Annotated in this window: 52 protein-coding genes, 1 tRNA gene and 1 riboswitch (1 of these 54 only partly in view); of the genes, 25 read left to right on the top strand and 28 right to left on the bottom strand. The window is 64.0% G+C overall.

What is annotated here, in order from left to right:
- The 3 genes from AC50X5_RS16170 to AC50X5_RS16160 all read right to left on the bottom strand — a co-directional run.
- Nucleotides 1–952 carry the 5' portion of a helicase HerA-like domain-containing protein gene (locus tag AC50X5_RS16170; protein WP_494977101.1) on the bottom strand. The gene continues 749 nt to the left of window position 1, outside the view, so the window shows 952 of its 1,701 coding nt (coding positions 1–952); its start codon is at nt 950–952; its stop codon lies beyond the left edge, outside the window.
- Between the two features lie 88 nt (nt 953–1,040).
- Nucleotides 1,041–1,520 carry a GNAT family N-acetyltransferase gene (locus AC50X5_RS16165; RefSeq protein WP_494977100.1) on the bottom strand — a complete coding sequence of 160 codons (480 nt, stop codon included), beginning with the start codon at nt 1,518–1,520 and terminating at the stop codon, nt 1,041–1,043.
- Nucleotides 1,510–2,136: a CGNR zinc finger domain-containing protein gene (locus AC50X5_RS16160; protein ID WP_494977099.1), complete on the bottom strand. Its 627-nt coding sequence runs from the start codon at nt 2,134–2,136 to the stop codon at nt 1,510–1,512. Before AC50X5_RS16160 ends, AC50X5_RS16165 begins: the two co-directional genes overlap by 11 nt.
- An 88-nt stretch (nt 2,137–2,224) precedes the next feature.
- Here AC50X5_RS16160 and AC50X5_RS16155 point away from each other — a divergent pair, with 88 nt between their 5' ends.
- The 4 genes from AC50X5_RS16155 to AC50X5_RS16140 all read left to right on the top strand — a co-directional run bounded on the left by AC50X5_RS16155 (nt 2,225) and on the right by AC50X5_RS16140 (nt 5,933).
- Nucleotides 2,225–3,319 (top strand): LLM class flavin-dependent oxidoreductase, encoded by a 1,095-nt coding sequence (locus tag AC50X5_RS16155; protein ID WP_494977098.1) that lies wholly within the window; start codon nt 2,225–2,227, stop codon nt 3,317–3,319.
- A gap of 51 nt (nt 3,320–3,370) precedes the next feature.
- Nucleotides 3,371–4,000 (top strand): isochorismatase family protein, encoded by a 630-nt coding sequence (locus tag AC50X5_RS16150; RefSeq protein WP_494977097.1) that lies wholly within the window; start codon nt 3,371–3,373, stop codon nt 3,998–4,000.
- A gap of 105 nt (nt 4,001–4,105) precedes the next feature.
- The gene (locus AC50X5_RS16145) at nt 4,106–4,897 is read left to right on the top strand and encodes an oxygenase MpaB family protein (protein WP_494977096.1); all 792 of its coding nucleotides are present in this window, start codon (nt 4,106–4,108) and stop codon (nt 4,895–4,897) included.
- A gap of 124 nt (nt 4,898–5,021) precedes the next feature.
- Nucleotides 5,022–5,933 (top strand): DUF817 domain-containing protein, encoded by a 912-nt coding sequence (locus AC50X5_RS16140; RefSeq protein WP_494977095.1) that lies wholly within the window; start codon nt 5,022–5,024, stop codon nt 5,931–5,933.
- Here the strand turns inward: AC50X5_RS16140 and AC50X5_RS16135 are convergent.
- Nucleotides 5,854–6,483, bottom strand: a complete 630-nt coding sequence (locus tag AC50X5_RS16135) for a PadR family transcriptional regulator (protein WP_494977094.1) — start codon at nt 6,481–6,483, stop codon at nt 5,854–5,856. The genes AC50X5_RS16140 and AC50X5_RS16135 overlap by 80 nt on opposite strands.
- Before the next feature lie 198 nt (nt 6,484–6,681).
- Nucleotides 6,682–8,475 (bottom strand): BCCT family transporter, encoded by a 1,794-nt coding sequence (locus AC50X5_RS16130; protein ID WP_494977093.1) that lies wholly within the window; start codon nt 8,473–8,475, stop codon nt 6,682–6,684.
- A 195-nt stretch (nt 8,476–8,670) separates the two neighbouring features.
- On the opposite strand from AC50X5_RS16130, the gene AC50X5_RS16125 reads away from it, so the two are divergent.
- Both AC50X5_RS16125 and AC50X5_RS16120 read left to right on the top strand, forming a co-directional pair.
- Nucleotides 8,671–9,660, top strand: a complete 990-nt coding sequence (locus AC50X5_RS16125) for an LLM class flavin-dependent oxidoreductase (RefSeq protein ID WP_494977092.1) — start codon at nt 8,671–8,673, stop codon at nt 9,658–9,660.
- Nucleotides 9,661–9,862: 202 nt separating this feature from the next.
- Nucleotides 9,863–12,484 (top strand): trehalase-like domain-containing protein, encoded by a 2,622-nt coding sequence (locus AC50X5_RS16120; protein WP_494977091.1) that lies wholly within the window; start codon nt 9,863–9,865, stop codon nt 12,482–12,484.
- Nucleotides 12,485–12,487: 3 nt separating this feature from the next.
- On the opposite strand, the gene AC50X5_RS16115 is transcribed toward AC50X5_RS16120, so the two are convergent.
- The 3 genes from AC50X5_RS16115 to AC50X5_RS16105 all read right to left on the bottom strand — a co-directional run bounded on the left by AC50X5_RS16115 (nt 12,488) and on the right by AC50X5_RS16105 (nt 14,870).
- The gene (locus AC50X5_RS16115; RefSeq protein ID WP_494977090.1) at nt 12,488–13,414 is read right to left on the bottom strand and encodes an AEC family transporter; all 927 of its coding nucleotides are present in this window, start codon (nt 13,412–13,414) and stop codon (nt 12,488–12,490) included.
- Nucleotides 13,415–13,423: 9 nt separating this feature from the next.
- The gene (panD, locus tag AC50X5_RS16110) at nt 13,424–13,858 is read right to left on the bottom strand and encodes an aspartate 1-decarboxylase (RefSeq protein WP_494977089.1); all 435 of its coding nucleotides are present in this window, start codon (nt 13,856–13,858) and stop codon (nt 13,424–13,426) included.
- 70 nt (nt 13,859–13,928) lie between these two features.
- Entirely contained in the window at nt 13,929–14,870 is a 942-nt protein-coding gene (locus tag AC50X5_RS16105) for a LysR substrate-binding domain-containing protein (RefSeq protein WP_494977088.1), read from the bottom strand.
- Nucleotides 14,871–15,028: 158 nt separating this feature from the next.
- Between AC50X5_RS16105 and AC50X5_RS16100 the strand changes: the two genes are divergently transcribed.
- Together AC50X5_RS16100 and AC50X5_RS16095 are read left to right on the top strand one after the other, a co-directional pair.
- Nucleotides 15,029–16,492 carry an amino acid permease gene (locus AC50X5_RS16100; RefSeq protein ID WP_494977087.1) on the top strand — a complete coding sequence of 488 codons (1,464 nt, stop codon included), beginning with the start codon at nt 15,029–15,031 and terminating at the stop codon, nt 16,490–16,492.
- A gap of 222 nt (nt 16,493–16,714) precedes the next feature.
- Nucleotides 16,715–20,215: a bifunctional proline dehydrogenase/L-glutamate gamma-semialdehyde dehydrogenase gene (locus AC50X5_RS16095; RefSeq protein ID WP_494977086.1), complete on the top strand. Its 3,501-nt coding sequence runs from the start codon at nt 16,715–16,717 to the stop codon at nt 20,213–20,215.
- Nucleotides 20,216–20,338: 123 nt separating this feature from the next.
- On the opposite strand, the gene AC50X5_RS16090 is transcribed toward AC50X5_RS16095, so the two are convergent.
- Nucleotides 20,339–20,668: a hypothetical protein gene (locus tag AC50X5_RS16090; RefSeq protein WP_494977085.1), complete on the bottom strand. Its 330-nt coding sequence runs from the start codon at nt 20,666–20,668 to the stop codon at nt 20,339–20,341.
- Between the two features lie 129 nt (nt 20,669–20,797).
- Entirely contained in the window at nt 20,798–21,652 is an 855-nt protein-coding gene (locus tag AC50X5_RS16085) for a LysR substrate-binding domain-containing protein (protein WP_494977084.1), read from the bottom strand.
- Nucleotides 21,653–21,786: 134 nt separating this feature from the next.
- Between AC50X5_RS16085 and AC50X5_RS16080 the strand changes: the two genes are divergently transcribed.
- On the top strand, nt 21,787–23,118 hold the full coding sequence (locus AC50X5_RS16080) for an MFS transporter (protein ID WP_494977083.1): 1,332 nt from the start codon (nt 21,787–21,789) through the stop codon (nt 23,116–23,118).
- A gap of 87 nt (nt 23,119–23,205) precedes the next feature.
- Here AC50X5_RS16080 and AC50X5_RS16075 read toward each other — a convergent pair.
- Nucleotides 23,206–23,279 (bottom strand) — tRNA-Gly (locus AC50X5_RS16075).
- A 212-nt stretch (nt 23,280–23,491) separates the two neighbouring features.
- Here AC50X5_RS16075 and AC50X5_RS16070 point away from each other — a divergent pair.
- Nucleotides 23,492–23,923 (top strand): SRPBCC family protein, encoded by a 432-nt coding sequence (locus AC50X5_RS16070; protein WP_494977082.1) that lies wholly within the window; start codon nt 23,492–23,494, stop codon nt 23,921–23,923.
- Between the two features lie 41 nt (nt 23,924–23,964).
- Complete coding sequence (dcd, locus tag AC50X5_RS16065; RefSeq protein ID WP_494977081.1) at nt 23,965–24,540, top strand: dCTP deaminase; 576 nt, start codon at nt 23,965–23,967, stop codon at nt 24,538–24,540.
- On the opposite strand, the gene AC50X5_RS16060 is transcribed toward dcd, so the two are convergent.
- The 6 genes from AC50X5_RS16060 to AC50X5_RS16035 form a co-directional block, all read right to left on the bottom strand.
- Nucleotides 24,537–25,721 carry a cation:proton antiporter gene (locus AC50X5_RS16060; RefSeq protein ID WP_494977080.1) on the bottom strand — a complete coding sequence of 395 codons (1,185 nt, stop codon included), beginning with the start codon at nt 25,719–25,721 and terminating at the stop codon, nt 24,537–24,539. The genes dcd and AC50X5_RS16060 overlap by 4 nt on opposite strands.
- Nucleotides 25,722–25,726: 5 nt before the next feature.
- Complete coding sequence (locus tag AC50X5_RS16055) at nt 25,727–26,209, bottom strand: cation:proton antiporter regulatory subunit (protein ID WP_494977079.1); 483 nt, start codon at nt 26,207–26,209, stop codon at nt 25,727–25,729.
- A gap of 49 nt (nt 26,210–26,258) precedes the next feature.
- Entirely contained in the window at nt 26,259–27,026 is a 768-nt protein-coding gene (locus AC50X5_RS16050; protein WP_494977078.1) for a cupin domain-containing protein, read from the bottom strand.
- Nucleotides 27,026–27,991: a DUF6807 domain-containing protein gene (locus AC50X5_RS16045; RefSeq protein ID WP_494977077.1), complete on the bottom strand. Its 966-nt coding sequence runs from the start codon at nt 27,989–27,991 to the stop codon at nt 27,026–27,028. Before AC50X5_RS16045 ends, AC50X5_RS16050 begins: the two co-directional genes overlap by 1 nt.
- Nucleotides 27,988–29,157, bottom strand: a complete 1,170-nt coding sequence (locus AC50X5_RS16040; RefSeq protein WP_494977076.1) for a Gfo/Idh/MocA family protein — start codon at nt 29,155–29,157, stop codon at nt 27,988–27,990. Before AC50X5_RS16040 ends, AC50X5_RS16045 begins: the two co-directional genes overlap by 4 nt.
- Nucleotides 29,158–29,262: 105 nt before the next feature.
- Entirely contained in the window at nt 29,263–30,666 is a 1,404-nt protein-coding gene (locus AC50X5_RS16035; RefSeq protein ID WP_494977075.1) for an MFS transporter, read from the bottom strand.
- Nucleotides 30,667–30,847: 181 nt separating this feature from the next.
- Here AC50X5_RS16035 and AC50X5_RS16030 point away from each other — a divergent pair, with 181 nt between their 5' ends.
- The 7 genes from AC50X5_RS16030 to AC50X5_RS16000 are packed head-to-tail and all read left to right on the top strand — an operon-like array spanning nt 30,848 to nt 37,680.
- Nucleotides 30,848–33,895 carry a Na+/H+ antiporter subunit A gene (locus tag AC50X5_RS16030; RefSeq protein WP_494977074.1) on the top strand — a complete coding sequence of 1,016 codons (3,048 nt, stop codon included), beginning with the start codon at nt 30,848–30,850 and terminating at the stop codon, nt 33,893–33,895.
- On the top strand, nt 33,892–34,431 hold the full coding sequence (locus tag AC50X5_RS16025) for a Na(+)/H(+) antiporter subunit C (protein WP_494977073.1): 540 nt from the start codon (nt 33,892–33,894) through the stop codon (nt 34,429–34,431). The genes AC50X5_RS16030 and AC50X5_RS16025 overlap by 4 nt, the downstream gene beginning before the upstream one ends.
- Complete coding sequence (locus AC50X5_RS16020) at nt 34,428–36,029, top strand: Na+/H+ antiporter subunit D (RefSeq protein WP_494977072.1); 1,602 nt, start codon at nt 34,428–34,430, stop codon at nt 36,027–36,029. Before AC50X5_RS16025 ends, AC50X5_RS16020 begins: the two co-directional genes overlap by 4 nt.
- A complete protein-coding gene (locus AC50X5_RS16015; protein WP_494977071.1) occupies nt 36,026–36,571 on the top strand; it encodes a Na+/H+ antiporter subunit E in 546 nt (181 codons plus the stop codon). The genes AC50X5_RS16020 and AC50X5_RS16015 overlap by 4 nt, the downstream gene beginning before the upstream one ends.
- The gene (locus AC50X5_RS16010; RefSeq protein WP_494977070.1) at nt 36,568–36,846 is read left to right on the top strand and encodes an MrpF/PhaF family protein; all 279 of its coding nucleotides are present in this window, start codon (nt 36,568–36,570) and stop codon (nt 36,844–36,846) included. Before AC50X5_RS16015 ends, AC50X5_RS16010 begins: the two co-directional genes overlap by 4 nt.
- Entirely contained in the window at nt 36,836–37,297 is a 462-nt protein-coding gene (gene mnhG, locus AC50X5_RS16005) for a monovalent cation/H(+) antiporter subunit G (RefSeq protein WP_494977069.1), read from the top strand. Before AC50X5_RS16010 ends, mnhG begins: the two co-directional genes overlap by 11 nt.
- A gap of 44 nt (nt 37,298–37,341) precedes the next feature.
- A complete protein-coding gene (locus AC50X5_RS16000) occupies nt 37,342–37,680 on the top strand; it encodes a YnfA family protein (RefSeq protein ID WP_494977068.1) in 339 nt (112 codons plus the stop codon).
- 1 nt (nt 37,681) lies between these two features.
- Here AC50X5_RS16000 and AC50X5_RS15995 read toward each other — a convergent pair whose 3' ends face one another.
- The 5 genes from AC50X5_RS15995 to AC50X5_RS15975 all read right to left on the bottom strand — a co-directional run bounded on the left by AC50X5_RS15995 (nt 37,682) and on the right by AC50X5_RS15975 (nt 42,568).
- On the bottom strand, nt 37,682–38,071 hold the full coding sequence (locus AC50X5_RS15995) for a CBS domain-containing protein (protein WP_463935455.1): 390 nt from the start codon (nt 38,069–38,071) through the stop codon (nt 37,682–37,684).
- A 42-nt stretch (nt 38,072–38,113) separates the two neighbouring features.
- A complete protein-coding gene (locus AC50X5_RS15990) occupies nt 38,114–38,464 on the bottom strand; it encodes a P-II family nitrogen regulator (RefSeq protein WP_494977067.1) in 351 nt (116 codons plus the stop codon).
- Entirely contained in the window at nt 38,461–39,945 is a 1,485-nt protein-coding gene (locus tag AC50X5_RS15985; RefSeq protein WP_494977066.1) for a DUF1538 domain-containing protein, read from the bottom strand. Before AC50X5_RS15985 ends, AC50X5_RS15990 begins: the two co-directional genes overlap by 4 nt.
- A 100-nt stretch (nt 39,946–40,045) precedes the next feature.
- Complete coding sequence (locus AC50X5_RS15980; RefSeq protein ID WP_463935451.1) at nt 40,046–40,309, bottom strand: DUF4235 domain-containing protein; 264 nt, start codon at nt 40,307–40,309, stop codon at nt 40,046–40,048.
- A 60-nt stretch (nt 40,310–40,369) separates the two neighbouring features.
- Complete coding sequence (locus tag AC50X5_RS15975) at nt 40,370–42,568, bottom strand: hypothetical protein (protein ID WP_494977065.1); 2,199 nt, start codon at nt 42,566–42,568, stop codon at nt 40,370–40,372.
- A gap of 196 nt (nt 42,569–42,764) precedes the next feature.
- Here AC50X5_RS15975 and AC50X5_RS15970 point away from each other — a divergent pair, with 196 nt between their 5' ends.
- Nucleotides 42,765–44,063 carry an ABC transporter substrate-binding protein gene (locus tag AC50X5_RS15970; RefSeq protein ID WP_494977064.1) on the top strand — a complete coding sequence of 433 codons (1,299 nt, stop codon included), beginning with the start codon at nt 42,765–42,767 and terminating at the stop codon, nt 44,061–44,063.
- 46 nt (nt 44,064–44,109) lie between these two features.
- The gene (locus tag AC50X5_RS15965) at nt 44,110–44,295 is read left to right on the top strand and encodes a hypothetical protein (RefSeq protein ID WP_494977063.1); all 186 of its coding nucleotides are present in this window, start codon (nt 44,110–44,112) and stop codon (nt 44,293–44,295) included.
- Here the strand turns inward: AC50X5_RS15965 and AC50X5_RS15960 are convergent.
- The 6 genes from AC50X5_RS15960 to AC50X5_RS15935 form a co-directional block, all read right to left on the bottom strand.
- Complete coding sequence (locus tag AC50X5_RS15960; RefSeq protein WP_494977062.1) at nt 44,292–45,020, bottom strand: NUDIX hydrolase; 729 nt, start codon at nt 45,018–45,020, stop codon at nt 44,292–44,294. The two genes, AC50X5_RS15965 and AC50X5_RS15960, sit on opposite strands and share 4 nt — an antisense overlap.
- 145 nt (nt 45,021–45,165) lie before the next feature.
- On the bottom strand, nt 45,166–46,503 hold the full coding sequence (locus AC50X5_RS15955) for an NtaA/DmoA family FMN-dependent monooxygenase (protein WP_494977061.1): 1,338 nt from the start codon (nt 46,501–46,503) through the stop codon (nt 45,166–45,168).
- Nucleotides 46,504–46,608: 105 nt separating this feature from the next.
- Entirely contained in the window at nt 46,609–47,832 is a 1,224-nt protein-coding gene (locus AC50X5_RS15950; protein WP_494977060.1) for an MFS transporter, read from the bottom strand.
- Nucleotides 47,833–47,917: 85 nt separating this feature from the next.
- A complete protein-coding gene (locus AC50X5_RS15945) occupies nt 47,918–48,661 on the bottom strand; it encodes an NADPH-dependent F420 reductase (RefSeq protein WP_494977059.1) in 744 nt (247 codons plus the stop codon).
- Nucleotides 48,662–48,783: 122 nt separating this feature from the next.
- The gene (locus tag AC50X5_RS15940) at nt 48,784–49,185 is read right to left on the bottom strand and encodes a MerR family transcriptional regulator (protein WP_494977058.1); all 402 of its coding nucleotides are present in this window, start codon (nt 49,183–49,185) and stop codon (nt 48,784–48,786) included.
- A gap of 204 nt (nt 49,186–49,389) precedes the next feature.
- Entirely contained in the window at nt 49,390–50,910 is a 1,521-nt protein-coding gene (locus tag AC50X5_RS15935; protein WP_494977057.1) for a DHA2 family efflux MFS transporter permease subunit, read from the bottom strand.
- A 285-nt stretch (nt 50,911–51,195) separates the two neighbouring features.
- Here AC50X5_RS15935 and AC50X5_RS15930 point away from each other — a divergent pair, with 285 nt between their 5' ends.
- The 5 genes from AC50X5_RS15930 (at nt 51,196) to AC50X5_RS15910 (ending at nt 56,789) form a co-directional block, all read left to right on the top strand.
- Entirely contained in the window at nt 51,196–51,918 is a 723-nt protein-coding gene (locus AC50X5_RS15930; protein WP_494977056.1) for an aspartate/glutamate racemase family protein, read from the top strand.
- 74 nt (nt 51,919–51,992) lie between these two features.
- Nucleotides 51,993–52,128, top strand: a riboswitch (TPP riboswitch).
- Between the two features lie 64 nt (nt 52,129–52,192).
- On the top strand, nt 52,193–52,843 hold the full coding sequence (locus AC50X5_RS15925; RefSeq protein ID WP_494977055.1) for an ECF transporter S component: 651 nt from the start codon (nt 52,193–52,195) through the stop codon (nt 52,841–52,843).
- Entirely contained in the window at nt 52,843–54,384 is a 1,542-nt protein-coding gene (locus AC50X5_RS15920; protein WP_494977054.1) for an ABC transporter ATP-binding protein, read from the top strand. The genes AC50X5_RS15925 and AC50X5_RS15920 overlap by 1 nt, the downstream gene beginning before the upstream one ends.
- On the top strand, nt 54,381–55,184 hold the full coding sequence (locus tag AC50X5_RS15915) for an energy-coupling factor transporter transmembrane component T family protein (RefSeq protein ID WP_494977053.1): 804 nt from the start codon (nt 54,381–54,383) through the stop codon (nt 55,182–55,184). Before AC50X5_RS15920 ends, AC50X5_RS15915 begins: the two co-directional genes overlap by 4 nt.
- A gap of 114 nt (nt 55,185–55,298) precedes the next feature.
- Nucleotides 55,299–56,789 (top strand): flotillin family protein, encoded by a 1,491-nt coding sequence (locus AC50X5_RS15910; protein WP_494977052.1) that lies wholly within the window; start codon nt 55,299–55,301, stop codon nt 56,787–56,789.
- Nucleotides 56,790–56,898 lie beyond the last annotated feature (109 nt).

The raw sequence follows: 56,898 nt of genomic DNA, 5'->3' as shown, positions 1-56,898 counted from the left end.
GCCGGACTGTAGTGGTGATGGCGTCGAGGAAGGCCTTGGAAGCGCCGTTGAACAGAAGGTGGGCCTCGTCCAGGAAGAAGACCAGCTTGGGCTTGTCCAGATCGCCGGCCTCGGGCAGGTCCTCGAAGAGATCGGCCAGGAGCCACATCAGGAAGGTGGAGAACAGCATGGGCTTGGTTTGCAGCGTGGGGAGCTCCAGGCAGCTGATGACGCCGCGGCCGTCGGGGGCAGTGCGGAGCAACTCGGCGGTGTCGAACTCCGGTTCACCAAAGAACTTCTCCAGGCCCTGGGCTTCCAGATTGACCAGCTCGCGGAGGATGACGCCGGCGGTAGCCTTGGACAGCCCGCCGAGCTCGGACAGATCCGCCTTGCCTTCCTCGGAGGTAAGGAACGTGATGACGGAGCGGAGGTCCTTGAGATCGATCAGCTCCAAATTCTTCTTGTCAGCGAAGTGGAAGACCAGCTGCAGGCTGGACTCCTGGGTGTCGTTGAGGTCCATCACACGGGAGAGCAGGATGGGGCCGAAGGACGTTACGGTAGCGCGGACCGGGACGCCGTTGCCGTCGCCGCCCAGCGCAAGGAACTCCACCGGAAACGTCCTGCCGGACCAGGCCTGGCCGATGCTCTCCGTGCGGGCTGTCAGTTTCCCGCTGGCTGTTGCGGCGGTAGCCAGGCCGGACAAATCACCTTTGATGTCCGCGAGGAAAACGGGGACGCCGGCGCTGGACAGCTGCTCGGCCATCATGTGCAGGGTTACGGTCTTGCCGGTACCGGTGGCGCCGGCAACCAGTCCATGCCGGTTCATCATGGAAAGCGGCAGGCGGACCTGCGCCTCCTTGTGAAGTTCGCCGTCCACTATGGCGGCACCGAGTTCGATCGTGGCACCTTCCAGCGTGTAGCCCTTCTGGAGAGTGGCGAGCTTTTCTGCTGTGGTCTTGGTCTCTTTGGCCATGCGGCCAGCTTAGCGGTGGAGCGCGGCATGTTCGCGGCTACTGCCCCACGAGTCCGCCAGGATGGTGGCTCTAGTCCATCGCGCCGGTTTATCCACCGTGGGATTCATTCTTGCCCGCAAGCACCGGCCGAACCATGAAAACGTCCACCGGATCTTCGCTTTCCACGATAAATCCGTGGCGCTCATACAGGCGTCGTGCCGGGCTGCCCTGCAGCACGTTGAGCCGGAACGGCCGATGGTCCGCGTGCAGCTCCAGCACCCGGGTCAACACTTCCGAACCGAGTCCCGAGCCCTGAAACTGCGGGGAGACATAAAAGTGCTCGATCCACAGTTCTTCCGCCGCGGGCCGGACGGCAATCACGCCGGCGGGTTCCCCCTCGGACGTGATGATCCACGTGTGTTCGGGCGCGAATGCGTTGAGGAACCTTTGACGGACGCGATCGGGATCGAACCGCCCAAGCCGCTCCAGATCCGGAGGCAGGACGGCGGCCCGTAACTCCGCCAGCCATCCGGCGTCGTCCGCGGTAGTGGGCAGGAGGTCGACGGCGGCAGGTGCTTCAGGGGGCATGGTTCCGGCTAAGAGGACTTTGGGCCTGGTGTGGCTCACGCTGTGCCGCGCGTTTGCGTGCGTAGGCTCGTGCGGCGCGGACCCGGTCGCCGCAACGGGTTGAGCACCACTGCCGTCGCGCGTGTGTGCGGAGGAAGAATCGTCGGCACCCGTCGGCTTCGCAGGAGGCGAGCACTGATGCCTGGTCGCCGGTTAGCAGGGAGGCGGCGTCCTCGGCGAGGACAGCCATGACGTGCTCGACGACCTGTGTCACGGGATGGCTGGCGCTGCGCGTGAATCCCACGGCCGGGTCGAACTGAAGCAGGAGCGCCCCGGGTGCACAGGTCAGCGCACGGTTAAGAGCATGCACGGCCGGCGCCGGGGGGACGTCCCCGGTGGTGTGCGCCTTGAAGAGATCTTGCAGGTCTGCACGCAACGCTGCGAGCCTGCCCCGGCAGTGCTCCTGCAGCTCGGTCTCCGGCGCAATGAGATCGTGTGCCACCAGCCAGGCCGAAGCGGCCTCGGGTTGGGCCAGTTCGTCGTAGCTTTTTCCCCCGGGCAGTTCCTTGGCGCTGTTGACCAGCGCAAGGCTCGGATGATCTTCGGCGCCTGGCGCCACTGGCAGTGTCTCGGACATGCTTCTCATGCTATCAGTTTCGTTTAACCGTGAGACACCTGCTACGCTCCAATCACGCCAAAAACATGTTTTTCCGTGAGGAGTTTGAATGCAGTTCGGACGACCAACAGGCACGTCCCCGTTCACCCTGTCTGTGCTTTCCGCCGGGGGAACCGGTGTCGGAATGACCGCAGCGGAGGGCCTCGCGGGTACGGTCTCGCTGGAACGGACGGCGGATGAGCGGGGTTATCACCGGTTCTGGATGTCTGAACATCATGGGATGGGGGCGGCGTCGGTGTCTTCACCGCAACTGATGATCGCCCGCCTCATCGCGGAGGCGACCCACCTCCGCCTTGGTGCCGGAGGGGTGATGCTGCCCAACCACCCTCCGTTGCTGATTGCCGAGCAGTTCGGGATGCTCGAGGCTCTCGCCCCGGGCCGGATTGATATTGGTCTGGGGCGGGCCCCAGGCACTGATGCGGCGACCGCTGCCGCGTTACGGAGGGGCACGGAAGCCAACGATGACTTCCCAAAGCAGGTGCTCGAGTTGCTTGGGTTCCTTGGTGACGAGTTCCCTTCCACCCACCCTTACCGGCAGGTCCACGCGGTTCCCGGCCCATGGCAGGCGAGGGAAAACCGTGTCCCTGCGCCCTTGACCACGCCGGAAGTATGGGTGCTGGGCTCTTCTCCGTACTCAGCGCAGTTGGCCGGGCGGCTCGGCCGGCCGTATGCCTTCGCACTGCAGTTTGGTGACGCGGACGTCGACACGGCTATGCGTCTGTATCGAAAAAGCTTCCATCCCTCCGACACGCTTGCCGAGCCTTACAGCCTCGTCAGCGTGCCCGTGGCGGTCAGCGACGATCCGGCGGAGGCAAAACGGCAGGCGGCGACATCAGCGATGGCGATGCTGCGAATGTTCAAGAGTGAGGGCTATCTGCTCCTGCCCCCGGACGAGGTCGACGCGTACCCGGCAACGGTTCAGGAGCGGCAAATCCTCGATGCCTACACCAGCCGCAGCTTTCATGGCACCGCCGTTACTGTCGCCCACCGTCTCGAAGCACTGCACGAGCGTACCGGTGTTGATGAGGTGATGCTCGTCGTCGGCGGCCACTCGGCAACTCTGGACCGGCGAGGGATTTCTTTGATGGCTGATCATTACGAACTCCCGCACCTGAACGCACCGTTACGGGTTGGTGCACGCTAGCGCCACTTCCGCCCGCCGTCTTTCACAACAAACCCCATAAAGGAGAGCACCATGACCGCACCCCACCGAGCCCTAATCGTCATTGACGCCCAACAGGAATACTTCGACGGACTGCTTCCCATTCAGTACCCGGCCAGTGACCAATCCATCGCCTGTATCCAGACCGCGATCGAGGCCGCAGAACAGACGGGAACGCCCGTGGTGCTCGTCCAGCATGAGCTGCCGGCCGAAGCCCCGGTGTTTGGGTCCGGATCGGCGACCTGGCGAAACCACCCCGGAGTAGCCGCCCATGAGGACGGTGTTGCCAAGCGCATCGGCAAGCAGTACTCCAGCATCTTCGCCGCCACCGACCTCGAAACCTGGTTGCGTGAAGAAGGAATCGACACAATCACGCTCGTTGGCTATATGACAAATAACTGTGTGGTTGCCTCCGCCGCGGCCGCCGAGCCCCTTGGGTTCACCGTCGAAGTCCTTGCAGACGCCACCGGAGCGATTGACCTCGCCAACGACGCCGGCACCGCCTCAGCACGTCAGGTCCACGAGACCCTCATGGCACTGCTGCACTCGAACTGGGCCGCGGTCGCCGACACCGGCACTTGGACGAAAGCACTGCGTACAGGCGCGACGCTAACCAAAAGCGACCTCGTCACCTCCGCCCAACAAGGCAGCAGCATCCGGTAGAAGGCCGGGTCCGCCCCGAGCGGCCATGCTCTGAGCGACCTGTTGCCCGGTGAGCCAGGTCCCGCCGTCGCCCCTTCCTTCTTCTCCCTCCGGTATCGTGTTTGGATGGTGCGAGGACTAGCGGACATTGGTGCTGAGGGTGTTTTGCTCGCGGGCGCCGGCCGGGCCATCCTGCTGCAGATAGCGGACCCTGCGGTGGGCCGTGGCGTTGCCGAGCACAGCAACTTTTCCGAGCGGCCGCTGGACCGGCTGCTCTCCACCATGACCTACGTCTATGCCGTGGTGTACGGAGATGAAGCGCAGCTGGCTGCCGTGCGGCGCAACGTGAACCGCGCCCATGCTCCGGTCCGCAGCCGTCCCGGCGCACAGAGCCGCGCAGGTTCCGGGTCCGACGGATACAGCGCCTTCGACGCGCACTCGCAGCTTTGGGTCGTCGCAACGCTTTACGACACGGCCGCCACTGTCTACGAGAAGATCTATGGGCCGCTGGATGATGAGGCCGCGGACCTCGTCTACCGCGACTACGCCAGGATCGGCACGGCGTTGCAACTTCCACACGAGCTGTGGCCCGCCGACCGCGCCGCGTTTGCCGAGTATTGGCACCAACGGCTGGCCGGCCTCAAAGCCGAAGAACCTGCCCTGGGCGTTGCCCGCGATCTCCTGTACCCGGCGGCCGGACCGCTTTGGCTGCGGCTGAGCATGCCGCTGGCCCGGTTCCTGACCGCCGGACTCCTGCCCGAACATCTGCGGACCGGCTTCGGCCTGCCATGGAGTGAACGCCATGGACGCCGCTTTGACCGCACCATGAAGGTATTGGCGGCGGTCTACCCGCGGCTGCCGAAGCGGCTCCGCCACTGGTACAAGAACTACTGCCTGGAGCGGCTTGATGCGGCCTGATTCCGCCGCGGATAGCGCGGATAGCGCTGGCAGGGCACAAGTCAGTAATGCAGCAAGTGCATCAGGTGGTGGTGCAGCCGTTTCGCCCGGTCAGCTGCCCGTCAGCAAGCGTAGTTTCACGGCCGTGGAGCGCTCGCTGGATCAGCGTGCCCGACGGCTCCTGTCCGTGGGCTCCGCCAGTGGTATCCGGGCCGGGCTTACCGAGTTTGTGGCGTTCGGCCTGAAGCAGGCCTGGGCGTGCGTCTTCGGGGCCGTATTGCTTGCCGTGCTGATGGCCGCGCGTCTCTGGTATCCGGAGGACGCCGCGTTGGTCCGGAACGATTTCCTGACCCTCGCCGCCGTCGCCATCCAGGTCCTGATGGTCACATTCGGACTGGAAACCCTCCGCGAGCTCCGGGTGATTGTGCTCTTCCACCTGGTGGGCACGGTCATGGAGCTGTTCAAGACCGACGTCGGCTCCTGGTCCTACGAGGCTGAAGGCTTCCTGCGCATCGGCGCAGTTCCGCTCTTCAGCGGCTTCATGTACGCGGCCGTCGGTTCCTACATGGTGCGCGTCTACCGCCTTTTTGACCTGAAGTTCGCGCACTATCCACGCCGCTGGATGACGGCGGTCCTCGCGGGCGCCATCTACGTCAACTTCTTTACCCACCACTATGTCTGGGACGCACGCTGGGTGCTGCTGGCCGCCGTCGTGGTTCTCTATGGCCGGTGCGTGATGCACTACCGGGTGTTCCGCCATGGTTTCCGGATGCCGCTGACCGTCGCGTTCCTGCTGGTGGCGCTGTTCATCTGGATCGCGGAAAATATCGCCACCTGGTCCGGCGCCTGGCTCTATCCGAGCCAGGTCAACGGCTGGCAACTGGTGCCGCTGGACAAGCTGGTGGCGTGGTTCCTGCTGATGATCATCTCCGTGGTGCTGGTGGCCTGGGTCTATAAGCCGGAGCCGCCAGTTCCTCCTAGTCCGCCAGGATCAGGTACAGAGCACGGCGGGCTTCGTCAATCTTTTGCCGCGCAGCCTCCCGCTGCTCATCCGTAGCCGAGAAACGGAACTGGTGGATGACTCCCATCAGCTTCGCAACGCTCTGGTGAAAAGCGGGGCCTGACCCCTCTGCATCGGTATTCCAGGCCCCGGCCAGTTCCTCGGCGTGCTCGGCCACGTAGGCGCGGCCAGCGTCGGTCAGGGTGTAGTCGGTACGCCGGCCCTCGCCCACGGGCATAATCAGTTCCTCATCCACCAACTGCTGAAGCGTGGGGTAGACCGATCCCGGGCTGGGGCGCCAGGCGCCAGAGGTTTTCTCCTGGATGGCCTTGATCAGCCCGTAGCCATTGCATGGCGCCTCTGCCAGGAGTGAGAGGATGGCGTGCCGGACATCGCCGCGGTTGGCACGCCGCGGGCCCCTGGGTCCGAACCCGGGGCCGAAGCCTGCCCCAAAGCCTGCCCCGAAGCCTGCCCCAAATCCGGGTCCGAAGCCGGGTCCGTGGCCATGCCCGCCGCCATGGCCGTGCGGCCCCCGGCGGTTCCTGCCGCGGCCTGACCTGCCCATGCCCGGGATGTCTGCAAAATCGTTGTTGTGAATGCCTTTCATAGCGGCATTCTCCTTCCAATAAGAGGGTGACGCGAATACTACCGACCATTCGGCGATAGTTAACGATATATCGATAGTTATCGCCGGGTCAATGCATTTTTCGGCAACCCGGGATATTAAAACAACGACGGCGGCCCTCCCGTGGGGAGTGCCGCCGTCGGTGATCCGGCCTTGCGTCAGCCGGGTAAGGACAAGAGCCTACTGCCGGCCCTTGTCCTTACCGTGGCCATCGCCCTGCGCCGATTGTTCGGCAGCCTGCTCAGTGAAGTGCTCCTGGATCTGGCGCTCCACTTCGTCGGACATGGTCTCGGCCACCTGATCGGCCACCTGATCCGAAACGCGCCCCGATACCTCCTCATGGACATGTTCCACCATGACCGCCTGCGCCAACTTGCGCTGGGCAACCACAAAGGCGCGGTGCTCACCGTGGAAAGCCTTGGCCGTGGAGAGGCACATCAGCAGCATGATCACGCTGAACGGCAAGGCAGTCAGGATGGCGGCCGTCTGGATGGACGCCAGCCCCTCAGTTCCCACCAGCAGCAAGGCAATCGCCACAGCCGCAGCGAGGACGGCCCAGAAGACACGGATCCAGTTCCTGGGGTGGGCATCTCCGCCGGTGGAGATCATGCTCATTACCAGCGCCCCGGAGTCGGCAGAGGTGATGAAGAAGATGGCGATCAGCAAGATAGCGCCGATCATCAGGACCGGGCCGCCGGGTAAATCACTCAACAGGGCAAAGAGCGCGTTTTCCGTGTCAACGCTGCCGTCCTCGCTCACCAGCCCGCCCTGGCCAAAGATTTGCCGGTAGATGGCCGATCCGCCCAGGACGGAGAACCACAGGAAGCCAACCAATGTAGGAACCAGCAGGACGCCCGACACGAATTCGCGAACCGTACGGCCTTTGGAAATACGGGCAATGAAGATGCCGACAAACGGAGCCCAGGACATCCACCAGCCCCAATAGAACGTTGTCCAAGCGCCCTGCCAGGCTTCACCTTCCGCGCCGGAGAACGCCAAGGTGTTAAAGGTCAGGCCCAGGACGTTCTGGAAGTAGTTGCCGATCGACTGCACAAACTCGCGAAGCAGGAACAGGGTGGGTCCTGCGAACAGGATGACGAGCAGCAGCACGGCGGCCAATATCAGGTTGATATTGGAGAGCCACTTCATGCCCTTCTCGACGCCGGACACCACCGAGAGAATGGTCAGCGTGGTAATGCACAGGATGAGGCCAATCTGGGTACTCTTTGTTGCCGCCAAGATCCCGGCGGTGTCCAATCCGGCCGAGATCTGCAGGACGCCGAGGCCCAGCGAGGTGGCGACGCCGAAGAGCGTGCCCACCAGGGCGACGACGTCGATGGTGTGGCCCCACGCGCCGTGCACGCGCTTACCGAAGAGTGGCTCCAGCGTCCAACGGATGGAGATCGGCCGACCCTTGCGGTGTACGGCATAGGCGATGGCCAATCCCACCACCACGTAAATGCTCCATGCATGCAGACCCCAATGCAGGAACGTTTGGGTGATCGCCTGCTGGCCCAGCTCAAGATCCGTGCCGGTAACTCCGGGGCGGGGGCTCGCGTAGTGGTTGAGCGGTTCGGCGACGCCCCAGAAAACCAGGCCTATGCCCATGCCCGCCGCGAACAGCAGGGCAAACCAGGACATCAGCGAGAACGCAGGTTGATCGTCATCCTTGCCCAGATTGATATCACCGTAACGGCTAAAGCCCATCCAAAGGGCGAAGACTACGAAGAAGGCAACGATAAGTACGTAGTACCAGCCGAAAGCGCCGATGACATTTTCCTGCAAGCCAGCGAACAGGGCTGAGGCAGCCTCTGGTTGAACGAGCGCATACGCCACAAAAACAACGATTACTGCTGCCGCCGGGATGAATACCGGAAGCGCCAATCGCGACCCTTGTACCGTGCTGGTTCCTGCTTGACCTTCGGGTTTTTGAGGCGGTCCTGCCGCCGAATTATTGGTTGTCTTGGTGGTCATGGTGGTGCTCCCCTTATAGGTGCCAGATGATGATGCCGCATAGCCACGCCGGGCCTCGAGGCGTGGTGGGGTTGTTGTTCCACCATACCCACCGGCTGCCGCAGAAATAACCCGGGGCTGGTTGCTGTTGTCTAGACTGTGCCCCTTTTGTGTGACGGGGCACTACCGATTACCGCTTCTGAAAGGCTCCCTGCCGTGACTGTTCCCCTCTCCATCCTTGATCTGGCAACCATCGGCAAAGGCCAGGCGGCGGCAGAGAGCTTCGCCGGCAGCGTGGCCATGGCGCAACTCGCGGAGCAACGGGGCTACCGGCGGATCTGGTACGCGGAGCACCACAACATGTCCTCGATCGCATCGTCGGCCACCAGTGTGCTGATCGCCCACATCGCCGCGCACACGGAATCCATCCGCCTCGGGGCCGGCGGGATTATGCTGCCCAATCACTCGCCACTGACCATCGCCGAGCAGTTCGGCACCCTGGAAACACTGCACCCGGGGCGGATCGATCTTGGTTTGGGCCGAGCGCCGGGCAGCGACCAGAACACCCTGCGCGCTCTTCGCCGGGACCCAATGTCCGCAGATTCCTTCCCGCAGGATGTCCTGGAGCTGCAGGGCTACCTCACTGGCCCCACCCGGATCCAGGGTGTGGAAGCGACGCCGGGTAAGGGCACGAACGTGCCGCTGTACATCCTCGGATCGTCGTTGTTCGGCGCGCGGTTGGCAGCTCAGCTGGGCCTGCCGTACGCGTTCGCCTCACACTTTGCCCCGCAGGCCCTGCAGGATGCAGTGGCTATCTACCGCCGGGAGTTCAAGCCGTCCGCGCAACTGGACGCACCGCATGTGATCGCCGGAGTTAACGTCATTGCCGCCGATTCCGCCGCCGAGGCGCATGCCGATCTTGTTGCTACCCAGCGGGCCCGGGTTTCGCTGTTCTTTGGTGGCGGCCGTGAATTCACCGACGACGAGGCGGACATGGTGCTCGACTCGCCGCAGGGCCAGCACATCAGCCAGATGATGCGCTACTCAGCTGTTGGAACCCCGGATGCCGTAATGGAGTACCTGGACGAGTTTGCTGCTCATGCCGACGCGGACGAGCTCATCGTGGCGCACCAGAGCTCCGACACTGCGCGGCGGCTTCGCTCCGTGGAGCTGCTCGCCGACGTGGCCGGGCTGGTTGCCGCCTAGCTCCTTGGGTTGCCGCCCCGGACGGTTAAGCGGCGGCCGTTACCGTTACGTGCCGGCAACGAGGTAGTCATTCGGATGAAACCGGCCGCCGAAAGAATGGCAGTGCCCCCTCCGGATCATGGATTTCCGGAGGGGCACCACCGGCCTCGGCCATTCCGGGCATGAGCTCCGGGCAGCGGAGGCCCAATGGAAGGGCACCGCCGTGGCAACTCCCCTAAACCAGTCAGTGGCAGATACCGCACTGCTCACCAAGTCATTGCCGGTTGGCCTGCTGCGTGAGCTGGTCCGGTCCGAGAGCACCGGCGAGGGCCTGACACCGCAGCTCCTCGCCGACCTTCGCGTGCTGTCCAGGGTTCCCGGTCTGCTGGTTGCCTGCAACTACGGCGGAACGCTGTGCGACGCCGAAGGAATCTCCACCGAAACGTTGCCTCTTGGCAATGCAGCCATCGCGCTCCGTGCACTGGCCGCGCTGCCCAACACGCATGCCGCCGTCGTCTCCGGCCGTTCGTTGCGTGACCTGGCCGCGGTGTCGCGGCTTCCGGCAGAAGTGCACCTGGTAGGATCGCACGGCGCGGAATCGGACATGGGATTCGCTCACGGACTGTCCCTCGCCACCGAAACCCTCCTGCAGCGCGTCAACGCCGAGCTTGCTGAAGCCGTGGGATTTCAGCAGGGAATCTGGCTCGAACGCAAGCCGGTGGCGGTAGCCGTGCACACCCGCCCCGCCACCCCGGAAGTAGCTGCTGAGGTCACCGGGATTGCCCACGACATTGCCCGTGCGCACGGCCTGTTCTTCATTGTTGACGGCTCCGTGCTGGACCTCTCAGTAGTCGAACCGTCCAAGGCCCAGGCATTGGAGTCACTGAGGTCCCGGCTGGGAGTCAGCGCTGCCATGTTCGCCGGCGATGCCTACAGCGACGAACTGGCCATCTCCACTCTGCGGGGGCCGGACATGGGCCTGCGGGTAGGCCCTGGAGAGACCTCGGCCGCCCATCGGCTCAGCGATCCCGAGTCCTTCGCCCGGGTCCTGGCCATCCTGTTCGAGCTGCGCCGCGCCTGGCTGTTCGGCGAGGATGCGGTGGGCCTGGAGCGGCATTCGCTGATCGGCAATGGATCGTCCACGGCGCTGGTCACCCCAGACGCCAAAATCTGCTGGATGAGCCATCCGCTACCCGACTCCGGCTCGTTGTTCGCGCACATCCTGGGCGGCGAAGCTGCCGGCCACTTCTCCGTGGAACCGGTCAAAGCCTCGAAGGTCCTGGGCCAACGCTACGTGGACAGCACCATGATCGTGGAGACCCGGTGGGCCGATGTCACCGTCACTGACTACTTGGAACCCGCGCCGGACGGGATCACCAGCCTCGTCCGCGTGCTGTCCGGAACCGGCGCTGCCCGCGTCGTCTTCGCACCCCGCCCGGACTATGCCAACGCGCCCTTCAGTATGGAGGCGCGCGGCGACGAGCTGCATATCGTGGGTACCGCTGACCCCATCATCCTTTTCGCGCCGGGAATCAAATTCGCAGTTTCGTCAGATGGCCGGCATGCCACTGCTACTGGATTTGTGAACCTGCAGGACGGCCCTGTGGTACTTACTCTCCGATGCGGCGATACGGAGCCTGTTGCCGCAGACCCGACGGAAGAGAATGACCGCCGTGCCGGCGTCGCGCATCATTCGCGGCGGTGGGTGCAGGAACTGGACGTGCCCGGCGTCAAACCCTCCCTGGTCCGACGCAGCGCGCTGGTGCTTCGGGCGCTGGTGCATGAACCTACCGGGGCCGTCCTGGCCGCACCCACCACGTCGCTGCCGGAAGGGATCGGCGGCACCCGGAACTGGGACTACCGCTACTGCTGGCTGCGGGACGGGTCCATGACCGTCAACGCCCTGGTGGACCTGGGATCCGTGAGTGAAGCGCATGGATTTCTGCGCTGGCTGGGCCGGATCCTGTCCAATGCGCCCGGCCCCGAATGGCTTCACCCGCTGTACTCTGTGACCGGTGCGCCACTGTCCACTGAGGCCATCATCGAGAGCCTGCCGGGCTATGCAGGATCGCGGCCGGTCCGGATCGGAAACGCTGCAGACCACCAGGTGCAGTTGGACGTTTTCGGTCCCATCGCCCAGCTCATCCATGCGCTCAGCGAGCAGGAAGGCACCCTGGATGAAGCGCACTGGGAACTCCTGGTCCAGATGGCCGCAGCCGTCCTGGCCCGATGGCACGAGGCGGACCATGGTATCTGGGAAGCCCGGATGGCACCCCGCCACCACACTTACACCAAGGTGATGTGTTGGGTGACCCTGGATCGCGCGCTGCGCACTGCACGCCGGCATGGCCGGGAACCGGAACTCACCTGGGAACCCGCCGCCGCGGCCATCCGGGCCGAGGTGCTCCGCGAAGGGTGGGATGAGTCAGTCCGCTCCTACACCGTGGCGTACGACAGCCCGGATCTTGACGCCGCGGTCCTGCACGTCGGGCTTTCCGGGCTTCTTGCAGTGGACGATCCACGCTTCCTGGCGACCGTCGCCGCCGTCGAACGTGAACTCCGGGTGGGGCCCACCGTATTCCGCTACAGGTACGACGACGGGCTGCCGGGCCTGGAGGGCGGTTTCCATATCTGCACCACCTGGCTGATCGAGGCCTACATCGCGGTGGGCAGGCTGGAGGACGCGTGGGACCTCTTTGATCAGCTGGTGAATTTGTTCGGACCCACCGGCCTGCTGCCGGAGGAATACGATCCAGGGACCGAGACCCACTTGGGAAACCACCCGCAGGCATACTCGCACCTGGGTTTCATCCGCTGCGCGCAGCTGCTGGATGGGCTTAGCTGACTTTCAGGTGAGCAACAGCGCCACGGCGATCATCGCGGGAACGGCCACGATCGTGGTCACCAGGACGGTGTCCTTGGCCACTGTCAGGCCGGTGTCGTAGCGGCTGGAGGCCACAAAAACGTTTTGCGCTGTAGGCAGTGAGGTAACCACCACCACTGCGAACAGGGAGTGCCCGTCCATGCCTATGACAAACCGGGCAAAGAGGTACGCAATCCCGGGCTGGACAATCAGCTTGAAGGCGCTGGCCAGCAAGGTATCCGTGCGCCGGCCGGCGGCTGCCCGCAGCGGCCGGCTGCCGTTGAGGCTGATCCCGAAAGCAAGCAGCATGGCCGGGATGGCCGCGCCGCCGATCAGGTGGATAGGCTCCATGACCAACGGCGGTACCTGCCAGTTCATACCGGCCACCAGGAGGCCCAGGCTGCTGCCCACAATCATGGGATTCTTCAGGATCATCAGCACGAAGGTCAGGGCAGTGGTGCGGTGCTTGCTGGTGCTGGCATCGAGCAGGATCAGGAACAGCGGAGTGAAGAATGCCAGCTGGAAGATCAACAGCGGCGCCACGTAGCTGGCGTCACCTAGGACGTACACCGCGATGGGGATGCCCAGGTTGGCCGAGTTGGCCAGCGAGGCTGCCATCGAGGACATCAGCGACTCCGGCAGCGACCGTTTCAGCCAGAACTTCACAAGTGAGAAATATCCGACGGCGGTAGTCACCGCGGCGACAGCAGTCACCAGCAGGGGTGTGGCGAAGACCTGCTCCAGTTCGGCGTTGCTGAGAGTTTCGAAGAGCAGGGCAGGGCTGGCGACAAAGAAGGTGAGGGCGCTGAGCACGGAACGCGCGCCGGGTCCCAGGATGTTGAGGCGGCCAACGAACATCCCCACCAGGATGATGGCCCAAACAACGAAGAATCCGGCGAGTACGTCCAGCACGCGCGCGGGTTAGCTGTACTGGCCTGTGAAGTTGCTCAAGGCATAGGGCGGACGCAGCGTTCCCGGAGTGATGCCCTCGGCGGGGTCATTGCCCAGCCGGACGATCTTATTGTCGTGGTCAACGTGGACCACCTTGGGCTCATAGGCCAGTGCCTCTGCCGTTGTCATCTCGGCATAGGTGATCAGGATGACGACGTCGCCCACGTGGGCCAGGTGCGCAGCAGCACCATTGATGCCGATCACGCCCGAACCGCGCTCGCCGGCAATCGTGTAGGTTTCCAGCCGGGCGCCATTGGTGACGTCCACAATGGAAACCAGCTCGCCGGGCAGGATGTCCGCAGCGTCCAGCAGGTCCAGGTCAACGGTGACCGAACCTACATAGTGAAGGTCGGCATGGGTGACCGTGGCCCGGTGAATTTTGGACTTGAACATTGTGCGATTCATAACGGCTACAGTCTACCGTTCCTGTTCAGGGCTGCGCAGTGACGCAGGAGACATAACGGCCGTTCCTTACTCAGGGCTCAAGATCAGCGTTCGACGCCGATACCGAGTCTGCGGTTGCGGCCAGCGTCTCGCGGGCGGCCAGGATCGCCGGACGTTTGGCGCTGGATCGGCGCACCGACGTAAAGACGGTACGGCGCGGTTTGCCGGGCAGCTCGAGCAGGGTGGCGGTGGTGCCGCGTCCGGTCCAGACCAGGTCCGGCATCAGTGCCACGGCGTTACCGGACTCGATAAGCCGTATCTGCGCCTGCAGGTCAGCAGTTTCAAAGCGGACATCGGGTTCGAAGCCGGCGCTGCGGCAGGCCTGTTCCGCCCAGTGCCGCGAGGCGGCCCCTCGGGGCTCCATCACCCAGGGCATGGCCGCCGTGTCCTGCAGCGAGGTAATCGGGTTTTTTTCGCGGTCTCCGTCTTTGAACGCGGCCGCAGGCGGGACCGCCAGCCGGATGGCGTCGGTGGTGAGCTTCACCCGGTCCAGGTCTGCATAGCGAGGGGCGGCGTGCCCGGGATACTGCTCGGCAATCACCAGGTCGAAGTCGCGGGCCCAGGTTTCGTGCAGGGCTGTTTCGGGTTCCCGCTGGACCATTTCGATCCTCACTTCAGGATATTTGGTGGCCATCCGGGTGAGTGCTTCCGGCATCAGCGCCAGGGCAGCGGACTGGAAAACGGCAATCCGGACGGTTCCCGTAACTGTGGTCAGAGATGCCGCAAGGTCTGCCTCGGCCTGCTCCAGCGTCTGCAGCAGCGTCGCCGTATGGGCCACCAGTACTTCAGCCTGGGGCGTGAGCTGAACGCGTCGTCCGGTCTTCCGTAGAAGCTGGACGCCGGCTTCCTTTTCCAGCAGGGCCAGTTGCTGGGAGACCGACGACGGGCTGTACTGGAGTGCCTCCGCCACCTCGGCCAGCGTGCCCCGGATTTTCAGCTCGCGCAGCAGGCGGAGGCGGCGGACGTCCAGCATTGGTTTCCCCGATATGTTCTGAATAAGTTGATAAAACTAATGGCTATTGTTTAGAAGTATTCACTTTATCTAATGCAACCGTGCTTGCATACTGTTCTAACAAAGTTAAGCCCGTCACACTTGCACTACAGCCGGGCCCCAACTAGCGGGAGACGCTAATGAGTTCATCACCAGCAAGCCAGTCGATCATGAGGCGAAAGCCCATCGACGACATCGAAGAAGAAAACAAACACAGTGGGTTGTTTAAGTCCCTCGGCCTCTGGCAACTGACCGCCATCGGCGTGGGCGGCATCATCGGCGTTGGAATCTTCTCGCTTGCCGGCCTGGTGGCTGCAGGCAGCGAAACCTCCCCGGGAGTGGGTCCGGCGGTGCTGTTCTCCTTCCTGATCGCGGGCCTGGCTTCCGCGGCAGCGGCCCTGTCGTACGCGGAGTTCGCTGGAATGATTCCCCGTGCAGGTTCCGCCTACACCTACGGTTACGTGGCGTTGGGCGAAGTCATTGGCTGGTTCATCGGCTGGGACCTGCTCCTGGAATACATCGCCATTGTTGCCGTGGTGGCCATTGGCATCTCGGGCTACTTCGAGGCCTTCCTGTCCGGCATCGGCATCCACATGCCTGTGTGGATGACCTCCACCCCGGATGAAGGCAAGGGCGGGATCGTGAACATTCCGGCCATTGTTGTCTGCCTCCTGGTCACCTGGATCCTTTCCCGAGGCACCAAGGCTTTTGGCCGCTTCGAGTTGGTGGCAGTGGCCATCAAGGTCATCCTGATTCTCTTCATCATCGGGCTGGGCATCTTCTACATCGACACCAACAACTACAACCCGTTCATGCCCAGCGGCTTCGGGCCTGTCATTGCCGGTGCAGCGACGGTGTTCTTCGCCGTCTTCGGTTACGACGCCATGAGTACTGCCGCTGAGGAAGCCAAAGACGGCAAGAAGCATATGCCCAAGGCGATCATCCTCTCGCTGATCATCGCCATGCTGCTCTACGTGGCTGCCACCCTGGTCCTCACCGGCATGCAGAACTACAAGGACATTGATCCCACGGCCGGCTTTGCGTCAGCCTTTACGGGAGTTGGCCTTCCCGTCATCGCCACGATCATCTCGGTCTTCGCAGTGCTCTCCATCCTCACCGTGATGCTGACGTTCCTCCTCGGCGTCACCCGGGTCTGGTTCTCCATGAGCCGTGACGGCCTCCTGCCGGGCTGGTTCGCCAAGACCGACCGCCATGGCACCCCGCAGCGCGTAACCTGGATTGCGGGTGTTGCCTCGGCCCTGCTGGCCGGCGTCTTCCCCATCAAGGCCGTCGCCGACCTCACCAACATCGGTATTCTGGCCGCCTTCGTGGTGGTTTGTCTGGCCGTGATCATCTTCCGTTACAAGAAGCCGGACGCGCCGCGGACCTTCCGCCTGCCGCTGATGCCGCTGGTTCCGGCGTTCGGCGTTTTGGCTTCGGTGTTCCTGATGCTGCAGCTGCACTGGGAGACGTGGATGCGGTTCGGCATTTGGCTGTTGGTTGGCTTGGCCATCTACTTCTTCTATGGCAAGAAGCACTCCCTGATGAACCCGGACAGCCCGCGCCACCGGGAGGCTGAGGAAATGCACCGGCCCCTCGCCTAAGCGAATCCTCCCGGATCCAGCGGCTATCACTCCGGCCCTCCTGCGCCTCTGGTGCGGGAGGGCCGCGCCTTTTAAGGCACGAAAGGTGTGGGCTCGCGCAGTGCGGATAAGTTGGTTTTTCTAACCGGTATTGCTCAGAAAACGTCGCTTTATCTTATGTGAAAGGAAGCCCATACTGAAGGAAAGGACCCTCCACTTGAGAGAAAGAAACGGGTAGACACCATGGCCCAGACGGCAACCAAGCATTTCCCAGCCAGCGCAGCTGGTGCAGTGGACGTCAACGTCCCGCAGGCACAGTCGCTGGCCAATGAAACCATCGCCCTGGTGCGGCATTGGCTCACTGAGGCTTCGAAGGTTCCAGTTGATGCGTCCGCCCAGCAGCTCGCCGGCGTCCTGAAGGACCCGAACGGCCTGGACTTCACGGTTGGATTTGTCGACGGCGTGGTCCGCCCTGAGGACCTGCATGTCGCCGCCCGCAACCTGGCAGCCCTGGCCCCGAAAGTTCCGGCGTTCCTCCCTTGGTACATGCGCAGCGCCGTCCGCGTGGGCGGCACCATGGCACCTGTCCTGCCCCAGGTGGTCATTCCGGTCGCCCGCAAGGTGCTCCGCGAGATGGTGGGCCACCTCATCGTGGATGCGACTGACGCCAAGCTGGGACCGGCCATCGCGAAAATCCGCAAGGACGGCATCAAGCTCAACGTCAACCTCCTGGGCGAAGCCGTTCTCGGTGAGCATGAGGCTTCCCGTCGACTGGAAGGTACCCATACCCTGCTGGCGCGTCCCGACGTCGACTACGTCTCCATCAAGGTTTCCTCCACCGTCGCACCGCACTCGGCCTGGGCCTTCGACGAGGCTGTGGAGCACGTTGTGGAAAAGCTCACGCCGCTTTTCGCCCGTGCGGCGTCCTTCGCGCGCTCAGGACAGAAGGCCAAGTTCATCAACCTGGACATGGAGGAGTACAAGGACCTGGACCTGACCATTGCGGTCTTCACCAAGATCCTGGACAAGCCCGAGTTCAAAAACCTTGAGGCCGGCATCGTGCTCCAGGCCTACCTGCCGGACGCGCTGGCCGCCATGATCCGTTTGCAGGACTGGGCCGCGGAACGCCGCGCGAACGGCGGCGCGGCCATCAAGGTCCGCGTTGTCAAGGGCGCAAACCTGCCCATGGAACAGGTGGAATCCTCGCTGCACGACTGGCCGCTGGCCACTTGGAACACCAAGCAGGACTCGGACACCAACTACAAGCGCGTCATCAACTACTCGCTGCACCCGGACCGGATCGGCAATGTCCGGATCGGCGTCGCCGGCCACAATCTGTTCGACATCGCGTTCGCCTGGCTCCTGGCCAAGCAGCGCGGAGTTGAAGCCGGCATTGAATTCGAGATGCTGTTGGGCATGGCTCAGGGCCAGGCGGAAGCCGTCAAGAAGGATGTTGGCTCGCTGCTGCTCTACACACCCGTGGTGCACCCGGCCGAGTTCGACGTCGCCATTGCCTACCTGATCCGCCGCCTCGAGGAAGGCGCCAGCCAGGACAACTTCATGTCCGCAGTGTTCGAACTCAGCGAGAACGAGCAGCTGTTCGAACGGGAGAAGCAGCGCTTCCTCGCGTCGCTGGGCACGCTGGACGATCAGGTTCCGCCGGCCAACCGCCAGCAGGACCGCAACCAGGCCCCGCAGCCCATGCCCCACGACCACTTTGAAAACACGCCGGACACCGATCCCTCGCTGCCTGCCAACCGCAGCTGGGGCCGCGCCATCCTGGAACGGGTTCCCGGATCCACCCTGGGCAACGACTCCGTGGAAGCCGCGCTGATCACGGACGAAGCAACCCTCAACGCGGTGATTGGCACCGCCGTCGAAAAGGGCAAGGCCTGGGGCGCCCTTTCCGGCGACGAACGCGCAGAGATCCTGCACCGGGCAGGCGATGTCCTGGAAGCCCGCCGGGCAGACCTGCTTGAGGTCATGGCCAGCGAGACCGGTAAGACCATTGACCAGGGCGATCCCGAGGTCAGCGAAGCCGTGGACTTTGCCCACTACTACGCTGAATCGGCACGGAAACTCGAAAAAGTCGACGGCGCCACGTTCGTCCCAGCCAAACTCACCGTGGTGACCCCGCCCTGGAACTTCCCGGTCGCCATCCCGGCTGGGTCCACCCTCGCGGCACTCGCGGCGGGCTCCGCCGTCGTGATCAAGCCCGCAAAGCAGGCCGCCCGCAGCGGTGCCGTCATGGTCGAAGCCCTGTGGGAAGCCGGTGTGCCCAAGGACGTACTGACCATGGTCCAGCTGGGCGAGCGCGAGCTGGGCACACAGCTGATCTCACACCCGGCTGTTGACCGCGTCATCCTGACCGGTGGTTACGAGACCGCCGAGCTGTTCCGTTCCTTCCGCCAGGACCTGCCGCTGCTGGCAGAGACCAGCGGCAAGAACGCCATCATCGTCACCCCCAGCGCAGACCTGGACCTCGCGGCCAAGGACGTGGCGTACTCCGCGTTCGGCCACGCAGGCCAGAAGTGCTCGGCTGCCTCATTGGTGATCCTGGTGGGCTCCGTGGCCAGATCCAAGCGCTTCCACAACCAGCTGGTGGATGCCGTCACCTCCCTCAAGGTGGGCTACCCCGAGGATCCCAGCAGCCAGATGGGGCCGATCATCGAACCGGCCAAGGGCAAGCTCCTGGATGCGCTGACCACCCTCGGTGACGGTGAAAACTGGGCAGTTGAACCCCGGAAGCTGGACGAAACCGGCAAGCTGTGGAGCCCCGGCGTGCGCTACGGCGTCCAGCGTGGCAGCTACTTCCACCTCACCGAGTTCTTCGGACCGGTGCTGGGCGTCATGACTGCTGAGACTCTGGAAGAGGCCATCGCCATCCAGAACCAGATCGAATACGGCCTCACTGCCGGCCTGCACTCCCTCAACCCGGATGAGCTGGCCACCTGGCTGGACACCATCCAGGCGGGCAACCTTTACGTCAACCGTGGCATCACCGGCGCCATTGTGCAGCGCCAGCCGTTCGGAGGCTGGAAGAAGTCGGCAGTCGGTGCCGGAACCAAGGCCGGCGGTCCCAATTACCTGGTAGGCCTGGGTGACTGGAAGCCTGCCCCAAGCACGGCAACGGCCAAGCCGGCACACTCCGTAGTGCGCCGGCTCGCCGATGCTGCTGCCGAGGTGCTGGAGCCCGCCGAACTGGACGTACTGGACCGCTCGCTGGCCTCTGACGCCCAGGCGTGGGCTGAAGAGTTCGGTGCTGCCAGGGATGTCTCCGGGCTCAGTGCCGAACGCAATGTGTTCCGCTACCGTGCGTTGCCGGTTACCATCAGGCTTTCCGACGGCGCCCCGCTGGCGGAGTTGTTCCGTACAGTTGCCGCCGGCGTCCTTGCCGGATCGGCACTTACTGTGTCTGCCGCCGTCGAACTCCCTGCGCAGTTGCGCGCGTTGCTCGACGGCCTGGATGTCTCCGTAACAGTGGAGTCCGACGACGTGTGGCTGGCAACTTCAGCGAAGCTCGCCGCGGCGGGGAAGCTTTCCGGAGCGCGCATCCGGCTGATTGGCGGGGACGCCAGGGCTCTCGCCGAGGCGACCGGCGGCCGTCCTGACCTTGCGGTTTACTCGCACCAGGTCACGGAGGCCGGCCACGTGGAGCTGCTGCCGTTCCTGCACGAGCAGGCTGTCAGCATCACCGCGCACCGGTTTGGAACTCCAAACGCACTTTCCGTTGGACTTATCTAGCAGTGATTCAGCGCTGATCAAACAGTGATCCAGCGCTGGTCTGAATTGCTTAGCAGGTTGTTAACGCGTTGATTGTGGCCGGGCGGCTTCCCAAGGGGCTGCCCGGCCACTGCCGTTTGCCACTCAGCCGAGGAACCAGCCGGCCGGAGCCCAGGTAAAGGGCACCTTGTGTCCGGAAAATTCTTCACACCGGGTGCAGGTGTAGCTGACTTCACCGAGAGATTTGATGGTTCCGTCCCGCCGGACGACCGGTGGGACGAAGGACTCGAGATAAATGAATTCATCAGTTCCGCAGCCTTCGCAAAGAGGCTTGCCGACGTGTCCGTCGTACTCAGCGGAAACGGGAGCTGGATGGGGTGCCCGGTTTGCCGGGGCTGCCTGAACTCCGGGCCTGCGGCGGCCGTCGCGGAGAGAGTGAAACTTGGGGAGGTGATCATTATGGGCTGTCGTCATTGGCTGCCTTTTCCCGGACAGTGGCCCGAGCAGGGCGCCAGCAAATGTCCGTAAAAAAAATGTTCAACAAGGCCTGTCTGCTTGACCGTCCAGCCAATGTTACGCAACCATCGGCGGTTGATCAATGGCTTATGCGGATTTTTTGAGCGTCCGCCCTACGATAGCCTGCGTCAGCGCTTCGATGACCTCGTTGTTGGCATGCGGGTTGCGCAGCAGGGTGAAATCGACGTCGCCCACGGGCGGGAGGTCGAAACGCCTGGTAATGATTTTCAAGTCCTCCGGGACCAGCGACGAAGGCATCACTGCAACACCGATCCCGGCGCGGACGGCGGCCAGGACACCGCTGATCTGCCGGGTGCTGCAAGTGATCTGCCAGGTGCGGCCGTGTGATTCCAGGGCATCGATGGCCAGTTTCCGGCTCAGGCTGGGGGATGGGTAGGAGATCAGCGGGACCGGTCTGCCCGGTTCCAAGGAGGTCTGTTCCAGGCCGACCCACGCAAAGGAATCGTGCTGTACCACTGTGCCTTCCTTAGCCCCTGCAACCCATTTGACGAACACCAGATCCAGTTGGCCCGCGTTGAGCTTGCGGTACAACTGGTCGCTTTGGCCCACCGTAAGTTCCAGGTTGATCTGCGGATAAATCTGCCGGAACTCACGCAGGATCCGCGGCAGGCCCGTGATTGCGAGGTCATCAGCCGTGCCGAACCGCAGCTTTCCGCGCATCGCTGATCCCGAGAAATATCGGTCAGCGGCGTCATGGGCGGACAGGATGGTGCGCGCAAAACCGGCCATGGCATCGCCGTTATCCGTCAACCGGACGTCCCGGGTGTCCCGGCTCACCAGTCCGCGCTTGGCGGCCAATTCCAGTTTCCGCACGTGTTGGCTGACGGTGGGCTGGGCTAGGCCCAGCCGCTCCGCCGCTTTCGTGAAGCTCAGCGTTTCCGCTACCGCCAGGAAGGAGCGGAGCTGGACGGGATCGAACACTGGGCCTCCCGGCGTCGAGGTACTGTATTACGTTTTGTTATCTTACTTATAGGATCAATAGACTTCCATGATTCGTGGCCCCGTGCCTAGGGTTAGAGAGACCCCCATCCATCCTTTCCTTTGAGGACACCCCTGTGGCACCCCCACCTAGCGCGGCAACGTTGACCCAACCCCTCGAAGTCGTGACGGAGCGGCTGCCGTGGCGGCAGACGTTCATATCGCTCAAGGTCCCGAACTTCAGGATCTTTGCCATCGGCCACTTTGTGGCGGTCATCGCGGTGTGGATGCAGCGCATTGCCCAGGACTGGATGGTGCTGGAGCTTTCCGGTTCCGTGACCGCCGTCGGTATCACCGTGGCCCTGCAGTTTGCCCCGTCGCTGTTCCTTGGCCCTTGGGGCGGCATGATCGCGGACCGCTTCGCCAAGCGAAAACTCCTCATCCTGTCCCAGTCCGTAGCCGCGGTGCTGGCGGCCGCCCTTGCCGTGCTGGCACTGACCGGCGCCGTACAGGTGTGGCACGTATATGTGATCGCCTTCCTCCTGGGCCTGGTGACAGTGATTGACCAGCCCGCCCGGCAGGTTTTCGTGAACGAACTGGTCGGGCCCAAATACCTGCGCAATGCCATCAGCGTCAACTCCACCACCTTTCAGCTGGGCGGCCTCCTGGGCCCGGCTATAGCGGGGGTCCTGCTCTCTGCCGTGGGCGCGGGCTGGGCCTTTGCCGGTAATGCCGTGGCCTGTATCTTCACCGTCTCCATGCTGCTCCTGCTCCACAAGGACCAGCTGCACATCAGCGCGCCCACGCCGCGAAGCAAGGGGATGCTGAAAGAGGGATTCCGGTATGCGCTGAGCAAACCCACAATTTTCTGGCCTTGGCTGATGGCCGCTTTCATCGCCGTGTTCGCACTAAGCCTCCCGGTGCTGCTGGCTGCCTTCGCCGACGACGTGTTCAATGCAGGAGCCAGCGGTTATGGCCTGCTCAACGCCCTGGTGGCCTTGGGTGCACTCACCGGCGCGGTGGCTTCCACACGCCGCCGCCGGCTGCGGCTTCGGTCCGCGGTCATGGCAGCCGGACTCTTCGGGCTGATGCTGGTGTTGGCGTCATTTGCGCCCTCCATGGTTTGGTTCGGCGCCATCATGGTGGTGGCAGGCTTCTGGTCGATGATGTTCCTCACCACGTCCAACCAGCTGGTGCAGACCAGCTCCAACATCGCCATCCGCGGCCGGGTCATGAGCCTGTACCTGGTGGTCTTGATCGGCGGCCAGGCGATTGGGGGACCCATGATGGGTTGGCTGGCCGAACACGTTGGACCCCAAATAGCCATCCTGATCGCCGGCGGCGTGCCGGCTCTCGCGGCGGCAACCATTGCCGTCCTACTGGCGCGGAAAGGCGAGCTGTCAGTTCGCGTGGACCTTAAGGACCGGCGCCGGATAGTGCGGATTGTCGAACGGACCCGGACGGCCTAGAGTCCCTGCCTGACGGCGGCACAGGGCAGTAAAAGGCAACACCCCCGGCCAATGAATCCTTGGACCGGGGGTGCTGTTCCTGCTAACTGGAGCGGCTGACGGGAATCGAACCCGCGTATCAAGCTTGGGAAGCTAGCGCTCTACCATTGAGCTACAGCCGCAGTGCCCCCGTTAGAGCGGAGCAGAACTTAGCTTAGCGCAGTTCGGTGCCTGCCCGGGTCACGCGGGGAGGGCATGTCATAGGGTAACTCTTCGGTTAAGCCGGGCCCGTTCGCTAGGTGGCGCGGGAGGGCGATGGCTAGGCTTGAAACGTAGTTGAAGTGTCTGGGGGAGACGGGCTTCTGAAAATTGCCCGACGTCGAAAGCGGTCCCCATGGCATTTGCCGAGCACGATGTCCTCATCGCCTGTGATGCAATGAAGGTCTACAACTTCCTCCTGGACGGCGCCAACCTGCCCTTGTGGCGGAGCGGAATCCGCAGCATAGAACTGGTCTTCGGCACTGCCGGGGCAAAGGGCGCGGTGTACCAGCAGACCCTGAGCGGGCCCGGCGGCAGGTCCATTGCCGCAGACTTCGAGATCACCCAGGCGCGGCCCGGAGCCGAGATTGAATTCCAGGTCATCGCCGGCCCCATCCGGCCAAAGGGCGGTTACTACCTCAGCACGGAAGGGTCCGGCACCAGGGTGCGCTTCGCTTTGGATTACCAGCCCAAGGGGCTCTTCTCGCTCCTGAATGGCTCTGTCTACCGGACTATCAAGGAGCAAGTGGGGCAACTGGACCGGTTGCGGCAAGTCCTCGAAGGCTAAAGGGCGTCTTGAACCTCCGGCTATGCGGTATTTTGGGAGGCGTGCTTCTCTCTGACCGCGATATCCGCGCCGACATAGACTCCCAACGAATCGTCCTTGAACCGTACGATCCCGCCATGGTGCAGCCGTCTTCGGTGGATGTCCGGATCGACCAGTTTTTCCGGCTCTTCGACAACCACAAGTACGCCCATATCGACCCTGCCGAAGAACAGCCCGAGCTGACCCGGCTGGTGGAGGTGGACCCGGGTGAACCGTTTATCCTGCACCCCGGCGAGTTCGTGCTGGGCTCTACATACGAGACGGTGACTTTGCCGGACGATATCGCCGCCCGACTGGAAGGCAAGTCCTCGCTGGGCCGGCTCGGGCTGTTGACCCACTCCACCGCCGGTTTCATTGATCCCGGATTCTCCGGCCACGTGACGCTGGAACTTTCCAACATGGCTACGCTGCCCATCAAACTGTGGCCGGGCATGAAGATCGGCCAGCTCTGTTTCTTCCGGCTGACCTCAGCGGCCGAGTTCCCTTACGGCTCCGGGGACTACGGGAACCGTTACCAGGGCCAGCGCGGGCCCACTGCAAGCCGCAGCCACCTGAACTTTCACCGCACGGCGATCTAGGCCCGGACCAGCCCCGGGCTGGCTGGGCGGTACACCAGCTTCATCATGGGTTCGATGTAGCGTGCCATCAGCGGGCCCGTCACGGCCATGATCAGCACGTAGGCAGTAGCCAGCGCCGCGAGCTCGCCAGGCACTACTCCGGAGGTCACTGCCAGGCCGGCAATGACGATGGAGAACTCGCCGCGGGCTATCAGCGCAGCTCCGGCGCGGAACCGGCCGGGCTTGCCGATGCCTGCCTGCTGCGCGGCCCAGTATCCGGTCAGCATCTTGGTCAGGATGGTGACCACTGCCAGGATCAACGCCCAGCCGAGGACGGGCGGAATGGATGCGGGGTCGGTATTGAGCCCGAAAGCCACGAAGAAGATGGCCGCAAAGAGATCACGCAGGGGCTCCAGGATGCGGGTGGCGTTATGCGCCGTTGCGCCGGAAATTGCGATGCCAAGCATGAAAGCGCCGACGGCGGCGGACACCTGGAGTGCAGAGGCCAGGCCGGCCACCAGCAACGCGGCGCCCAGCAGATTGAGCAGGAAGACCTCGGAGTTCTCGCTGTGCAGCAGTGACGACACTCGCTGTCCGTACCGCAGCGCTACCACCAGCACCACGGTAACCACGGCCAGGGCGATACCTACCGTCTGCAAACCGCCCAGGAAACTGACCCCGGCAAGGGTGGCAGTGAGGATAGGCAGGTAGATGGCCATGGCCAGGTCTTCAAAAACAAGGATGGACAGCACCGTGGGGGTTTCGCGGTTGCCAAGCCGGCCGAGGTCTGTGATGACTTTGGCGGCGATCCCGGACGAGGAGATGTAGGTGACGCCGCCCATCACCATTGCTCCAACCGGCCCCCAGCCGAGCAGCACAGCGATTCCGGCGCCCGGTGTGAAGTTCAGGACGAAGTCGAGGATTCCGGCCTTCCAGGATCGACGCAGCCCGGTGACCAGCTCGGGGGCGGTATATTCCAAGCCGAGCATCAACAACAGCAGGATGACGCCGATCTCGCCGGAGAGATGCGCGAAGTCGTGCATGCCATCGAGCTTTATCACTCCGCCCGCACCGAAACCGAGGCCGCCGAGGAGGTAGAAGGGAATGGGTGACATGCCGATCCGGCCGGCCACCCGGGCCAGGAGGCCGAGGCAGAACACCACGGCCCCCAACTCAATGAGGGTCAGCGCGAGAAGATCCATCCGGGTCAGCCGTTGCGAAGGATATCGGCCGCTTCGTCGAGGCCCTCCTGGGTGCCGACCGCCACCAGCAAATCGCCGGCGTGGAGCACGACGTCGGGTCCCGGCGAGGGCACAACCTCACCTTCACGCATTATCGCCACGATGGAAACGCCGCACCGGGTGCGGATGCGGGCCTTTCCCATAGGTTCATTGTGAAACGGCGAGCCAGCCGAGATGGAAAACTGCCGTGTGACGATTCCCGGAACATCCTTATGTTCCTCCGCCAGTTTTATGGCCAGGTGCCGGCCGCCAAGAAGATTCCCCAGAGCATTCGCCTCGTCGCTGGTCAACGCGATGGAAGCCTGGCAGGTGTCCGGATCGTCCCACCGGGAAACAATGAGCTCGGTGGTTCCTTCCCGCAATTCCACGACGCCGATCCGGCGTCCTGAAGCGGTAACAAAATCCTTGCGCCGGCCTATGCCGGGAAGATCGGTTTCATCCACATCCATGCATCCAGCCTAGTCTGCAACGCTTGGTCTTGGGGTGACGCCGACCACTTCAGGCCGGTACCAGGGGCTGCCACGTGGAGAGCCGCCCGCACATCCCGTAACCCGCCGGGCCTGGCTTGGGGAGGGCTCGGGCAACAGCTGACCCGGAGAGCGTTTCGGCGGAGCCGTTTTCCAGGGCATTGAGTGCGCGTTCGGTGGCTGCCACGTCGGTGCGGACCCTGTCTTCCCAGATCCCGCGCCACTTGGCGATGTTCGGGCGGACCAGTGCGGCGGCAACCTTATGAAAGCGGGCCAGGGCATCTGTTCCCTCGGCCAGGATGGCTTCCCGAAGCTCGAAGTAGCCTTCCAGGGCAAGATCACGACGACGGCGGGCCGCTTCCGCGATGGCGGCCTCACCGTGGTCCCGTCCCGGCAGTGCGGCGTGGGAGGCATACAGCTCCGGGTCCGCGAGAACATGGGCCGGGAAGGTCAGGACGGCATCGCCCGCTTCCGGGAGGCCAGCATTGGACATGATCACGTTCAACGCCAGTGAGTCCGTGGTGACCAGCCGGTGCACGGTTCCGGGGCTGAACCAGAGCATGGAGCCGGCGGAAAGCTCGTGCTCCGCCGGGCCGGTCATGCTCAGCGTTTGGACAGTACCGCTGCCCGAGGTTACGAGGTAGGCCTCGGAAGAGACAGTGTGCAGGTGCGGCGAGCCTCCGCACAGGCCGTCGGCGGCTTCCCAGTCGTAGACTTTCAGCCCGCTGACTGCGGTCCCGCCGGGGAACGCAGGAACAGCAGGAACACCGTTGCTGTCCGAGAACCCGGGGGAGGCCATCAGCCTGCCAACCCCGCCAGCAGTCCGGTGGCACGGTCCGCGAGCTCGGTGGCCCTTCCGACGTCGGACGTTCCATCCGCGATGACTACGGCGTAACGGAACCGGAGGGTGGAACCGGCGGTGAACAAGACCTCTTCGCTGAAGAAGGGTGCCGGCCCCATGCACGGGAACGGCTCGGTGCGGACAAACCATTCCGGTTGCGGGTGGCCGGTGGAGGAATCGTTCACCATGAGGATTGTGGAGAAGCGGCAGGTCTCGTCATGCTGGCCAACGAATGCCAGCCAGGGCGCGCGCTTGCCGCGCAGTTCCTCGCCGGTGGCGCCGCCCGGACCGAGGATGGTGCCGCCGGTAAAGGCCCGCGGTCCGCGCCAGAACAGCCCGCCGTAACCGGCGTTCTCGCGGCCTTCGGTGGTGGGGGACCCGATGTGGATGTCAGCGCCGGACACGTTGGTCATGGCGGTTTCGAAGATCAGCGTCCAGCTTTCAGGGTCATCGCCGGGCACCGCCTGGAAGGAGCGTTCTTCCTCCACCACGAGGGCGCCGGCCTCTGTGATCCACTGCAGGTTGTGCGAGAACGTGAACATGCCGCCGTCGGTTTCTTCGGTTCTCACGGACTGGTGGCGCATGGCGCCGTTGTTGGGCAACCACTGGTAGCCCTGGCCCCGGCGGTAGCTGGGCCCGCCCCAGAAATTGTCCGGGCCCAGGTGCGGCAGGGACCAGGCGATGCCCTTGTGCCAGGTGTGGTCGTGCGGGCGGTAGGCGGTGACGGCATCGCCGCCGCGGGTCCGCAACGGGTGGAAGAATGGTCGCGGGGATTCGTTCTGTGCATCCGTGGCAACGTAGGTGTAGTTGAGGAGGGCGACGCCGTCGAGCGTTACCTCTACCGACTGGCCGTCATCGCTCCAGTCCAGTCCGGAAGCTGCGGACGCCGGATTGGACGTGGTGTCAGGAAGTGTTTGGCTCATGCGTTGCTCGTTTCCAGTTTCCAGGGTTCCAGCCGGCCGTCGGCGCGGTCAAAGAACGGGTTTCCTTCGGTAATGCTGCCGCTGCGGACGCTCTGCCCGGTGATTGCGCTGGAGTAGATTCCGGCCGCGAGTTCCATGGTGGCATAGGCATCTGACAGCGTGACGGGGAGGTTTGTTCCTGCGGCCAGCGCTGCGATTATTTGCCGGTACTGCGCCGCATGGCCGCGGCTTCCTTCAGAGGAATCCGCGTCCCACACTTCCTGCAGTTGCTCCATGCCCGGTGCGGGGGTAAAACGCCAGTGCGAGTCGTCATAGCCGTAGAGGTGCTCCACCTCCACGGTGGCGTTCTCATAATCAAGGCGCAGCTGGGACGTTTCCCGCGGTGAAATGACCGAGTTGATCACCGTGCTCAGCGCCCCGGACTCAAACCGCACCACAGCCATGGACACGTCTTCTGTCTCAGTGCGGCGGGCCAGCCTGGCAGCGAACGCGGTGACTTCCTGCCAAGGACCCCACAGGTCCAGGAGGAGATCGAATTGGTGGATGCCGTGGCCCATGGTGGGGCCGCCGCCTTCGATGTCCCACTTTCCGCGCCAGGGCACGTCGAAGTAGGCCTGGTCCCGGAACCAGAGTGTGTTGCAGTACCCGGTGAGCGGGGCGCCCAGGACGCCGGCTTCCTGCAAACGCTTTAGTTTCAGTGCCGCGCCGCCAAAGCGGTGCTGAAAGACGCAGCTGACGCGCTTGCCGGAGGCAGCTTCGGCCTCCTGGAGTTCGGTGAGTTCGCGCAGGGAAAGCGCAGGCGGCTTCTCCACCACGACATTCAAGCCCAGTGCCAGTGCCTCTTTGGCAAGGGGAGCGTGTGACGACGGCGGGGTGCAGATTGCCACCACGTCCAGTCCCAGCCGCGCGGCTTCCTTGAGGCTGGCTGCGGTGGTGGAAACAGCCCAGGTGCCGGCGAAATCACGGGCACGTTTCTGGTCAATGTCCACTGCGACCACCAGCTCGGCTCCGCCGGCCTTCAAGGCCTGGGCGTGGGCACCCACGATGCCGCCCGTTCCGATGATGCCGGCGCGGATGGCAGCCGCTTTCGCCGGAGGCTGGCGGGTGGTGTGAGTGGCGGCATGGTTCACCGGGGCGGTTTCACGGGGAAGCTGTGGCACGTTCATGGATCCTTCGGGAACGGAAAAGTCGGTGCCACCAAGTATGTGATCGATCACTTTATGTTGTCAAGGGTGATGCGGAAACGGTTTCTCCCTCGCGCTGGCGGCGGGTCAGGCCTGCGGGACTACTGCTACGGGCGTCTTGTTCGGCGGCTTGACCGGAAAAAGCACCAGCAATCCCAACAACAGGACCACCATGATTCCGAGGATTCCCCAGCGCTGCGCCTCGCCGGGCGCCACCAAGGGGGTGGCGATCGCGATGCATAGAGTGAACAGTGCCGGCGCGAGGAAGCTGACTGCCCGGCCTGTGGTGGCGTACAAGCCAAAGAGCTCGCCGGATTCGCCGTCAGGCGCGAGTCGGGCGAGGTAGGCCCGGGACGACGCCTGGGCGGGACCCACAAACAGGCACAGGAACAATCCGAACACCCAGAACGTGGTGCTGCCGGCCCAGGCCATACCGAAGAACGTGTAGTCCCCGTTGCCCAGGACCAGGATCACTGTGCCGGCGATGAGGAGCCCGATCAGGGAGGCGATGATGACGTTTTTGGGGCCCACCCTGTCGTCCAGGAAACCGCCGACCATGGCTCCGATCGCCGCCACCACATTGCCGAAGATCGCAAAGATGATCACCTGCGGCAGGCTGAAGCCGAAGGTGCCGGCAGCGATCACGCCGCCGAACGTGAAGACCGCCGCCAGCCCGTCACGGAACACGGCGCTGGCCAGCAGGAAGAAGATGGTGTGCGGGCTGGTCCGGTAGATGGCCTTGATCCGCTTGAACAGGAGCCTGTAGGAATCGATGATGCCAAGCGTTTTGGCCTGCGGAGGCTTGGGTAGCTCGGGGACGGCGAACATCACAGGGAGCGCGAAGATCAGGAACCACAGCGCCGAGAACAGCGCCACAAGCCGGATGTTGAGCCCGTCCTCTGTCGCGGAGCCAAACCAGTCAAAGCTGGGTTGGACGAACAGCTGGAGCACAGCGAGCAGTGCCACGATGCCGCCCAGGTAGCCCATGCCCCAGCCGAAGCCGCTGACTTTTCCGATGGTTTGCGGCGTGGAAACCTGGGTCAGCATGGCGTTGTAGTTGACGCCGGCGAACTCAAAGAACACGTTGGCCAAGGCGATCAGGGACACGCCCAGCAGCAGCAACTCAGCCTGCGGGTAGACGAAGAAGCACAGCCCGGTCAGGATGGCCACAACCACGGTGTTGACGCCAAGCCACAGCTTGCGGCGGCCGCCCGTATCGGAGCGCTGCCCGGTGACCGGCGCGAGGAGGGCGATGGCAACGCCTGCCACAGCCAGGGCCCCGCCCAGCATCGCGGACGCGCGGTCCTCGCCGCCAAAGGCATCAGACGTCAGGTACACGGTGAAAACGAAAGTGGTCATCACGGCGTTGAAGGCGGCGGAGCCCCAGTCCCAGGCCGCCCAGGCCAACACCCTGCCCTTGCTGGTGACCTGCGGTCCTGCCTCAAGTTCCGACGTCGGAAGGCCGGCCCCGGCCCCGCTCGCACTGTTCATACGCTGATGCTAGCCGCGCGGGCGGCATGGGGTGTGCAGCGCCACCGGATCACACCCACGGTAAGCAACGCCGTGGCCAAACTGTCAGTGGCTGATTGGTAAACTGTCCGGACTGACATCTACGAATGAACCGCCTGCCCTGACTTTTGATAATCGAATCCCTGACGTTGCGGAGATACCAGTGATCACAGTCCTTGCCCTGCACTTTGTGGTGGCTGCTGTGGCTCCGGTCCTGTTCAGGAAGTTCGGCCGAAGTGCGTTCTACGCCCTGGCGGTGGTCCCCGCCGGATCGTTCATCTGGCTCCTTTTCCAGTACCCCGCGGTGTACTCCGGGGAAGGGCGGGGCCAGATAGCGGAGGTCATCCCGTGGATACCGGGGCTGCAGCTGGAGCTCGCCTTCCGGATGGACGCCTTGGCGTGGGTGATGTCCCTGCTGGTGCTCGGGGTCGGTGCCCTGGTGCTGGTTTATTGCGCCAGGTACTTCCACAAGCATGATCCCGATCTTGGCGGCTTTGGCGCGCAGCTGCTGGCCTTCGCCGGCGCCATGTTTGGTTTGGTCACAGCGGACGATCTTCTCCTGATGTTCATCTTCTGGGAGCTCACCACAGTCCTGTCCTATCTGCTGATCGGCTACTCGCGGACCAGGCTGTCCGCCAGGCGTTCCGCGCTGCAGGCCCTGATCGTCACCACTGCAGGTGGCCTGGCCATGCTGGTGGGCCTGATCATGCTCGGCTCCAGCGCCGGGTCCTACCGGATTTCCGACATCCTGGATCAAGCTCCCACGCTGACAGCCGGTCCCGCCGCCGGAACTGTTGCTGCCGCCGTCGTGCTCATTTTGGTGGGGGCGATCACCAAGTCCGCGCTGGTCCCGTTCCATTTCTGGCTGCCCGGAGCCATGGCCGCCCCCACACCGGTGAGCGCCTACCTGCATGCAGCCGCCATGGTGAAGGCCGGCATCTACATCGTGGCGCGGCTGGCCCCCGGGTTCGCGGAGTCCGCCTTCTGGCTGCCGGTAGTGCTGGGACTGGGACTGGCCACCATGCTGGTGGGCGGATACAGGGCCCTCCGGCAGACGGACATCAAGCTGATTTTGGCCTATGGGACCGTCAGCCAGCTGGGTTTCCTCACCATGGTGGTGGGGCTCGGGACACCGGATGCGGCGCTCGCCGGACTGGCCATGCTGCTGGCCCACGGACTCTTCAAAGCCACACTGTTTCTGGTGGTGGGCATCATCGACCACCAGGCCGGCACCCGCGATATTGCCAAGCTGTCCGGAGTGTTCAGTTCCGCCCGTGCACTGGCGATTGTGGCGGGAGTCGGCGCGGCCTCCATGGCCGGCGTGCCGCTGATGGCCGGTTTTGTGGCCAAGGAGTCGGTACTGGAAGCCTTCCTGCACCATTTCGAGGCGGGCTCCGGGAGCCCGTGGCCCGTGGTGGTCTTGGCCGGAGTGGTCCTGGGCTCTGTGCTCACGTTTGCGTACAGTGCGCGGTTCATGTGGGGTGCTTTCGCTGCCAAACCTGGTGTGCCCCGCACGCCGTTCAAGCCCATCGCGCCGTCATTCCTTGCCGCGCCTGCCGTGCTGTCCCTCCTCACCATTGTGTTCGGCCTGTGGCCGCTGCCCGTTGACGGCTGGATCCAGCCCTACGCGGCACTGTTCGCGGAGGCCCGGGACGGGTCCGACGCCGGCGCTGCCGTTGCCGAGGCCGGCCACCTGGCGCTGTGGCATGGGCTGACGCCGGCGCTGGGCCTGACGGTCCTCACCTTCGTGCTGGGCGGTGCCATGTACGTGGGCAGGAACCGGATTTCCCGGGCGCAGGAGCGGGTGCCCGGCTGGGTGGACGGGGACCGGGCCTACCAGCTCACCATCGGAGCGCTGGACGACGTCGCGGTCTGGGTCACCGGGCGCACCCAGCGTGGTTCGCTCTACTTCTATCTGGCCGTAATCCTGAGCATGGCCGTGGCCCTGCCGCTGTCCGCCATGCTCGTGGCCCGCAAGCCGCTGCCGGGTGGGCTGTATTTCATCGATCCCAATTCTCCGCTGCAGCCGGTGGTGGCGGCCGGCATCGTGATCGGTGCCGTGGCCGCAGTGCGCGCCAACAAGCGCTTCCTGGCCGTGCTGATGGTTTCCGTAACCGGCTATGGGATCGCCCTGCTGTTTGCGCTCCAGGGCGCGCCGGACCTCGCATTGACTCAGATGCTGGTGGAAACCATCATCCTGGTGGCGTTTGTGCTTGGTATGCGCAGCCTGCCCGCGGAGCTGCGGGACCGGACCGGCGGAAAGTACCGGCTGGTCCGCGTCATCATAGGGGTGGCCTTCGGTGTCACCATGGTTTTTGTTGCCATCTACGCCATGGGTGCCCGGGTGGCCGCGCCGGTATCGCTCCGATTCCCGGAACTGGCATACGAGGGCGGCGGGGGACTCAACACGGTCAACGTCACCCTGGTGGACATCCGGGTATGGGACACCTTCGGCGAGATTGCCGTGCTGGCTCTGGCGGCTACCGGAGTTGCCAGCCTGATCTTCATCCGCGGCCGCGGGGACCGGATCCGTCCGGCAAGTACCGTGGCCGGCTGGAAGGACCGCGCAAAATCCGCTGATCCAAGCTCCCGGGAGGGCGCCGCATTGGGCCTCTCCCGCAAGTTTGCCGCGTCGGCCCGGGATGCCTGGATAGTCGCCGGGCACACGCTGGCCCCGGAGCGGAGGTCCATCATTTTCGAAGTGGTCACCCGGTTGATGTTCCACTCCATCATTGTTTTCTCCCTCTACCTGCTCTTTGCCGGGCACAACCTCCCCGGCGGCGGCTTTGCCGGTGGATTGATGGCAGGGCTGGCACTGACTATCCGCTATCTGGCAGGCGGCCGTTTCGAGCTCCGGGAGGCGACCCCGATCAGCGCCGGGAAGCTTCTAGGTGCCGGACTGGCAACAGCGGCAGCGGCCGGCGTCGTACCCCTTTTCTTGGGTGCTGCAGTGTTCCAGAGCGCTATCCTGCAGTTCTGGCTCCCGGTTTTCGGGGACATCAAATTTGTTACTTCCACCCTCTTCGACATCGGCGTATACACCGTGGTGGTGGGGCTGGTGCTGGACGTGCTGCGCAGCCTCGGCGCCGAGATTGACGAGAACGTGGAGGCCAACTCCGTCCAGGATGGGCCGACCATGCTGGACGAGGACGACTACCCCGACGGAGAACTCACCGTTCACGCCGAGTCCCGCACGGGAGGCGCCCCATGAGCATCAACCTCACGCTGCTCTGCGTCATGGGAGCCCTGTACGCCTGCGGAATCTACCTGCTGCTGGAACGCAGCCTCACCCGCGTCCTGCTGGGTCTGATGATGCTGGCCAATGCCACCAACCTGCTGATCCTGGCCGCGGGTGGCTATGCGGGACTCGCTCCGCTCTACACCAAGGGCACGGACCCGGGGGACTACAACGATCCGCTGCCGCAGGCCCTGATCCTCACTTCGATCGTGATCTCCTTTGCAGTGACCGCCTTTATGCTCGGCATCATCTACCGCACCTGGGTACTGGGCCGCCGGGATGAAATCCAGGTGGACCTGGAAGACCGCCGGGTGGCTCGCACGCCGAGCTTTGACGCCGAGGACGATGCCGAGATCCCCCTGGAAACATCCGAATTTCCGCTGCTCCCCAGGGACGAGGGCGGCACCATCAAGGCAGGCGGCCGCCGGATGGCCGTCAGCGATGCCGTCCTCGAAGAGAAGCCAGGGTCCAAAAATGTCACTCCCCGCCAGGATGGAGGGCTGAAGTGAACCTTGCCAGCCTGGCGCCGCTCGCCGTCATCCTTCCCATTCTGGGTGCTGCCGTAACCTTCGTCCTCTACCGGCATTCCCATGCACAGCGCGCGGTGAGCATCGGACTGCTGTCGTTGACCCTGCTGCTGGAGTGCCTGCTGCTGGCTTCCACCTGGAGCGGGGGAACGTATGCCGTGAACATCGGCGGCTGGCTGCCACCGTGGGGGATTGTCCTGGTGGTGGACCAGTTCTCGTCCCTGATGCTGGTGGTTTCCTCTGCTGTCAGCCTTGCCGTGCTGGTTTACGCCACCGGACAGGACATGGCCGACGGCGACGAAGACTCGCCGGTGTCAATCTTCCACCCCACCTACCTGATCCTGGTGGCCGGCGTTTCCAACGCCTTCCTGTCCGGGGACCTGTTCAACCTTTATGTGGGCTTCGAGATCCTGCTGACGGCAAGCTACGTGCTGATGACTCTCGGCGGAACCGGCCCGCGGATCCGGGCAGGCGTGACATACGTGGTGGTATCCGTGGTGTCCTCCGTGCTGTTCCTGATCTCCATCGCCATGATCTACGGTGCCACCGGCACAGTGAACATGGCGGACCTGGCCATTAAGCTGGCCGATCTGGATCAGGGAACCAAGACCCTGCTGCACATCATGCTGCTGGTGGCCTTCGGCATCAAGGCCGCTGTATTTCCGCTGTCCTTCTGGTTGCCCGACTCTTACCCCACGGCCCCCGCTCCGGTCACTGCTGTGTTTGCCGGCCTGCTCACCAAGGTGGGCGTGTATGCCATGGTCCGGACCGAAACACTGCTCTTTCCGGGGGACTCGCTGAATACGCCGCTGATGGTGGCGGCGCTGCTGACCATGGTGGTGGGAATCCTGGGTGCGCTGGCCCAAAGCGACATTAAGCGGCTTTTGTCCTTCACCTTGGTCAGCCATATCGGCTACATGGTTTTCGGGCTGGCGATGTCTTCAGTAGCCGGCCTGGGGGCGGCCGTGTTTTACGTGGCGCACCACATCACCATCCAGACCAGCCTGTTCCTGGTGACGGGCCTGATTGAACGCCGCGGCGGCAGTTCCTCCATGGACAGGGTTGCCGGGCTGGCCAAACTGTCCCCGGTGTTGGCCCTGCTCTTCTTCATCCCGGCCATGAACCTCGCCGGAATCCCGCCGTTCTCCGGATTCCTGGGCAAGGTGGGCCTGATGCAGGCCGGAATTGAACTGGGCACCCCGCTGGCCTACGCCCTGGTGATCGGCGGCGTCGTTACCAGCCTGCTGACGCTGCTGGCCGTTGCCAGGGTGTGGAACCGGGCCTTCTGGCGCAGCCCGGAGGACGCCGAGTACCCGGACCCGGTGCTGCTCGCGGCTCCCGACGCCGACGGTTCTGCCGGCAGCGGCACCAGCAGCAACGTGACCGTCCTGCCCAGGACCATGGTGGGTTCAACGCTAGGCCTGGTGTTGGTGGGCGTCTCCCTGACCGTGTTTGCCGGCCCGCTGTTCACGGTCTCGGACCAGGCGGCAGCGGAGATGCTTGACCGCTCCGCTTACATCCACGCCGTCCTGGGCGGCGACGCCCCGGTTCCGGCGCTCCAGACGGGAGGCCGGCCATGAGCCGCAGGCGGATATCCCTGCGCCAGGAGTTGCCGCTCCTGGTGTGGCTGGTGGTGGTCTGGTGCGCGCTGTGGCAGGACTTCAGTCCCGGCAACCTCCTGTTCGGTGCCATGATCGCCGCTGCAGTGGCCCGGATGTTCTACCTTCCTCCCGTTGAGCTCAGCGGCAGGTTCAACATCCTGCAGGCCATCCCGTTTGCCGGGGTGTTCCTGGCCAGAGTGGTGGCCGCGAGTTTCCAGGTGATGTATTTTGCCGTGGTCCTCGGACCCAGGATGACCAGGGCGGTCGTCGCTGTTCCGCTGCGCAGCCATCAGGACCTGCTGGTGACGGCCACGGGACATATCCTTTCGCTGATTCCCGGCTCGCTGGTGGTGGAGGTGGACCGATCTTCGTCCACGCTGTACCTGCATGCCTTGAACGTCGCGGACGCCGATGGCGTGGCCCGCATCCGGCAGGAAGTCCGGAATATCGAAGCCGGACTGATCCGGATCATGGGCACCAAGGAAGAACTCGAAGCTTTACGACAGGAGGCCGCCAGATGATGCAGGTTGTCTTGACCGTCACGGCGGTCATCCTGTCCCTCGCGGCGGCCGGTGCCATTCTCCGGATCTCGCGCGGGCCGTCGCTGCTTGACCGGGTGTTGGCGGCGGACGTGCTGCTAGCCATAGTGGGCGCGGCCCTGTGCATCGACATGGCCGTCAACCGGCACCTGAACAACCTGATCCTGCTGGTAGCCATTTCACTCATCGGGTTCGTGGGGTCCGTGACCGTAGCCAGGTTTGTGGCCGACAGGCGGGAAGAGCCCCTTGAATCCTGAACTTTCAACACTGGACGTGGTGATCGACGCGGTCTCCGCCGTGTTTATGGTCGTGGGCGCGCTGATGTCACTGGCCGCAGCGATCGGCCTGCTGCGGTTCCCGGACTTGCTGACCCGTATGCACGCTGCCACTAAACCGCAGGTCCTGGGCCTGTTCCTGCTGTTGACTTCCATCGGGTTGCAGATGCGTACCCTCTGGGTGTGGCCCGTGCTGCTGGTGGCCTGGTTGTTCCAGCTGCTCACCGTGCCGGTCTCCGCCCACATGGTGGGCCGGGCGGGTTACCGGACCAAGCACCTGCACCGCGAAATGCTGACCACGGACGAGCTGGAAGCCGTGGTCCAGTCCGCGACGAGGACCGGCCGCGAGGACACCGCTGCCGCGCCCCAGACGGAGCTTAAGGCCGGAGAAGCGGACGTTGAATCGGAAGCGGAGCGGTTAGGGGACAGGTAGGTTCCACCACGCGTCGTGCCCGATGACGCTGACAAGATAGGGACATGTTGATCGCCAAGTCAGTAGCGTTATTCATCCTGGCCGCCGCCGCGGAAATTGGAGGGGCCTGGCTGGTGTGGCAGGCCGTGCGGGAGGACAAGGCCTGGTGGTGGGCCGGCGTGGGCGTCATCGCGCTGGGGATCTACGGCTTTGCCGCCACCCTTCAACCCGATCCGCATTTTGGCCGCATCCTTGCAGCGTACGGCGGCGTGTTCGTCGCCGGCTCCCTTGCGTGGGGCATGATCTTTGATGGCTTCCGCCCGGATCGCTGGGACCTCATAGGGTCAGCCATCTGCCTGATAGGCGTGGCAGTGATCATGTTCGCGCCCCGCAGCCAGGGCTGAATCAGGCAAGTTCCTCCATGCGCCTGGCCAGGATGTCGTTCATCGCGAGCAGGCCCACGAGTTGGTTTCCTTCCACCACCACAAGCCGGCTGAGGCGGTAGCGGCTCATCAGCGCAGCCGCCTGGCGCACGGACAATTGCTCGTTGACCGTGATTGCCGGAATGGTGGCGGCGTCATAGACATTCAAGAGGTCCACATCCCCCTCCTGCGCCACCACGGTGTCCAGCAGTTCCCGGTAGCTCAGCAGCCCGTAAGCGTCATGAGCGTGCTGCCGGTCCACCACCAGGCTCTTCACCTGGCGGTCCTTCATCATGGACAGCGCCTCACGCAGCGTGCTGTAGGGGGAAATGGTGACCACCTCGGGGACCATGACATCTTTTACTGTGAGCATCCTTTTCCTCCTTGTGCGTGCCGCGTTTCGTGTTGGAGCGGATCAGGCGTCATCACGACGCAGGTGCTCCTCAAACCTGACCACCTGCCGCATATCGATCCCCGTCAAATGCTCGATCGGTACCGCGAAGGCCAAACCGCGGGATTCGGTTCCGCGGACCAGGATCTGGTGCAGTTCCTTCAGGATCGGGGCGCTGAGATGTGTCCCCACAACCATCAGCAGCACGGACTGCGTTCCCTCGAAGGTGAGGCCAAAGAAGGTCTTCTTGGCCTCCCCGCCGATTCCCTTGCCAGCCAGGATCGTCACCCCTGTGGCGCCCGCCCGCTGGGCGTGCTCGATGACTTTGTCTTCCAGGTCATCAGGGGCAATCACGATTATCGCGGTGAATTTCATGCCGGTTCCCTCCTCAGCCGGGGAAATCTCTCCATCACCATGGCATACACCATGACTGATATGACAGGAAAGATCGACGCGAAAGCGATCAGGCCGAACCCGTCGATCAGCACGTCCCTTCCCTCCACCGCTGCTGCCAGGCCGATGCCAAGAGCCGTCACCAGCGGCACGGTGACTTCCGACGTCGTTACGCCCCCAAGGTCGAACGCGAGCGCGATGATGTACTTCGGCGCGAAGAACACCAGCACGGTGGCTACCGCGTAAGCGGCCATGATGAAGTAGTGGAACGGCCCGCCCACCAGAATGCGGAACACGCCGAAGGCAATGCCCACCGCCACGCCGGTGGCGACGATCACGCGGATGGCGAATCCGTTGATTCGGCCGGGTGACGCCTCCTGGGCCTGCTCACCGATGGCTACCAGGGCCGGTTCAGCCATGGTGGTGGCAAAACCGATCAGCAGCCCGAACAGCACAATCAAGGCAGGGGTACCCTGTGCGATGAGTTGCTCAGCCATCACGGTCCCAATGGGGAAAAGGCCGAGCTTCAATCCCACCACGAAGGCGTAGAGCCCGACCAGGACCATGACGAACCCGACCACGACGCGCAGGGGGTGGGCCAGCCGCTGCCGCAGGGCCACGTACTGGAAGAACAGGACCACCCCCACGATGGGGAGGACTTCCCGGACCATCCCGGCCAGACCCAGGAACATGCCAATAACCCAGTCGGCGGGATCTTCCCCCGGCCCGCTGACCGGCACGGCGGCGCCAGGGTCATCGAAGGCATACACCCAGGTCCCGTAGAGCTGGACTCCGATCATCGGGACCATCACGCACAGCGCCACCAGGCCAAAGCCGTCCGCCAGGACACTGCGTCCCCGGATGGAGTTCGCCAAGCCCAGGCCGATCGCCGCTACCAGGGGCACGCTGACGATATTGGTGGTGACGCCACCGGAGTCGTAGGCCAGGCCGATGATCTCCGGCGGAGCCACGTAGCTCAGCCCCAGCACAATGAGATAACCGGCGATCAGGATTTTGTGCACGGCCCACCCCCGCAGGACCCGCAGGATGCCCAGGATAAGGACCAGGCCCACCGAGACGGCGATGACAAGGCGCAGCCCCAGTCCGTTGATCCGGCCCCCACTGACCAGTTCGGCCTGCTCCGCGACGGCGATCACGGCAGGTTCAGCAACGGAAGCTGCGAAACCGATGGCAAAGCCGAAGGGCAACAGGAGTCCCAAAGCGCCCCGGCGGACGAACTGGTTGCCGAGGTTCTTGCCTACCGGAAAAATGCTGAGATCCAGCCCATGCAGGAACAGCGCAATACCCACGGCCACAACCAAGAGCCCCGCCAGGATGCTCAGGGGGTCAGCGGGCAGGCTGCGGAACACCAGCAGCTGGAACAAGGCAACAACGACGACGATGGGCAGCAGGTTCCGGAGCGCTTTGAGGAATTCATCGCTGAATCTGCTGAGGTGCTCCATCGGGTCCTCTCCCGGGAATGATCCTTTGAGTACCTGGGGCCTTTAGTTTGCCCGTCCTGTCAGCAGGTGTCTACGGGGTGGAGCGCAGTTGGAGTTGGAGCTAGACGATGTCCTGGCTCTTGGCGAAGCGCGCGATGGCCCGTTGCGTTCCCCTGTTGGCCAGCACCTGGATGACGGTGCTTACCACGGCGGAGATCAGGGCGAAGGTGAGGGCGGACCGAAGAGTGGTGGGGGTGTCGTCGTCAGCACCTGTGGGCGGCTTGTTTCCCGTGATCTTTTCCCAAATCTTGTTAACGGCTTTGGTGCCTGCAAATCCGGCGCCGAGGCTGACTCCGGTGCCGATCAATTTCATGAGAACGTTCATAACGTGGGCTCCTTGCTGGGGGAACAATGACTTCCCTTAGCCTAGCGTCAGGGCACAGGCCTATGGTGCCTTGACCAGCCCTTCTGCCCTGACAGTCCAGTCTTCCGGAAAACCCGGCGCCTGCCGTTCGGGGCCGTCGTCCCAGCCGGCTCCCATCAGGGCAACAGCGGCCAGTAGCCCGCCGTTGCCGGGCAGGTACAGCGGCAGCGAGTCTGTCTGCCTGTTATGCCCGTTGGCCAGGAAGGTGTTTTTTCCGGCGGGCAGCAGCAGGGCGTCGACGGCGGTGTCCGGCTCGCCCAGTCGGGCGGCCGTCATGGCCATCACCGGGTAATCCCAGCCCCAGGTACTGTCCCAATCCCAGTCGGCCAGCACCCCCTTCAGTGTGGCGCGCATGGTCTCCGGGTCGATGATGTCTGTCTGCGGCAGGAAGCCCAGGGCGCACAGCAGGGAGGGGTGGTCGGTCCGGATGGTGAAGGGTTCGACGTCGATCGCCCTGTAGCTGCCGTCCTGTACCCGGGGGGTCACCATGCCGTCCGCGACCTCACGCCAGAGGAGCGGGACTTCCAGTCCCAGGCGCTCGCGCCATTGAGCAGCGACCCGCAACGCCCACTGCCAGTAAGCCAGCTCGAACGTGGGATTTGTGACCGAGGACCGGCTGGCCTCGTAGCTTTCCTGTGCCGGGATCAGCGGCGGGCCAAGTTCAAAGCCGCGGGCTGTCCGGTGCGCAAAACTTGCCATGAACTCGGCGGATCCGGACACCACCTCGGCGAATTCCTCGAGAATCTCCTGCGACGGTGTCGCCCGGTACACGAGCTCAGCCAGGTAGATGGGGTGCGGTTGCTGCCAGATCAGGAAGGTGCCGATAGGGCTGGGGCTCTCCCGCCCATCCGGCCCCACCTGCTTGGGCCAGCGGACGCCGTCGAACCCTTGGTTCCGGGCAGTGGCACGGGACGTTTCCAGTACGGTGCGGTACCAGCGCAGTGACGGCAGCAGCAGCTCCGGCCGGTTCCACAGCGCGAAATGGGCTCCATGCCACCAATGCATCTCAAGATGGAAGCGGCCGCGCCACGAGTTGCACACCAGCCCGGTCTCTTGCGGCGGGAGCGAGCCGGCGCAGTTGATGGCGGTGAGGTACTGCGACAGGACCACCCTGCGTTCCAGTTCTGTGGCGCGCGGATCGCCATGCCCATCAAGTTCGACGGCGGCACCACCGGACCAGAATTCCGGCCAGTAGGTGCCGGAAGCGGCGGCGACACCGCTGCCAGGGCTGTGGTGCCCGCTTGCCGGAGCGTCGTGGCTGGTGGACCGGTTCGATCCGCGGGGTACGCAGTCGCCGCTGCCGGAGGGAAGGAACCCGAGTGAGATATCGAGGGACTCCGGTGTTGATTCGGCACTGCTGATCCGGACGCGGTGGCTGCCTGTCTGCTCTGCCCGGGCCTCGCCGTCGATAGTCAGCTGATAGCGGGCATTGTCCAGTTCCCGTTCCACGAGCCATCCCGCCGCTCCGCCGTCCTCAGCGCTGCTGAGAGTGGTGGTGTGGGCGCCGGGGCGGCTCCAGTCGGTGGCGTTGTGCCAGGCCTCCGAGCCGTAGGGGAAAGCCACAGATATCACCAGGCCGTGGCTGAGGGCGGGGGACTGGACCTGCAGGCCAATGTAATCCCGGTCCGGATGGCAGGCTGTCCTCACGGTCACCTGCTGTCCGGCGAGGAGGAAACTGCTGGTCACCACGCCGGTCCAAAGATCCAGGGTCTGGACCGGCTGTTCGATGTCTGCCGGCCGAAGCGGTTGTTCGAAGCCGTCCCGGACTAACGCAAAACCGATCCGGCCCAGATCCAGACGGTGGGGATTGGCCCGCAGCCAGGTCTCCGCCCGTGAAATGCCGTCCTCCTGGCCGTCCACGATCCGGCCTACCATGTCCACGTACGGGACCGGTCCGTGCGGGGAGTCGTAGGTGACAGCGGAGCCGGAGAGCTCGTAGGTGTCACCGGGCGGGGTGGTGTGCCAGCCCCACTGCGCCTGGGTCCCCAGAAGCGTACCGGTCGGCGGCTCGCCGCGGTCTTGTACGGGGTAGGCATCCGGGAAGGACTGGAGTCCGGTGAGGTCAACGGTGAACGCAAACTCGCCGTTCCCCACTGAGACGGGGCTGCGCGGATCAAGAGTGCGCTGTTCAACGTAATGCCGGCGGATGAGGGCTTGGCGGTCAATGCCGGCCGGCGCGGCGGGGGCTGCCGGATTCTCGTTGCTGGCTTGGCTCTGCACGCGTTGCGTCCTCCTGGGTGCTGTCAGCGGTGACGGCGTCGAAGCGGGAAACCGATTTCTGACCGATCCTAGTCTTGAGCGCCGCGCTTCGCCTGTCAATCTCCAGGCCCGGCTTGGCCAATTTCAGGCAAGCATTGCCGTTCCTGAAAGGTGCTGATACTTTCCAAGAAAACGGTTCCCTGGAAAGTGTTGGTCAATGGTGCGAAACATCTTCAAGAAAACGGGTAAGGCTTTTGCCGTGACAGCGATAGTGGGCCTGATGGGGCTTACGGCAGCATGTTCCGGCAGTACGGATCAGGCGCGGGACGGAAAGGTCGAAATCAGGTTCTCGTGGTGGGGGAACGAAACCCGGGCGAAGCTGACGAATGAGGCGATCGCCGCGTTCGAAGCGGAAAACCCGGATATCAAGGTCAAAGCCGAGTACTCGGACATCAGCGGATACTTCGACAAGTTGGCTACCCAGGTGGCAGCCAATGATGCTCCTGATGTCATCACTTTAGGCGGAGCCTATCCTGCCGAATACGCCAACCGTGGTGCCCTGTTGGACCTCGCGGAGGTGAAGGACTCCCTTGACCTTGGCAGCCTCGATGAGGGGACGGTGCGGAACGGTCAGGTCGACGGCGTCCAGTACGGCGTCTCCACTGGAGCCAATGCCTTGGCTATCGTGGTCAACCCGGCGGTCTTCCAGGCGGCAGGGGTGGAGATACCCGACGACGAGACGTGGACTTGGGATGAGTTCGCAGCAGTGGCGGCCAAGGTCACCGCGAACAGCCCTCAGGGAACCTACGGCACCGCCACGGTCCTGACGCACGATTCTCTGGACGCTTTTGCCCGGCAACAGGGCGAGGCCCTGTACACCGCGGACGGGAAACTGGGCATCGAGCAGGACACCGTGGCCGACTTCCTGGAATATTCGCTCAAGCTCAGCGACGCCGGTGGCGCTCCAGGGGCATCGGAAATTGTGGAGAAGCTGAACGTCAGTACCGAGCAGACGTTGATGGGCACCGGGCAGGCCGCCATGATGCTGAACTGGAGCAGCTCCATTACCGCTTTGGGAAAAGCCAGCGGTGCCGATCTGCAGTTGCTCAAGCTTCCCGGCGAAAATCCCACGCCCGGAATCTGGCTGCAGTCCTCGCAGTTCTACACCATCTCGTCCCGCACCAAGCAGGCTGACGCGGCCGCCAAACTGGTGAACTTCCTGGTCAACAATGAGAAAGCGGCCAAGAGCATCCAGAACGATCGTGGCGTGCCCAGCAATTCGGAGATGCGGGCCGCCATTGCGGAGGGCCTCACCCCGCAGGGGAAGGTGGAATCCGCGTATATCGACGAGATCGGGGAAGTGGAGATCGCGCCCTCGTTCATCGGTCCCACAGGATCTACTGCGGTAGCTGAGATCACGGCCCGGGTCAGCACCGAAGTCCTGTTCAAACGGCTCTCGCCTGAAGAGGGCGCCGCGCAGTGGATGCAGGAGAGCAAAGCGGCTATCGGACAATAATCCGGCAGCACCCGGGGCTCATGCCGGCTGCTGGTAGGGTCTGCCCATGGATGAAAATCTGGGGAAGTTCATCGACGATTTTGCCGAGCTGGTGCGCCTGGCCCAGTCCGGCCAGCATCGGGTTCAGACGGGAACACAACTGCTCGAAACCCTGACGAAGCAATCACCGGAGCCTGCTGGGCAGCGGTCCGGAACCGCGATCAGGATCCGCGCCGGCGTGGCCGCCGGCTAAGTAAGGCGTGTTCCCCGGAGCCCGCGTACCGGAACGATGTCCCGCACTGCAGCCACGGCCGCAGCCGCACTGCTAAAGGTCAGGAGCTCTTCAAGCAGGAACTTGGTGGGCACCATCAGCCGCAACTTCCCGGCCGCTTCCGCCTCCAGGATGTCAGCCACCGCCATCCACTGCGAGGTGCTGGCCTCGGTGGTCTGGTGCCGGGGCTCCTGGCCGGGGCGGACGGCGGCCAGGAAAAAGTAGGTGTCGAAGCGCTTGGGCTGGTCTTCGGGGGTCACCCAGTTGGCCCACGGCACCAGCGCACCGGTGTCCAGCAGCAGCCCGGTTTCCTCGAAGACCTCACGCCGGGCGGCGGCCAGCAGCCGGGACGCTGCTTCTTCCCTGCTGACGGGGACCGCCGTTGATCCATCCGAACCCGGCTCACCTGTGCGGTGCCAGGCCTTTGCATGAAGCTGTACGACGCCGGCAGGGAAGTCCCAGCCGGACCCATCCACGGCGTCCACCCGGCCACCGGGAAAAACCACCATGCCGGCGGCGAAGTCCATGGTGGAGACGCGGTGCTGGATGAAGACCTCGAGTCCCTGTCCGGAATTCACGGAACCATCGGAACCGTCGGACCCGGTCGAATCGGCCGGGTCGCGGACCAGGATTACGCTGGCGGCAAGCCGCGCTTCAGCCGGCTCGGACGTGGCGGATCCATCGCTGCTCTTGTCCGCGTCACTCATGCGCCACTCTTCCTGTAACCACCGTCGACGACCGTTTGGCAGGCCCCTGCCCAATATAACCGGCTTCCCGGCACTGCGCGGGCGCTCCTTAGTTCATCCGTTTCAGTTTGGCAGCCGCGCAGACCCAACGGCCAGGAGTTGTTCGTTATAGGTCGTTGCCGGTGATGCGTGGGTCTATGCCGTACTGGGCCGGGACTCCGAGGTGGTCGCGCAGGGTGGTGCCCTCGTAGTCGGTGGGGTAGATGCCCCGCTCCTGCAGCAGGGGAATGACCTCGTCGACAAAGCCATCGACGCCGTCTTCGTAGACGTCCGGGGATATCCAGAAGCCGTCGGCGGCGCCTGCCTCGAACCATTCCTGCAGGTGATCGGCATGGACTTTCCCCGGCCCTACGGTGGTTGGGTGGTAGTCGATGACGCCGTGGGCGAGGATGTCGCGGACGGACCATCCCTGGCGGGCGACTTCAAGGACGTTCCCGGACCGTGGATCCATGGGCGAAGGGTAGGCGGCGGCGATCTGATCCGGGGTGAGCGGCTGGTCGATCATTGCTGGGTCCAGGCTCAAACCGAGCATGCCGCCTAGGTGCGGTACGCGTGCCTCGATGATGTCTCCTCCGATTGCGATCCGGCGGTCGAGCCCGTCGCGTACGGTCGGCGCGACGGTAGTCATGAGACCGGCGATGTACTTGATCTCGTCGGGATCCCGGCCGGCCTCCGCCGCGGCGTTACGCACCATCTCGCGTTGTGCTCGTGCTTCCTCGATGGTCCAGACCTCCGCGATGAAGGCGCTTGAGTAGCGTCCGGCGAGTGAAAGCAGATGAGGGCTGGGGCCTCCCGAGGAGAAGATTACCGGCTGCCCTTGTTCTGACGGCGGGATGGCCAGCGGTCCCCGGGAGGCCACGTACTTGCCCTGCAGATTGATGGGCTGGAGCTTGCCGGGGTCGATGAAGCGGTTCGCCGCCTGATCCTTGATCCATGCGTCCTGCTTCCAGCTGCCCCAGAGGGCCTGGACGATCTGGATCGATTCATGAGCGCGCTGGTAGCGTTCGCTACGCTCGGCCACGGGCTTCCCGTAGTTGGCAGCGACCGCCGGGTCGCTCGTAGTCACGGCATTCCATCCTGCGCGGCCGTGGCTCATCACGTCGAGCGCCTTGAACTGGCGGGCCTGGTTGAACGGCTCCTGGAAAGTCGTCGAGCCGGTGGCGACGAATCCGATCCTCCGGGTCTCCCGCGCGATCGCCGCCAGGGTGAGCATTGGATCCATGACGTTGCTGATCGTGGACTGCTCGAGGTCCCCGCGCACGGCAGGAAAGTCGGGCGTGAAGAGGAACGCGAACTTGCCGCGCTCGGCTGCTTGGGCGTAGCGGACGCTGGCGTCGAAGTCGGCATAGGTGTTCGGGTCAACATGTGGGGCCCGCCATGCTCCGTGCAGGTTGCCGTAGCCGTCGGTGATGGTCATGCCGAGGAACATCTTTTTTTGTGTCACGTGGGTTCTCCAGTCAAGGGAAGGTGTCAGTGTGGGAGCCATACCACTTGGTCGGGAAGCTGTAGCGGCCGCGCTGGCTACGACCCCCAGCAACGGCACGCCCGGTTAAGCCAGCTTCGGGGGTTTGATTGCCCCCAGGATTACGGCGCCGAGTACGGAGGCGAGGCCGCCGAGGATCATGGCTGTCTGTACGCCGGCACCGTCGACGAGGAGCCCGCCAAGGAATGCGCCGAGGGCGATCGCGACCTGGAACACACCTGTTTGCAGTCCTCCGATGCTTTCCAGGCGGCTCGGTTCGGCTCGTGCGAGCCACGTTGAGATGACCGTAGGCAAGGCGCCGAAGCCGGCTCCCCAGAGTGCGGCGGCGACGAAGAGCAAAATGGGACTGCTGCCCATGCAGACAAAGGCGATCATCGCGAGGCCCAGGACGAGCGGGAAGATCAGTGCCGCGGTGCGCAGGGTGCGGTCGGCCAGAGGTCCGGCGACCAGGTTGCCGCCCACAATGCCGAGGCCGTACACCAGGAGCAGGACTGCGAGCTGCTCGGGATCGAGGCCGCCGACCTCGGTCGCTGCGGGACGGATGTAGGTGAAGCCGGCGAAATGACCGGCGCCCATCAGGGCCATGGTGAACAGGCACAGCAGCACCATGCGGGAGCGCAGTGTCTGGATCAGGGGCCGGAATCCGCTCGAGGGGCCGGTCAGCATTGACGGCAGGGCGAAGAATTGGATGACCATGGCTATGATGCCGACACCCGCGGCCAGCGCGAACACAGCACGCCAACCCCAGATCTCACCGAGCAGCGTGCCGAGCGGGACGGCGGCGACGGTAGCCAGGGTCACGCCCACGTTCACGATCGTCAAACCCAAGCCGAGTTTCGATGCCGGGACCAGGCGCGCTGTGATGGAGATTGCCAGCGCCCAGAACCCGCCGATCGCGATACCGAGCAGGACGCGGGCGGCCAAAAGGATCGGGTAGGTCGGCGCAATCGCCACCAGCACGTCCGAGACGACGGCCAGCGCCGAAAGGATGATCATCAGGTGGCGGCGGTTCATGCGTGAAAGCACGACAGGGATGGTGATGCCGGAGATGGCCGCGACAATGGCCGTGATGGCGACGGACTGACCGGCCACCCCCTCTGTCACCCCCAGATCCGCGGCAACCCGGGAAAGAAGGCTCGCCGGCAGGAATTCGGCCATCACGAGGGCGAATACCCCCACGCTCAGCGAGGCCACTCCCGCCCATGATGGTTTCGGCGTCGGGCCTGCACTGTCGGACCGTGATCCGTTAGCGCCGGTCTCTTGTGTTGCTGTTGCTTCGTGAGAAGTCATCCGTTAGTCATCCTGGCTTGCGTGCGAGTACGTATATGAAAGGTGCGCGGGGGCGTGTGGTGGTGGAAGCTGAGGGGCGGCAACGTCAGCTGTAGCAGGCCCGGTTGATTGCGACGAGGAACTTGCCGTCCGGCATTCCACCGGCGGCGATGTACCCGCCGATGGCGTCCATGGCCAGATCCCGGCGGTGGGGGACGCGTTCCTTCTCGGCGGCTGCCAGGAAGGCAGGCATCTCCTCGTGCGTACGATCCGTGCAGTAGACGGGCGCCCCGGGCTGTTGGCGCCAGGACTCAGCGAGGACTCCAGCATCGACGGCGTCGAAACCGGTTTGATCGACGAGGGACATCGCGAGGTTCCGGTGGTCGTCATGATCCGATGCAACAGGAATTGCCACCCGGCCTGCAGCGCCAGCCCCGGTGGCCTTCGCGTCGAACGACTGGGACGTGATGGCGTTCCAGGCCTTGGTGACGGGGCGACCGAACAACTCTGATAACCAGATGCTCTCGGGTTGCCCCTCAACGAAGGCGGGGACGATGCCGTCGCGGGCCGGGTAGTAGTTGGACGTGTCAATGATCACCGCGGCCTCGGGGGCGCGCCGGACGTGAGCGGCGATGTCCTCGTTGCGGTTCATCGGAACCGAGACGATGAGGACGTCGACGTCGTTGGCCGCTTCGGCGGCTGTGACGGCTCGCGCGCCGGTGCTCAAGGCTGCAGCAGCGATCGTCTCCGGGCCGCGTGAGTTCGCGATCCTAACGTCATGTCCGTGGCGGCTGAGCCGCCGAGCGATGGTCGAGCCGATGGAGCCCGCCCCGATGATTCCGATTTTCATGCTTCTCCTCTGGCGATCCTTGTCCCTTCATTCTCAACCTTGCCATTAGTGTGAAGGTCAAATCCTGAGGAGAAAGACGGCCCGATAGCAGGCGTCAACAGAGAGGCAAATCGGGAGCCCTGCTACGACAGGTGTCGGTCGGTAACGAGGCCGCTCGGGGTGCCGGACGCGGCCTCCAGGGCGTGGATGTAGCGAGTGATGGCCTCCCGGTTCTGGGAGAGGATGTCGATCTTTTGAGTCATCCTCTCCCGCTCGCGCAGCAGGATCTCCAGGAGTTCCGGGTCTGCGTCGTTGACGACGACTGTCTGCGGCTGGTTCAGGCAGGGCAGGATGTTTCCGATGATCCTGGTCGGGATGCCTGCATCGATGAGTCCACGGATTTTGCCAACCCGGTCCACGAGATATTCGTCATACTCCCGGTAACCGTTGTCGAGGCGGCGTGGCGTCACCAGGCCCTGCTCCTCGTAATACCGCAGCATCCGGGCGGGTACGCCGGATTTCTGTTCAAGTTCTCCTATACGCACGATGCATCCTCTAGGGGTTGTGACGGAAGCCTGATCCAACCTTCACACTAGCGGAAGGGTTGACGCGGGGGTAGCTATCCGGCGAGGCCCGGACAGGCTGCGCAGGGTTACTCTGTTCGCTCCACAGTTGGGGTCAATTCGGGGTATCCCACGACTGGTTATTCCGGCGGGTGACGCTCGGCACCGCGACCGATAGCCGGCAGTTTAGGTGCTGCTGCTCATCGGGTCATCGTCCGCCTTGCGCTTGTGTCGCGGAAGGAATGCCGCGGTCACGAGGGCGACGACTGCGAGAACAGCGCCGACTGTGAATGCAGCGCGTGCACCATTTGCGATGGAGGTAGTGTCGGTGCCGTCGGCGTTCGAGCTGAGAACCGCGATGAGTACTGCCAGTCCGGCCGCCCCGCCGAGCTGCTGGATGGTGTTGAGCGCGGCGCTGCCGTGCGGAGCGAGAGCACTGGGAAGGGATCCCAGCGACATGGTGAAGAGAGCGACCCAGGCGAATGCTTGTCCGGCGCAGACGAACACGTAAGTGGCAAGGACCACCCACATCGAGGTGTTCTCGGTAAAGGTCGTCATGAACCACCAACCGGCGACGACGACGATGGCTCCCGGGATCGCAAGCCCGCGAGCTCCGATGCGATCGTAGTAGCGGCCGACAAGGAGGGACACGACCCCGATGGTCGCGCCGCCGGGCACCATGAGCAGCCCGGTCTCCAACGAACCGACTCCGAGCGATTCCTGCAGGACGAGAGGGAGCAGGGTGGCGAGACTGAAGGCGCCCATCACCAGGAAGAGGAAGACGATGCCGGGTCGTGCGAACCCGGCATGCAGGAAGATCCGCATGTCCAGAACGGCCGCGTCACGGCGCTGCAATCGGAGCTGCCGCAACACGAATGCTGCGATACCCAGCAGGCCCAGCGGGATCGCGATCCAGAAAGCACTAGAGAAGTGACCGCCGCGGGATTCGCCAGCACTCGCCAGGCCGTACACCAACGCGCCGAATCCGATCGCGGAGAGCACCAGCGACAGCGCGTCGAATCCGATGCGTCGCGGCGTCGTGAGGTTTGGCATCTTGATGGCCCCGATGAGGAGGCCTAATAGCGACAGCGGCAAAATGATGATGAACAACCACCGCCAGGTCAGCTGAGACATCACGAGGCCGGAGAAGGCCGGACCGAGGGCGGGTGCGACGGCAGACACCGCAGTGACTAACGCCATCATCTGTCCACGACGAGACGGTGCAACGAGACCGATCGACGTCGTCATCAGCAGCGGAACCAACACCGCCGTACCGAGGGCTTGCACAACTCGGCCTGTGAGCAGCAGTGCGAAGCCGGGTGCGACGGCCGCGATGAAGGTGCCGAGGGTGAACAATCCGACGCTGACAATGAAAATTGTCCGCAGCTGGAACCGCTGCATGATGTAACCGGTGGTCGGGATGATCACCGCGAGGGTGAGGGCGTAGCCGGTGGTGAGCCACTGCCCGGTCGTAGCCGTGATGTTGAGGTCGTCCATGATTTGCGGCAGCGCCACCCCGACCACCATCTCGGACAGGAACGCCACGAACGCCGAGAAGACCAGGACGGAGATTGTCAGAACCTCGCCCGGAGACAATCGCTTCCTCGGCGCCGGGCTGGTCGCGATCGGGCCGATGACCGCTCCTTCGGGAACGGTGACAGTGCCGAGGGGCCCTGTTGCAGGGGCGAGGCGCGTGTCACTACTCATAAGTTGTTGACTCCTGGGTGCTCGTTTGATTTATAAGCTCGGGGCCGGAATCCACAGGATCACCGCCCGGACAGAGCACCGCGCCATCGGAGAGCCTGCCGGTATTCAGTCTCCACCTTCACACTAGTGTGAAGGTCAAATCGGCTACGCGCTAACCTCTTGGTTTAAGGGGTCGACGCTCGTAGACGGACATTGCTTTACAAATGTGAGGAGTTCCCAGAAGGATCATTAGCGAAGTTGTTCATTATCTGCGCCTGCGCCATTGCGTCACGATCCTGTCTATTCATGAGGCGTCCTTCAGTAGAAGTGGGAGGGAATATGCGAACCATAGGAATGCTTGGTGGTATGAGTTGGGAATCCACCGCTGAGTACTATCGATTGGCGAATGAACTAGTACGGAGTCGTCTCGGCGGCGTCCACTCGGCCAGCATTCTCCTGGACTCCATGGACTTCGCGGATATGGAGCGGCTCCAGTCAGGCGGGGAGTGGAAGGAGGCCGGCAATATGCTGGCCATGAAAGCTTCCTCGTTGGAAGCGGCAGGCGCTGACATCCTCGTACTCTGTACGAACACAATGCATATCGTCGTTGACGCCGTCGAAGAAGCGGTAGCCATCCCCGTGCTGCACATCGTCGACACCACGTCCAACCAGATAAAGCAGCATGGTCTGAACCGCGTCGGACTGCTAGGCACCATGTTCACCATGGAACAGAATTTCTACCGAGACCGGCTCAACGCCAATGGCCTCGACGTCATCGTTCCGGAGCAGCGCGACCGAGCGACTGTGCACCGGATTATTTACGATGAACTTGTCCGCGGCGTTGTGAGGGAAGAGTCCCGCGCCGAGTACCGCGCGATCATGGAGCGCCTCGTCGCCGCTGGGGCAGAAGGAATCATTCTGGGATGCACTGAAATCGAGTTGCTCGTGACGGCGGAGGACAGCCCTGTCCCGGTGTTCCCCACGACGCGGATTCATGTGGAGGCCGCAGTTGATCTCGCGCTCAGCTAGCCGGGAGAAGTCTTTCGTCTCCGCCGCTCACAAGGAACGCCGGGTGTAAACTGAACCAGCCCATAAGGGTGGATTTATCACGACAGGGGAGCGCCGCCGTCGTACTCCGCAGTAATGCGAAGTCGGGTGGGCGCTGAGAGTGCGGGCTGCCGCAGACCCTCGAACCTGATCCGGTTAGTACCGGCGCAAGGGAGTCGAGTTCTCAGAGTTACCGGACAAGGGGCTTTTTGCCCGCCGGAAACTCTCCCCTCCTGTACCTCAGGAGGAAGAAGAAATGACAACTGTAAGCACGAAGAAGACCGGCAAGAGCTGGCGCGTAGTGGACATTGTGGTGGCTGCGCTGATCGCGGTGACCGGCGGCGTGATCTTCTGGGCATGGTCCCAGGGCGCCGGTGTGGTGTCCGCGCCCATGAACGCCGTCTACCCGCCGCTGACCGGCCTGATCGCAGGCGGCTGGATGATTCCGGCGGTGCTGGGAATGCTGATCATCCGCAAACCAGGCGCGGCAATTTTCTGTGAAACCGTCGCTGCCACGGGGGAACTGATCATGGGCTCGCAGTACGGCGTGACCGTGCTGATTTCCGGCCTCCTGCAGGGCCTGGGCGCCGAGCTGGTGTTCCTGTTCCTGGTCTACGGACGCATGAGCACAGGCAGCTTCCTGCACCAGAAATACAACCTGACCGCCGCGCTGCTGGCCGGCGCGGCTGCCGGACTCTTCTGCGGCTTGAATGACTCCTTCATGCCCTGGGGCTGGAACATCCTCTACCCGGGCGCCGACAAGCTGGCCTACATCATCTTCTGCGCCATCTCCGGTGCGATTATTGCCGGTGCCCTCTCCTGGGTAGCCACGCGCGGCTTGGCCAAAACCGGTGTGTTGAGTTCCTTCGCGTCCCGCCGGGCCGCAACGGAGCCCGTCTTCAACTGATGCCAACAGCCGACGACGGCGTCCGCCCTGCCGCCATCACCGCCCAGGGATGGGGATGGCGGCACGCCGGACGGACCACGCCGGCCGTGGCCGGCCTGGACCTGGACGTCCGCCCCGGCGAACGGGTGCTGCTGCTGGGCCCGTCCGGGTCCGGTAAGTCCACGCTCCTCCATGCCCTCGCCGGGGTGCTCGGTGACGAGGAGGACGACGCCGACGAATCCGGAACACTGCTGATCGACGGCGCCCCGCCCCGGGAGCAGCGCGGCCGTGCCGGGCTCATGCAGCAGGACCCGGAAACCCAGGTAGTGCTCTCGCGCCTGGCGGACGACGTCGCGTTCGGCGCGGAGAACCTTGCGGTGCCCCGGGACGAGATCTGGCGGCGGGTCCACGAAGCCCTGGAGGACGTAGGCCTGCGCAACTCTGGTTCAGGCTCTGCCGGGGGCGGGCTGGAACTGGACCACCCGACGTCGGCATTGTCCGGCGGGCAAAAGCAGCGGCTTGCGCTCGCCGGCATCCTGGCCATGCGGCCGGGGCTGATCCTGCTGGATGAACCCACCGCCAACCTTGATCCGGCCGGTGTGCTGGAAGTCCGGGACGCCGTGGCCCGGTGCCTGGATAAAACCGGCGCCACGCTGGTGGTGGTGGAGCACCGGGTATCCGTCTGGAAAGACGTGGTGGACCGGATTGTGGTGCTGCAGCCTGGCCGCGGTGCGTCTTCCGCCGCTGGCGGAAGTCCCTCCGGGGTGCTGTTTGACGGCCCGCCGGACCAGGTCCTGGGGCAGGCGCGCGAACTGCTCGCGACGGCGGGGGTCTGGGTACCGGGCTACGTTCCGTTGACGCGCCCGCGGACAGCGCCGGCAGCTGCGGCCATGCTGCTGACAGCCGAAAACCTCGCCGTGTCCCGCGGAAGGGCCACCCGCCGGGGGCTGCGCAAAGTACCGCCGCCCGCCGTCCAGACAGGGGTACAGGCAACGGTCCGCGCCGGGCAGGCGCTCACCATCACCGGCCCCAACGGCTCGGGAAAATCAACGGTGGCGCTGACTCTTGGCGGCCTGTTGGAACCGGCCGGCGGGACTGTGTCGGCCGCCGTCGAGCTTTCCCGTGGTGCCGGAATCGATCCTTACCGCTGGAAGGCCAAGGAACTGATTGCCCGGATCGGCACTGTCTTCCAGGAGCCGGAGCACCAGTTTGTCACCAGCCGGGTGCTGGATGAACTGACCTTCGGCCCCCGGCACCTTGGCCATGGCGATGAACGCGTGGACGAACTCCTGGAGCGGCTGCGGCTTACGCATCTGGTGGACGCCAACCCTTACACGCTTTCCGGCGGTGAGAAACGGCGGCTGTCCGTGGCCACCGTTTTGGCCGCCCATCCGCAGGTGCTGATCCTGGATGAACCCACGTTCGGCCAGGACGCCAATACCTGGGCGGAGCTTGCGTCCCTGCTGTCCGAACTTCTCGACGCCGGCACGGCTGTGGTGTCCGTCACGCATGACGCCGAATTTAGCAGCGTCCTGGGCGGAACGGAGCTGAAGCTGTCATGAGGCAGGAACTCACGATCCGAAGCAGTGAACAGTCCGAAAAGGCGCTGCTGACCCGGAGCAATCCGCTGGCCAAGTTTGCCGCCGTCGTACTCATCTCGATGGTGCTGGCACTATCCGTTGACTGGGTGTCCGCCTCGGTGGCGCTGCTGGCGGAACTTGCGGTGCTGCCGTTGGCGGGGCTGACGCTTGGCCTGCTGTGGCGCCGCGGCTGGCCCTTGATTATTGCGGCTTTGGTGGGTGGCTGGAGCACCTCGATCATCGCGGCTGATGCCGGGAAGGTACTGCTCGACGTCGGAATCTGGTCTATCAGCGAAGGCTCGCTGGAGCTGGGGCTCGGGTTCCTGTTGCGCGGCCTGGCGATCGCGCTGCCGGCCGTCATCCTGATGAGCTGCACCGACCCAACAGACCTTGCCGACGCCCTCGCCCAGAAGGCCAGGCTCCCGCACCGCTTTGTGCTGGGCACCTTGGCGGCGATGCGGCTGGTGGGGCTGATGGCGGAGGAATGGCAGACCATCGGCATGGCCCGGCGTGCCCGGGGAGTGGGCTCCCACGGCAGTCCGTTCCAGCGGATCCGGGCTACCCTGGGGCAGAGCTTCGGCCTGCTGGTGCAGGCGCTGCGCCGCGCCACCCGGCTGGCCGTCACCATGGAAGCCCGCGGGTTCGGCACCTCGGAGCGGACCTGGGCACGGGAGTCCACCTACTCCCGCCTGGATCTCTGGGTGATCCTGGGCGGAACAGTGATCTCCGCTGCCGCGGTGAGTGCCGCCGTCGTGGCCGGGACCTGGAACTTTGTGTTCTGAGGAAGGGCGGCGAGCTGTATCCACAGGACAAGAAATGAACTTGCCTCCGGCAAGTAAGGTTTAGGGGAGCGCCGCCGTGAACGGGGCGACAAAACAACATTTCAGGGGGATCATTTGTTAGCTTTGTTGATCGGCGGCGGCGCGCTCGCCGTCCTGTTTATTGCGGGATTCATTTTCTACACATCGAGTATCCGGTTCGCCAAGCCCAATGAAGCCATGCTCATCACCGGCAAGAGCGATCCGAACACCACGGATGAAACGTCCGACGACCAGTCCAGGGTCATCATTAACAACAGGGCGTTCGTCAATCCCATCACGGAGCGCGTCAGCCACATTTCGCTGTCCTCGCGCCAGGTCGAAGTCACCATCGAAGCCATCTCCAACAACGGGATCCAGCTCAAGCTGACCGGCGTGGCCCAGGTGAAGGTGGGAGGCGACAAGATCTCTGTCCGTAAAGCAGCCCAGCGGTTCCTTGACCAGCAGGACGCCATTGACCACTACACACAGGAAACCCTCTCCGGTTCGCTGCGTTCCATTGTGGGCACCTTGAGCGTGGATGCGATCATCAAGGACCGAGCCCAGTTCGCTGCCTCCGTCAAGGAAGAAGCCGAGCACTCGATGACCAACCAGGGCCTGGTGATCGATACTTTCCAGATCAAGTCTGTTGACGACACCGGCGGCTACCTGAAGAACCTTGGCCGTCCCGAGGCTGCCCTGGTGGCCAGGAACGCCAGCATTGCTGAAGCCAACTCCCAGCGTGAGGCCGCAGAAGCCAAGGCACTGGCCGACCAGAAGACTGCAGAGGCCGAGCAGAAGCTGGCCCTCCGTCGCGCCGAACTGAAGCAGGAAACAGACGCGCGCCAGGCAGAGGCCGACGCCGCCGGGCCGCTTGCCCAGGCCGAGCAGCAGGAAGCGATTATCCTCAAGAACCAGCAGGTGGTGGCACGCCAGGCCGAGCTTCGCGAGAAGGAACTCGACATTGAGGTCCGTAAACCGGCCGATGCCGCCAAGTACAAGGTTGAGACCGAAGCCGCTGCTGACCTGGCACGCCGTACCCGCATTTCGGAAGCCACGAAGGTCGAAGCTGCCGCAGAACTCGAAACCCGTAAGCTCAGGGCCGCGGGCAACGAGGTTGAGGCGAAGGCCCTGGCCGCAGCCAACACGGCCAAGGGCAACGCCGAGACCGAGATCAACAAAATCCGTGGCCTTGCGGAGGCTGAGGTCACCAAGACGCAGGGCATAGCGGAAGCCGATGTTGTTGGCCTCCGCGGCAGGGCCGAGGCGGAAGCCATCGAAGCCCAGGCCAAGGCCTACAGCGAGTTCAATGAGGCAGCAATTCTGAACAAGCTCCTGGAGGTTCTGCCGTCCATCGCCAAGGAAATCGCCGCACCCATGAGCGCCATCAGCAATATGACGGTCATTTCCAACGACGGCGCCGCCCAGATGAGCAAGAATGTTTCCTCAGGTGTGCAGGAAACCGCCCAGCTGCTCAAGGACACCACCGGATTCGATGTGATCGAGATGCTCAAGGGCTTCGGCAAAACAACGCCCGGCGTTGTGGAACCGGCGGTTACCGGCAACGGAGTGGTTAAGGAAGCGCAGTAGCCGGACCTTCCTTCCCGCTTGCCAACGAAGAAGCGCGGCGGGGTGGAACAACACAACACGGCTTTCCCTCTTGTCGGGGGTAGAAAGGGAGAAGAAAAAGGAGGGCAAG

The organism is Pseudarthrobacter sp. MDT1-40-2 (genome assembly GCF_059383595.1).
This window is presented reverse-complemented; position numbering and strand designations above follow the sequence as displayed.

What these genes read in the sequence shown, in the direction of transcription:
- AC50X5_RS15945 (WP_494977059.1), bottom strand. Translation starts at nt 48,661, where the DNA reads ATGAAAATCGGAATCATCGGGGCGGGCTCCATCGGCTCGACCATCGCT.
- AC50X5_RS15935 (WP_494977057.1), bottom strand. Translation starts at nt 50,910, where the DNA reads ATGAGTAGTGACACGCGCCTCGCCCCTGCAACAGGGCCCCTCGGCACT.
- AC50X5_RS16040 (WP_494977076.1), bottom strand. Translation starts at nt 29,157, where the DNA reads ATGAACGTGCCACAGCTTCCCCGTGAAACCGCCCCGGTGAACCATGCC.
- AC50X5_RS16155 (WP_494977098.1), top strand. Translation starts at nt 2,225, where the DNA reads ATGCAGTTCGGACGACCAACAGGCACGTCCCCGTTCACCCTGTCTGTG.
- AC50X5_RS16000 (WP_494977068.1), top strand. Translation starts at nt 37,342, where the DNA reads ATGTTGATCGCCAAGTCAGTAGCGTTATTCATCCTGGCCGCCGCCGCG.
- AC50X5_RS16010 (WP_494977070.1), top strand. Translation starts at nt 36,568, where the DNA reads ATGATGCAGGTTGTCTTGACCGTCACGGCGGTCATCCTGTCCCTCGCG.
- AC50X5_RS16025 (WP_494977073.1), top strand. Translation starts at nt 33,892, where the DNA reads ATGAGCATCAACCTCACGCTGCTCTGCGTCATGGGAGCCCTGTACGCC.
- AC50X5_RS15965 (WP_494977063.1), top strand. Translation starts at nt 44,110, where the DNA reads ATGGATGAAAATCTGGGGAAGTTCATCGACGATTTTGCCGAGCTGGTG.
- AC50X5_RS15950 (WP_494977060.1), bottom strand. Translation starts at nt 47,832, where the DNA reads ATGACTTCTCACGAAGCAACAGCAACACAAGAGACCGGCGCTAACGGA.
- AC50X5_RS16070 (WP_494977082.1), top strand. Translation starts at nt 23,492, where the DNA reads ATGGCATTTGCCGAGCACGATGTCCTCATCGCCTGTGATGCAATGAAG.
- AC50X5_RS16050 (WP_494977078.1), bottom strand. Translation starts at nt 27,026, where the DNA reads ATGGCCTCCCCCGGGTTCTCGGACAGCAACGGTGTTCCTGCTGTTCCT.
- AC50X5_RS16100 (WP_494977087.1), top strand. Translation starts at nt 15,029, where the DNA reads ATGAGTTCATCACCAGCAAGCCAGTCGATCATGAGGCGAAAGCCCATC.
- AC50X5_RS16035 (WP_494977075.1), bottom strand. Translation starts at nt 30,666, where the DNA reads ATGAACAGTGCGAGCGGGGCCGGGGCCGGCCTTCCGACGTCGGAACTT.
- AC50X5_RS16045 (WP_494977077.1), bottom strand. Translation starts at nt 27,991, where the DNA reads ATGAGCCAAACACTTCCTGACACCACGTCCAATCCGGCGTCCGCAGCT.
- AC50X5_RS15985 (WP_494977066.1), bottom strand. Translation starts at nt 39,945, where the DNA reads ATGGAGCACCTCAGCAGATTCAGCGATGAATTCCTCAAAGCGCTCCGG.
- AC50X5_RS16160 (WP_494977099.1), bottom strand. Translation starts at nt 2,136, where the DNA reads ATGTCCGAGACACTGCCAGTGGCGCCAGGCGCCGAAGATCATCCGAGC.
- AC50X5_RS15930 (WP_494977056.1), top strand. Translation starts at nt 51,196, where the DNA reads ATGAGGCGTCCTTCAGTAGAAGTGGGAGGGAATATGCGAACCATAGGA.
- AC50X5_RS16145 (WP_494977096.1), top strand. Translation starts at nt 4,106, where the DNA reads ATGGTGCGAGGACTAGCGGACATTGGTGCTGAGGGTGTTTTGCTCGCG.
- AC50X5_RS16055 (WP_494977079.1), bottom strand. Translation starts at nt 26,209, where the DNA reads ATGGATGTGGATGAAACCGATCTTCCCGGCATAGGCCGGCGCAAGGAT.
- AC50X5_RS15920 (WP_494977054.1), top strand. Translation starts at nt 52,843, where the DNA reads ATGCCAACAGCCGACGACGGCGTCCGCCCTGCCGCCATCACCGCCCAG.
- AC50X5_RS15995 (WP_463935455.1), bottom strand. Translation starts at nt 38,071, where the DNA reads ATGCTCACAGTAAAAGATGTCATGGTCCCCGAGGTGGTCACCATTTCC.
- AC50X5_RS16130 (WP_494977093.1), bottom strand. Translation starts at nt 8,475, where the DNA reads ATGACCACCAAGACAACCAATAATTCGGCGGCAGGACCGCCTCAAAAA.
- AC50X5_RS16165 (WP_494977100.1), bottom strand. Translation starts at nt 1,520, where the DNA reads ATGCCCCCTGAAGCACCTGCCGCCGTCGACCTCCTGCCCACTACCGCG.
- AC50X5_RS15960 (WP_494977062.1), bottom strand. Translation starts at nt 45,020, where the DNA reads ATGAGTGACGCGGACAAGAGCAGCGATGGATCCGCCACGTCCGAGCCG.
- AC50X5_RS16060 (WP_494977080.1), bottom strand. Translation starts at nt 25,721, where the DNA reads ATGGATCTTCTCGCGCTGACCCTCATTGAGTTGGGGGCCGTGGTGTTC.
- AC50X5_RS16135 (WP_494977094.1), bottom strand. Translation starts at nt 6,483, where the DNA reads ATGAAAGGCATTCACAACAACGATTTTGCAGACATCCCGGGCATGGGC.
- AC50X5_RS16095 (WP_494977086.1), top strand. Translation starts at nt 16,715, where the DNA reads ATGGCCCAGACGGCAACCAAGCATTTCCCAGCCAGCGCAGCTGGTGCA.
- AC50X5_RS15980 (WP_463935451.1), bottom strand. Translation starts at nt 40,309, where the DNA reads ATGAACGTTCTCATGAAATTGATCGGCACCGGAGTCAGCCTCGGCGCC.
- panD (WP_494977089.1), bottom strand. Translation starts at nt 13,858, where the DNA reads ATGAATCGCACAATGTTCAAGTCCAAAATTCACCGGGCCACGGTCACC.
- AC50X5_RS15915 (WP_494977053.1), top strand. Translation starts at nt 54,381, where the DNA reads ATGAGGCAGGAACTCACGATCCGAAGCAGTGAACAGTCCGAAAAGGCG.
- AC50X5_RS15925 (WP_494977055.1), top strand. Translation starts at nt 52,193, where the DNA reads ATGACAACTGTAAGCACGAAGAAGACCGGCAAGAGCTGGCGCGTAGTG.
- AC50X5_RS16150 (WP_494977097.1), top strand. Translation starts at nt 3,371, where the DNA reads ATGACCGCACCCCACCGAGCCCTAATCGTCATTGACGCCCAACAGGAA.
- AC50X5_RS16090 (WP_494977085.1), bottom strand. Translation starts at nt 20,668, where the DNA reads ATGACGACAGCCCATAATGATCACCTCCCCAAGTTTCACTCTCTCCGC.
- AC50X5_RS15990 (WP_494977067.1), bottom strand. Translation starts at nt 38,464, where the DNA reads ATGAAATTCACCGCGATAATCGTGATTGCCCCTGATGACCTGGAAGAC.
- AC50X5_RS16105 (WP_494977088.1), bottom strand. Translation starts at nt 14,870, where the DNA reads ATGCTGGACGTCCGCCGCCTCCGCCTGCTGCGCGAGCTGAAAATCCGG.
- AC50X5_RS16015 (WP_494977071.1), top strand. Translation starts at nt 36,026, where the DNA reads ATGAGCCGCAGGCGGATATCCCTGCGCCAGGAGTTGCCGCTCCTGGTG.
- AC50X5_RS15970 (WP_494977064.1), top strand. Translation starts at nt 42,765, where the DNA reads ATGGTGCGAAACATCTTCAAGAAAACGGGTAAGGCTTTTGCCGTGACA.